Below are 43,610 nucleotides of genomic sequence, written 5' to 3'. Positions count from 1 at the left end.
AAGAACTACTTGAACGCAAAACTGCTCCCCGGAAGTCGAAACTGAATTTTCAGTCCAACTTTCGGGGAGCAGTTCATTGCGGAGCAGCGGGGCTTGCGTTGTGGAACTTAGACGCTCGGGGCGATTTCCGGGATGCGCGGCTTGGCGTTGCCGGCGAAGGTGAACTTCGCGTCGTCGCCTTCGCCTTCGACATCCACCACGACGATGTCGCCGGTGTGGATCTCGCCGAAGAGGATCTTCTCGGAGAGCTGGTCCTCGATCTCGCGCTGGATGGTGCGGCGCAGCGGCCGGGCACCCATGGCGGGATCGTAGCCGCGGGTTGCCAGGAGCACCTTGGCGGCCTTGGTGAGCTCGATGCCCATGTCCTTGTCCTTGAGGCGCTTCTCCAGGCGGGTCACGAACAGGTCCACGATCTCGATGATCTCGTCCTGGGTGAGCTGCGGGAACACCACGACGTCGTCAACACGGTTCAGGAACTCGGGGCGGAAGTGCTGCTTGAGTTCCTCCGTGACGCGGGCACGCATGCGGTTGTAGCCGGTCTGCGTGTCGGTGCCGGACTGGAAGCCGGTGGCAACGCTCTTGGAGATGTCCCGGGTACCCAGGTTGGTGGTCATGATGATCACGGTGTTCTTGAAGTCCACCACGCGGCCCTGGGAGTCGGTCAGGCGGCCGTCTTCCAGGATCTGCAGCAGCGAGTTGAAGAGGTCCGCGTGGGCCTTCTCAACCTCGTCGAACAGCACCACGGAGAACGGACGGCGGCGGACCTTCTCGGTCAGCTGGCCACCCTCTTCGTAGCCCACATAGCCCGGAGGAGCACCGAAGAGCCGCGAAACGGTGTGCTTCTCGGAGTATTCGGACATGTCCAGCGTGATGAGGGCATCCTCTTCACCGAACAGGAACTCGGCGAGTGCCTTGGCGAGCTCGGTCTTGCCGACGCCGGTGGGGCCGGCGAAGATGAACGAGCCACCGGGGCGCTTGGGGTCCTTGAGCCCTGCACGGGTACGGCGGATAGCCTGGGACAGTGCCTTGATGGCCTCGTCCTGGCCGACGACGCGCTTGTGCAGTTCATCTTCCATCTTGAGCAGGCGCGAGGACTCTTCCTCGGTCAACTTGAAGACGGGGATGCCGGTGGAGTTGGCCAGCACCTCGGCGATGAGATCCTCATCCACCTCGGAGATGTCATCCATGCCGCCGGACTTCCAGTGGCGTTCCTTCTCCGCGCGCTCGGAGATCATCTTCTGTTCCTTGTCGCGGAGCGAAGCGGCGCCTTCGAAGTCCTGCGCGTCGATGGCGGATTCCTTCTCCATCTTCAGCTTGGCGATGCGCTCGTCCATGGCCTTGAGCTCCGGCGGAGCGGTCATGCGGCGGATGCGCAGCCGGGCGCCGGCCTCGTCGATCAGGTCGATGGCCTTGTCCGGAAGGAAGCGGTCCGAGATGTAGCGCTCGGCCAGGCTTGCAGCGGAGGCCAGGGCGCCGTCGGTGATGGTGACGCGGTGGTGTGCCTCGTACCGGTCACGCAGGCCCTTGAGGATCTCGATGGCATGCGCCACGGAGGGTTCCTTGACCTGGATCGGCTGGAAGCGGCGCTCCAGGGCAGCGTCCTTCTCGATGTGCTTGCGGTACTCATCCAGCGTCGTGGCACCGATGGTCTGCAGCTCGCCGCGGGCCAGCATGGGCTTGAGGATCGAGGCTGCGTCGATGGCGCCTTCGGCGGCACCGGCACCCACCAGGGTGTGGATCTCGTCAATGAACAGGATGATGTCGCCGCGGGTGCGGATCTCCTTGAGGACCTTCTTCAGGCGCTCTTCGAAGTCACCGCGGTAGCGGGAGCCTGCCACCAGGGAGCCAAGGTCCAGGGTGTACAGCTGCTTGTCACGGATGGTCTCCGGAACGTCGCCGCGGACAATCGCCTGGGCCAAGCCTTCGACGACGGCCGTCTTGCCGACGCCGGGCTCGCCGATGAGGACTGGATTGTTCTTGGTACGGCGGGAAAGGACCTGCATGACGCGTTCCATTTCCTGCTCGCGGCCGATGACCGGGTCCAGCTTGTTCTCGCGCGCAGCCTGGGTCAGGTTGCGGCCGAACTGGTCCAGGACCACGGACCCGGCGGGAGCGCCCTCGGGCTGTCCGCCGCCGACGCCTGCGCCGGTGGTTTCCTTGCCCTGGTAGCCGGAGAGGAGCTGGATGACCTGCTGGCGGACCCGGTTGAGGTCGGCGCCGAGCTTGACCAGCACCTGCGCGGCAACGCCTTCACCCTCGCGGATGAGGCCGAGCAGGATGTGCTCCGTGCCGATGTAGTTGTGGCCCAGCTGGAGGGCTTCGCGCAGCGAGAGCTCCAGTACCTTCTTGGCACGGGGGGTGAAGGGGATGTGGCCGGAGGGAGCCTGCTGGCCCTGCCCGATGATCTCCTGCACCTGCTCGCGAACGCCGTCGAGCGAAATGCTCAAGGACTCAAGAGCTTTGGCGGCAACGCCCTCACCCTCATGGATCAGACCCAAGAGGATGTGTTCGGTACCGATGTAATTGTGGTTCAGCATGCGTGCCTCTTCTTGGGCAAGCACAACTACGCGACGGGCACGGTCCGTAAATCGCTCAAACATTTCGCCACACTCCTAGCTACGACGTACTTTGATGCTACGTGGCCGCCCCTGTGTTGTGGAGCGTGTTCGCCACAGGGGAAACATGGGTCGTCCGGGAATATTGCCGCGCCGCCTTCCACGGACTCCGGCGGCCGGGCATCAGCGGACAAACGAGCCCTCCAGGCAGCCCTTGTCCCACGCCGGGTGATGGGCCATTCTTGGCCCTAACGGCTGCCTTAAACGCTCCAGCGGGAGCAACATGGGCAGCGTGAATCAGCGGGAAGGGCGGGAACATGTCGCAGGTGAACCTGGAACGCGTCAGGCGCCCGGCGGGGGTTGCCCTCGCCGCGGGTGCGATTTGGTTGGCGGGCATCAGCCCGGTGCCGGGGGTATACCTGGAGCCCGACGCTGCGCGGCGGCTCGACATGCTCCGTAAAGGGCATCGCTGGTGGGTGGCCGGACAACACGTGGCCGCGGCGGGGACGGCTGCCATGCCCGCGGCGTTTGCCCGGCTGGCCCTGGCCCTTCCGCCCGGAAGGAGCAGGGCACTCGCCGGCACAGCCGCCGTCGCACTTGCCGCCGGGGCGCCGTTTTTTGTGTCCGAACTTGCAATGCGCGCGTCGGACCTGGAGCGCTTCGCGGCGCGCCGCTTCCCGGCGTGGCCGTTCTACGCCTATGCGTGGCTGCATGTGCTCGCGCTCGGGTCCCTGTCCGGCGCCCTGGCAACCTTGCCGCACCGGAAAAAGGAAGCGGCAGCGCTGGCCCTCGCCAGTGCCGGGTGTGGAGTGGTACTGGCGAAAACAGGTGATATTCCGCCTTTCGTGTTCTATATCGCCGAGCAGTTTGCTGCCGGCAGCCTGCTGCGTGGATCGCGCAGCGGTGAATCCCCGGCCGGGGCGCGGGAGTAATTACGCCCGTACCGCTAAATACCTGCAGCCAGCCAAAAGCCCTGCCTCCCGAAGGTGGGAAGCAGGGCTTTTTAGTCAGGCGACGCGCGTACCTAGGAATTTGCCTTTTGGTAGGCTTCCTGGATTTCGGCCTGAATTCGGCCGCGGCTGTTAACGGTGTACCCGTTATCCCGGGCCCATTGCCGGATTTGCGCCGAATCGTGGCTGCGGCCCCCCGGGGCGGCTTTTGCCCGCTGGGCGCGGCCGCCGGATGCCTTGCGTGCGGCAGTGATGAACCTCTCCAGTGAAGACCGAAGTTCAGCGGCATTGGCTGCGGACAGGTCAATCTCATAGTTGACCCCGTCGAGGCCAAACTTCACATTCTCGTCTGCGGATCCCCCATCCAGATCATCAACGAGGATGATGTTTACTTTCTGTGCCATTAAAGTCTTCCTCTTGCTGGAAAGTCGGTTTTCAGAAAAGCAGGATGTTTCCCGAAAAAAGTATGACTCTTATCTTGGCAACGCGTCAAAGCGCCTAATGGTTCCTTGGGGATAAAGGCAGAAAGTAGGGGGTTTTAGCTATTTTGATTCGGGACCTTGGCGGTTCGTGGGCCGCACGGCAAGCGAATCAGCTTCAGCCTGGGCGCGCGCTTCCGCCTGCCGTTCAGCCTTGTCCGCATTAAAGATCGCCTTCATGGCAAACCAGAACAGCAGGCCCACCACAAGGGAGGGAAGGATAACTGCTACGTACTCCATGGTCAGTGCCCTTCAGGCTTCAACAAGGGGAAGAGGATGGTTTCGCGGATCCCGGCGCCGGTGAAGAGCATCACCAGCCGGTCGATGCCCAGGCCGATGCCACCCATGGGCGGGGCACCGTACTCGAGGGCGCGCAGGAAGTCCTCGTCCAGCTGCATGGCCTCGACGTCGCCGGCCGCTGCGTGCAGTGACTGTTCGGTAAGCCGTTCGCGCTGGATCACGGGGTCGATCAGTTCGGAGAACGCGGTGCCGCGTTCCATGCCGCCGATGATCAGGTCCCAGGCCTCGATCAGGCGGCCGTCCTCACGGTGCGGGCGGGCCAGCGGCTGCGCGGACGGAGGGTAGTCGTAGACGAAGGTGGGGTTCAGCAGGGTGGGCTCCACGATCTCACCGAAGAGCTCCACAGCCAGCTTCTCGGCGTCCCACTTGGGATCCACCTTGACCTCGTGCTTGGCCGCGATTTCCCGAAGCACCTCAGCAGAGGTGTCCGGCGTGATTTCCTGCCCAACGGCGTCGGAAAGCCCCGGGTAGACGGCCAGCCAGGTCCACTCGCCGTCGAGGTTGATCTCCCCCGCTTCGGTCTGGAGGACACGCCCGGCACCCACGGCGTCCGCGGCGTCGAGGATGATCTCCTTGATGCGTTCGGCCATAACGAACTGGTCCGCCCAGGCCTCGTAGCACTCGAGCGTGGTGAACTCAGGGCTGTGGGTGGAGTCCACGCCTTCGTTGCGGAACACGCGGCCCATGTCGTAGACGCGGTCGATGCCGCCCACGACTGCCCGCTTGAGGTAAAGCTCGGTGGCGATGCGCAGGGTCATCTTCTGGTCGAACGCGTTCATGTGGGTCTCGAACGGCCGCGCCAGGGCACCGCCGTGGACCAGCTGCAGGATGGGGGTCTCCACTTCCACGTAGCGGTGACGGAACAGCGTCTCGCGGATGGACCGGGTGATGGCGGCGCGGGTGTAGACCATTTCGCGGGCCTCGTCGCGGACCATCAGGTCCACATAGCGCTGGCGGACACGGGTTTCCTCGTTCAGGTCCGCGTGCAGCACCGGCAGCGGGCGCAGGGCCTTGGAGGCCATGGACCAGGAGTCGGCCATGATGGACAGTTCGCCGCGGCGGGAGGAGATGACCTCGCCCTTGATGAACACGTGGTCGCCCAGGTCCACCAGTGCTTTCCAATCCGCGAGCGCTTCCTCGCCCACGTTGGCCAGGCTCAGCATGGCCTGCAGGCGCGTCCCCTTGCCGTCGGTGCCGCCCTCCTGCAAGGTGGCGAAGCAGAGCTTGCCGGTGTTGCGGACGAAGACCACGCGGCCGGTAACGCCTACGGTGTCGCCCGTGGTCTCGTCAGCCTCAAGGTGGCCGTACTTCTCCCGGATCTCGGCGAGCGAGTGCGTGCGCTCCACTCCCACGGGGTAGGCCTCCGTGCCGCGCTCAAGAAGTTTGGCGCGCTTCTCCATGCGGATCCGCATCTGCTCGCTGGCGTCGATGGGCTCTGGGGCATTCTTGGGCGCGGGAGTGTTTTGGGAAGTCACAATCATCAAGTTTACCGGGATTTGGCTTCCGGGACTTTCAGCTGCCCTGCAGGCTTGCACCCTAGGATGGCCGGGTGAAAGAACGGGTACTTCCAACGCACGACGCCGGCATGCTGGCTTTATACAGCTACGGCACCGAGGATGCTCCTGGCGAAAAGCGGGTGCTGTTGATCGGCGGCGCATTCCTCACTGCCCTGATCTACCGGCCGTTCTCCATTGAGCTCGCGAAGGGCCTGGGTGACGGCTGGGCTGTTGATGTCTATGACCGCCGGGGCCGTGGCAACTCCTCCGAGCAGCCGCCGGGCTACTCCATGGCCACCGAGATCGAGGACGTGCGCACCGTGATGGATGCCACCGGCGCCCGGAATATCCTGGGCCACAGCCTGGGCGGGGCGGTGGCGCTCAATGCCGTACAGGAGTTCACCGGCACCGGGTACGTGCCGGACAAACTCGCGGTGTACGACGCCGCGGTGAACATCGACGGCAGCATCGACACCGCCTGGCTGGACGGATTCGAGGATGCCGTCAACAACGGCAGGGTGGGCCGCGCCCTGGCGTACATGAAGAAGGCCACCAGCCCCGGCTCCGTCATGGCACGGATCCCCGATCCCGTGCTGGCTGGCCTGATGGCCGTGCTGTCGCGGACCAAGGTGAACACGTTGTTCCGCGAGGTGATGCCCAGCGGAGTGGGTGAGCTGCGCGCGGCCTTCGACGAAAAAGACCACGCCCGCGATTTCAGCGTGCTGCCGTCCGGCACGCATTTCATGGCCGGCGGGAAGAGCCCCGACTATTACAAGGTGACCGCGGAACGGCTGCACGCAGCCGTTCCGGGCAGCACCCACCAGCTCTCGCCCAAATGCTTCCACGGCTCCATCCCGGCAGCGGTCAAGGAGCTCGTGGCTGACATCTCGGCGTACTTCAAGGACGAAGGTGCGGACGAAAGGCCCCGCCCGGATTCCTCCGGAGCTATTCCCGTCCACCGCGGCTGAACCCCGCGAGGGCGGCCGCACCGGCCGGGATGCCTGCAACCACTTGCTCGGCTAGGCTCGGAGCATGACGCGAGAGAACATCAGGACCCCCGACGGCGGCACGATTGAGCTCTTCTCCACCGGCGCGGAACTGGCTGCGGCAGGGTCGGGCGTGGTGGTGGTGCCGCCTTCAATGGTCACGGCCGCGGACTACACCAAATTTGCCCAGAAACTAAGCGCCGGCCTGGGCCGGCCGGTGCACACGTTCAACCGGCGAGGCCGGGGATCGTCGTCCCCCCAGCCCGAGGATTACACGCTGGACGTGGATATCCGTGACCTGGACACCGTCATGAAGCACACCTCCAGCACGGATGTCTTTGGCCACAGCTTTGGCGGTGCCGTTGCCCTGCACGCCGCGCGGACCCTTCCGGTGGAACGTCTGGCGGTCTACGACCCCGCCGTCTCCGTGAACGGCAGCGTCACCGCGGACTGGATTGTGGAGTACGAGCGCGCCATCGCGGCAGGCGACCACGACCGCGCCCTCGCCGTCATCCAACGCGGCCTGGAAGCCGGCGGCTCCTTCTCATCAAGAATGCCGCTCTCCATGCTCACCCTGGCCAACAAGCTGACCGCGGGCACCACGGAGGGCAAGCAGCAGCGCGAGCTGATGCGCACCGGCGTCCGCGAAATCAAGGCGATCATCGCCGCCGACATGCCGGCCGAACCGTTCCAGGCGCTCCCCTTGGAGACGCTGATTGTGGTGGGTGAAAAGAGCCCGGCCTACTTCGGCATCGCGTGCGGCCAGATCCACGATGTCCTCTCCGGCTCCAGCTACACCATCCTGCCCGGCTTCGGCCACGACGGCGCCATCAAGGCCCCTGACAAGCTGATCAAGGAACTGAGCGACTTCTTCGCCGGCTGATCCCGGCCGGTTGGGCTAGTGTGCTGGCCCGTGGCCCGGTCCGGCACCTTCAGTCTTGCGCATCATCGCGGACAGCACGACGGCGGCAAGGGCTATGACCGTTGCCGTCATGAAGGCGGCGCTCATCACGGCGACGAGCCCCGACGTCGCACTCACCACGGCGAAGATTGACACCAGCAGCGCCGTGCCGGCGGCGCCGGCCACCTGCTGGGTGGTGCTCATGATCGCCGAGCCGTGGGAGTACAGGTGCGGCGGAAGTGGGTTCAGCCCGGTGGTGAAGGCGGGGGTGAACAGCAGGGCCAGGCCGAAACTCAGCCCGACGTGCAGGGTGATGATCCACCAAACCGCCGTGCCGGCGTCGAGCATTGAAAACTGCCAGAGCGTCACCACCATGAGGATGGAACCGGTGACGGTGAGCGGCAGCGGGCCTACCTTGTCGAATGCCCGGCCGATGACGGGGCCGAGCAGGCCCATGGCCAGGCCGCCGGGAAGCAGCGCCAAGCCAGTCTCGAGCGACCCCAGGCCACGGACTTCCTGCAGGTAGAGCGGGAGCAGGATGACGCCACCGAACAGCGCCATCATGGCCACCACCATCAGCAGGACCGAGACGGTGAACATCCGGAAGTTGAACGCGCGAAGGTCCAGCAGCGGCGCGGCGGCCCTCTGGAGCCGGACCTGGCGCAGCACGAACACCGTCAGCGCAGCGACACCAATCGCAAGGGCAGCGATGGCTCCGGCACTGGGGCCGGCCTGGCCGCCATGGCCGCCGCCGATCTGGCTGAGCCCGTAGACCAGGCCACCGAAGGCCGGGACGGTGAGGATCACGGACAGGACGTCGAGCTTTCCCTTCTCCACTTCTCCCACATTGGTGAGGTATTTGGCGCCGATGGCCAGCGCGGCGAGGGCCACGGGCAGGACGAAGACGAACATGAAGCGCCAGGTGAAGTGCTCAAGGATCAGCCCGGAGACCGTGGGGCCCATGGCCGGCGCCACCGAGATGGCAATGCTGACGTTGCCCATGACCGCACCGCGCTTGGCAAGGGGGACAAGGGTGAGGATGGTGGTCATCAGCAGCGGCAGCATGATGGCGGTGCCGCCGGCCTGTACGATGCGGGCCAGGAGCAGGACTTCGAATCCCGGCGCCACCGCAGCGAGTGCCGTTCCACCGGCGAACAGGCCCATGGCCAGCATGAAGACCGCCCTGGTGGAGAGGCGCTGGAGGATGAAGCCGGTTGTGGGGATGACCACGGCCATGGTGAGCATGAATCCGGTGGACAGCCATTGGACGGTGGGCGCGTCCACCCGGAGGTCCACCATGAGCCGCTGCAGGGCGACATTCATGATGGTCTCGTTGAGGATCACCACGAACGTCGCCACCAGCAGCGTGCTGATGATGGTCACGGACTCCCGGGACATCTTCTCCGGTGCGGCGGACGGGTTTCCTTGGCGGATTCCTTCGCCGGGTCCCTGGTCAGGGGCGGACTGTCCGCTGGCGTTCGGAGAGACTTCGGTAGACATGGGTGTTCCCTCAGGGGTGTTTTAAGAGTGATGCGCGGCCGGCGCCGCTGCAGATTCCAACACTCTACCCGCTGGAGTAATTCCTCCGCATGGGTTCTTTCTACCCCCGAGGGAACATTAGGGCCTCCCTTTAGGCGGTCTGCCCTGCGTGCTGGCCTTCGGAGATTTCCTCAATCAGCTTGCTGTTGAACGCCGGAAGGTCGTCGGGGTTGCGGCTGGTCACCAGGCCCTGGTCAACCACAACTTCCTGGTCCGTCCAGTTGGCGCCGGCGTTCTTCAGGTCGGTTTCGAGCGTGAAGTAGGACGTGACGTTCCGGCCCCGGATGACTCCGGCCTCGATGAGCAGCCACGGTCCGTGGCAGATCGATGCCACCGGTTTGTGCTGTTCGAAGAAGCTGCGGGTGAAGCTCTGCGCGTCCTTGTCGACGCGGAGGTGGTCTGCGTTCACCACGCCACCCGGAAGTACCAGCGCGTCGAAATCGGAGGCGTTGGCGTCCGCGACAGTGAGGTCGACGTCAAAGGTATCGCCCTTTTCCGTTCCGTCGTAGCCCTGCAGCTTGCCGCTCTTCGGGGCGATGAGGGTGGGTTCGCCGCCGGCATCCTTTACGGCCTGCCAGGGACTGGTGAGTTCCACCTGTTCCACTCCATCAGTCAGCAGGAATGCCACCTTCTTGCCTGCGATGCTGTGCTCTGACATTTTTCCTCCTCGCTGGAGCGGCCCGCGCAGCGTCTGGGCGCGTCGGGTCCCGCTCGAGAGTTGATTGCCTGACGTGTTCCAGCCTAGGAAAGAGAAAAGTAATAAGCAAGCTGACTATCTGTCTTGGGCGCTATCCCGTGGGTAGGCGTACGACGCCGGCACAGGGCTTGCAGGGTCGAGGCACCTTTGGCAGCGGGTGGCGTTGGCGGCCAGGCGCATTAAGCAGGGGCGACTTCAAATGTCAGTGGGTCGCTGGATGATGTGGGTATGGGAATCAGCGGTGGTGTTGGGGTGGTGTTGGAGGGTGTTCGTGCCTCTGTTGCTGCCCTGGATGCGCTGGAGCGTGAGGACGCTTCCCTGGCGGCCGGTGCCAGTGTTGGTGCTGGTGTGGACGTGTTGCAGCGGCGGTATGAGATCCGGTTGGAGCGGCTGGAGGTTGCGTCCCGGCTGGAGGCGCAGCTTGCAGGGGTGAAGGCGCAGGATGCGGCCGACGCCGCCGGGTTCCAGGAGGCGATGACCCCGCCGGACGCCTCGGTCCAGGACCGCACGTACGCGCAGATGTCGGTGGTGGAGGAGATCGCAGGGGTCCTCACCATCAGTTCCGCCGGTGCCGGGGCGCTGGTGGAGCAGTCCCGCCGGATTTGTTCCCTGCCGCCGGTGTTCCAGGCCCTGTCCACCGGGACCATGTCCTGGCAGCACGCCCGCGTCGTCGCGGACGAAACCGAAGGCCTTGACGCTGTCGGGGCTGCGGCTTTGGTGGCGCATTTCTTCGACCCCGCCACGCCCCACCCCGCCCGGGGTGCCGCGCCCGGTGAACTGGTCCCGTCCCGGTTCCGGGCCAAGATCCGGGGCTGGCGCGAACGCCACCACCCCGAATCAATCCAAAAGCGCCATGCGAAAGGGGCGGCGGATCGTCGGATGGAATACACCCCGGACCGGGACGGCATGGCCTGGGTCTCCCTCTACCTTCCCGGCGATACCGCGTGCGCGATCTGGAACCGGACCACCGCCACCGCCCGCGGCCTCCAAGGCCCCGACGAACCCCGCACCCTCACCCAACTCCGCCCCGACATCGCCGCATCACTGTTGCTGGGGGCTGGAACCGCCACCGACCTTGCTGAAATTCCCACCCCACGGGCCGACGTGCCGGTCACTGTGCCGGTGCTCTCGCTCCTCGGCCTCACTGACGAACCCGCATTCCTGGATGGTTTCGGGCCGATTCCTGCATCGATGGCCCGCAGACTCGTCGCCGGTGGTGCGGAGTCGTTCTACCGGGTCCTCGTCGACCCGCGGGACGGGGCGCCCCTGGAAATCGGCAGGAAGAACTACCGGCTCACGGGGGCCATCAAACGCTGGATCAGGCTGCGCGATGCCCAATGCACGTTCCCCGGCTGCACCAACCGCACTCCCGACAACGAAACAGACCACCTCACCGCCTGGCAACACGGCGGCACCACCAACGTCAGCAACCTGGCCCAGCTCTGCCGTAAGCACCATCGGCTCAAACATCACAGCCAATGGACCCCCGGCCCCGCCACGAGCAAGGACCCACCGGGCTGGACCTCACCCACCGGACGCCACTACAACCCCGAACACCAGGATTCAGAACCAACCCACTGGCCACCGGGAAGCCTGCCACCATGGCTGCAACGGGAAGCTGCCGGTAAATGCCAGTGCCTGGAGGCCAGCCTCGAGAACTTCCCGCAGTGGGAACCCGACGACGACCGGTACGTGGACCTCAACGACCTGTCACCCGACGATCCACTCTGGGCCGAATTCCCAGCCACGCAATTTGCCCTTGTCCCGGACGCCATTGGTATGCAGTCATAGCCTCCTGCAGTAAGTCCTGAAGCCCGTCCTGCAGCACCGGTCGACTACGGCTTGTGATGCTCGATCAGCCAGGACGCCATCTGCTGGGCCCGTTTCCCCGCGTCCAGGTCACCGCCGGTGGCCGAGATGATGGAGCCCTTCATCAGGATCTGCCAGGAGCGAGCAAACCCATCGGAATCCACAAGCCCGGCTTCCTCGGCCAGCGCCTGCACGTGGCCCCGAAGTTTCGCCAAGTAGTTGATGCTGGCCTGGCCCAAGGGGTGCGACGGCCCCATCTCCAGCAGGACATGGGTGAAGGTACTCCCCTCAAAGTCATCGCGCTGAAACCATTCCCCCAGGACGTCGAAGATCGCCAGCAGTCGTTCTACCGGCGTTTGCCCCCGGCGACGGGCCTGGGACACGATCGCTTCCACGGTCCACAGCTTGTCCCGCTGCTCGAGGAACGCCAGGACCAGCGAATCCTTGGACGGGAAATGCCGGTAGAACGTGGCTTTTGCCACCCCCGACCTGTCGATCAGCTCATTGACGCCAACGTCCCGGATTCCCCTGCGCGAGAACAGTTCGTAGGCCACCGAAAGGATCCGTTCCACGGAATTGCTGCTGCCCTCCGGCGCCGCCGGAGAGGAAGCATCGGATATCGGGACCTTCGCCTCTGTGCTCATAAGACTTGGAGTCTATCCGAGAGGAAGACAGACTGGTCTTTCCCGCTGTAGTGTTTTCCCTACGCAGTTCTTAAGGACACCGCACAGGCGCACCAAGGGTCCGCCGGTTTGGAGCAAGGAGGCCCCAATGTCAGCAGAGCGGATGTTCCAAAGTGTCCCGTCGGACCCGGATCCCTGGATGTCCGGCGAGACGCCCGCCGAGGTCCGGCAGTTCGCCATCGAATCGCTCCGGTGGCAGGCCCAGGAAATCATCGACGAGCTGCTCGGTGGCCAGGATCCGGGTGAAGAGCTTGCCAGGGCCCGACTCCGCCGGTGCGTCGCCAGGAACCCGGGCCGGCCCGAACGCGCGCTGCTCGAACAGCTCATGATCAACCGGGACCATCCAGTTTCCTAAGGAATCCCGCAGGGCTGCCGGGCAAATCCAGCACCGCAGCACTCCGCTCCGCTGCTATGAACTTAGCGGCACGTTGTCGATCAGGCGCACCGGCCCCACTTTGGCCGCTATGAGCGCCAGGCCCTCGCCACGGAAAGGTGTTTCCCGGCAGTTCTCGGCCAGCGGTTCAAGCGTGCCCGGATCCACCACATCGAAATAGTCCAGTTCCACCAAAGGCTGGGATTCCACCATCGCCAGCGCGGAATCGATGCCCAGCGGTTCGTGGGCTTTGGCCCGCTCCTCCAGCAACCGCAACGCCCTGGACAGGACCAGCGCGGCGTCCCGCTCCGCCTCGGAGAGGAAGCGGTTCCGGCTGGACAGCGCCAGGCCGTCCTCGGCGCGCACCGTCGGCACTCCCACGATCTCCACCGGGAAATTCAGGTCGGCAACCATCCGCCGGACCAGGGCCAACTGCTGGGCGTCCTTCTGCCCGAAGTAGGCACGGTACGCCGGCAGGCTGCCGCCGCCGGAACCTGCGGAGCCGGCCGGAAGACCTGCCGCCGGCATGCCATAGTGCAGCAGTTTGGCCACAACGGTCAGGGCACCGTCAAAGTGTCCGGGCCGCGAGGCGCCCTCCCACTTATCCCCCAGACGGCCCGAAGTGATCCTCACCAAGGGCTCGCCACCGGGGTAGACCTCTTCCACGGAGGGCGCGAACGCCAGGTCAACGCCCTGCTCCTCAAGCAGGGCAAGATCCGCATCAAGCGTCCGCGGGTAGCGGTCCAAGTCAACCGCGTCGCCGAACTGGAGGGGGTTGACGAAGATACTGGCCACCACCACATCGTTCTGCTCGACGGCGGTGCGCGCCAGCGTTGCATGGCCTTCGTGGAGTGCCCCCATGGTTGGCACCAGCCCTTGGGAAACTCCTTGCTTCGCTGTGAGCAGGCGGTCACTTTCGGCTTTCAGGCCGGCCACCGTGGTGACGAGTTGAATCGGCATTCAGTCTTCCTTCGGATCAAGGGCCTCGTGCAGACCCTTCAGCTGGTCAGGTTTCAGCAGCCCCCGGCCTTCGGCGCGCAAAGCGGTGGCTCGGGCCATCGCGAGGTAGGCGGCGAGCACGTCACCCTGCCCCCCGCCGTCGTACTCCCGCAACGCCTCAGCGTGTGCACGCACCGTGCCGACGTCCCCGCGGGCCACCGGACCGGTCAGGGCGGACTCCCCCGAGGCCAGCGCGTTTTCCAGCGTGGCCCGCAGCAGCGGCCCCAGCATCCGCTCGGGGGATTCCACTCCCACCTCGCGCAGGAGCTGCGACGCCTGTGCCACCAGCGTGACCAAATGGTTGGAACCGTGGGCCAAGGCTGCATGGTAGAGCGTCCGGTCCGCCTCGGCGATGGCCACGGGCTCCGCCCCCATCTCCACCACCAGGGCCTGCGCGATGGGGAGCATGGCGGCATCGGCCGTCACGCCGAAGGTGCAGTCAAGCAACCGGGTGAGGTCAAGGCTCATGCCCGTGAAGGTCATGGCCGGGTGCAGCGCCAGTGGAACCGCGCCGGCGGCACGGACCGGATGCAGCACGCCCACGCCGAACCGGCCCGAGGTATGGGCCACGAGCTGTCCCGGCTGCCAGGCGCCAAGCTTCGCCAGCCCTTCCACCAGGTTCGGGAGGGCGTCGTCGGGCACCGCCAGCAGCACCAGTTCGGCACGCTCCACGATGTCCTGCACTTCCAGGATGGGCACGCCGGGGAGCAGCGCCTCGGCCCTGTCCCGGCTGGCGTCGGAGACGGCCGAGACCCCCACGACGGCGTGCTCGGCGGCGCGCAGGGCGGCACCAAGCACGGCGCCCACCTTGCCGGCACCGATGATTCCAACGCCGAGGCGTCCGGGCTTAGCCATGCTGCTGGCCTTCCTGTTCGTGGTGGGTGCGGGCTTCACGGGCTGGTGTCCCGTGATGCGGTGTCCCAGGATGCGGCGCCCCGGGTACCGGCGTGCCCGGCACGGGAGCAGGTTCCGCTGCCGGAACAACCTGCCGCAACCATTGTTCGGTGGTTTGCCGCCTCCTGGCCAGCCGGGCCCGCGCGGACTGCTCGTCAAAGAGCTGCCGGGCCTCGTCCAGTCCCGCCTGGGTCAGCCTCGGGGCCACGGGGCCGGCCGTCGTGTGCAGGACCAGGTCGGCCACCCGGAACAGGCGTGCCACGGGCCCCTGATGGATTGCCAGCGACTGCGTCCGTTGGTGGGGCACCAGCACTAGGTCCCGCCACCAGCGCCCGGAACGGATCAGCAGCGCCGTGTCCGTGGCGGCAAATCCGTTCCGGCGCCAGGCAAGGGGCGCCAGCAGCCATGCCCGCCGCGGCGTGGTGGTGAATCCGCCGTCGGAACCCGTGCCACCGAGGCCGGCGGCAAACACCTCGGCAGGGCGTTCGGTTCCCGGATCCGGGAGGACCAGCGAAAGCATGGCCATGACGTCGGCGAACTTCCCGACGGGCAGGAGGATGGTCCGGGTGTTCCCTTCCGCTGCGTTGCCGGATGTCCCGTAGCCGGCGACGTTCACCTGCATCCGGTACCAGCCGAAGGGACGCCACAGCGGCGGCTGGGCGATCTTCACTGCCTGGATCCGGCCGGGCGGAAGCGTCTGCGCCTGCGTATCGAGCAGTCCGTACCACAGCCGGATGCCGTCCGGCGAGACCGCGGCGGTGAAGTTGTAGCCCTTGTTGAAGAAGTTCCAGTAACCTGCGGCGAGGCCCAGCCCGGCGGGCACCAGGTAGAAGTAGAAAGCGCGGTTGTCCGTCAGCGCGGACAGGAGAACCGAGACGATGCCGCCCACCACAATGAAGAAGCTTTGCTCGCTCAGCAGGAGCGATCCGATAAGGCGCGACGGCGGCACGCGAAGTACCTGGATTTCGGGCGCCTCGGATGCGTACGGGCCAAAGGAAGCCGCGGATGGGCTGGCTGAACCGGCAAGCGCAGCGCCGTCGATGCCGGCGGCCGGGCCCGCACCGGAATCCGCCTCAGCCCCGGAAGCCCGGGCAAGGATGGTGGCGCGCAGCCGGCGGGCGTCGTCGATCCGCAAATAGGCTAGGCGCACCGCCGATTCGCCGGCGTCCGCCACTTCGAACTTGAGTTCTGCCAGGCCGAAGATGCGGGCCAACAGCGGCTGCACGATGTCGATTGCCTGGACCCGGTCCAGCCTCGCCTGCCGGTGTTGGCGGAAGAGGAGGCCTGTGTTGACGCGGACGTAGCCGCCGGAGACCTGGTACTTGGTGAAGTACCAGGTCAGGACGAATCCGAGGACTGCTACGGCCAGCACTGCCGCGCCGCCGCCCAGGAGCCACGGTGCACGGCGGGCAAACCCGTCCTCGAACACCGGTTGGCCCTGGAGCGTCCGCTCAAAGAGGTCGCGGCCAAAAAAGAACAAAATGGCCGCCAGTGCAACCCAGCCCCGGACGAAAGGCGAGGCAGGATGCACGCGCAACCAATCGCCGTCGGACGTTTCGTAGCTTTCCGGTACCGCGGCAGGTGGGAGCGCAGGGGCTCCGGGCAACTGGCCATCAGCGGTCACAGTCCTGCCAGCCTGGCTTCGCCGCGCGCGGCCAGCTGTTCGCGGAGCCGCGCCCCTTCCTCCGCCGGGAGGCCGGGAATGCGCGCGTTGGTGCCAGGGGATGCCGTATGGAGCTTTACGGTACACAGGCCCAGCCCGCGCTCCACGGGGCCCACTGCGATGTCCACGTACTGCATTCGGCCGTAGGGGACGGTCATGGTGCGCTGGAAGAAGATGCCGCTCCTGACCAGGAGGTCGTCGTCGCGCTCGGCGTAGCCGATGGCCCTGACCTGCCGCGGGATGAGCACCAGCCGCCACAGGGCGACCAGCAGGGTGACAGCCGGAACGGTGATGGCCAGCCACAGCGGCGGCCACCGCCACCACCCCAGGAGGACGAGCACCAGCGGCGCGGACAGGACCAGCACCGCCAGGACGTTCGCCAGGGCCCACTCCACCAGCCGGACGGTCACGTACTTGGGGGAAACCCGCTGCCAGGCAATACCGGGCGGGTCAATCGCCTCGGTACGCATACTCGCCTTCCCCGGCGGCCTCGCCGCGGGCGGTGCGGCCCTTCTTCCCGTCGGCACCGGGGGTGTCGCCGTCCTCCGGGGGAATCCTGCAAAACCGCTCAACGAGGAGTCCCACCACGATCATCACCAGGCCGCCGCCGGCCATGGCAAGGGCCAGCCAGGTGATTCCCTGGTCGCTACGCAGGCTCCAGATCCGCAACTGGTCAAGGAAGATGCCCACGTGCCAGCCCAGCAGCACCGTTCCCGCGTACGCACACGCCTGCGCCAGGACCAGGGTCCGGGCGGCCAACAGGGGGTCCAGCTGCGTTTTCTTCGTCTTGCTGTTGGGCTGGTGGCTGTTCCGCCATCTCAGGATCCGGATCCCCAGGATCAAGGTGATGACGACGATGACCCCCATGGTGGCAAGCGCGGTGGAGGGCAGGACAGGCGTGGCCATGCTGTAGCGGCTGGTGACAACCGTGGCCGACCAGCCCGCGACAGCAAGAATGACGCAGATCAGCAGCAAACGCAGCGGGTTGATGGGCTTCATCGTTCGTCCACAGCTCCCGCCGTGGGCAGGCCGTCGAAGTCTCCATAACCGTCAAAGGGGGCAAGATCCTTGAAATCGTCGGCCTGCACTGCCAGGGTGCTGATCCGTTCGCCGTTCAGCGTGGCGCCGGGTTCGATGAGGGACCAGGGATAGAGGACGAACGCGCGTGACGCTGCGCGGGGGTGCGGGATGGTCAGATCGGGATCGTCGCTGCGGAGCTCGCCGTAGGTGATGATGTCGACGTCGAGCGTCCGCGGTCCCCAGTGGACCTCGCGGACCCGGAGGTGCTTGTTCTCCACGGCCTGGCAGTGTTCCAGCAGTTCCGCAGGGGTGAGGATGGTTTCCACGGTGATGACCATGTTCAGGAAGTCGGGCTGGCCGGAGGGTCCGCCCACCGCCTTGGTCTGGACGATGGGCGAGACGGCGAGGAGCCGGACCTCCGGCGGGTCCACCAGGTCCGCCACGGCCTCGGTCAGGGTCTCATTCCGTTCCCCGAGGTTGCTTCCCAGGGCCAGCACGGCTTTGGTGTAGATTCCGTTCATGCCTGTGCCCCGGCCGGCGCAGGGACGGCAGAGGCCCGATCCCGGTGGACCGTCACTGCCACGTCCCCGAACGGAACCTCAATGGGGGCCTGCGGTTTATGGACCGTGATGTCGACGGCATGGAGGGCGAATTCGGACAGGAGGCCTTCGGCGATCCGCACCGCAAGTGCCTCAATGAGGTTGAGCGGCTCTCCGGTGATCCAATCGGTAATACGCTGGGCCACCTCACCGTAGTGGGCGGTGTCCCGGACATCGTCGGACTGCGCGGCTCCGGTGAAGTCCAGGTAGAGCACGGCGTCCACCACAAAGGGCTGCCCTTCCCGGCGTTCGAAATCGAAGACACCGTGGTGGCCGACTGCCGTCACTCCGGTCAGCGTAATCCTGTCCATGGGTCCCCCGGCCCTATTGCGTTTTAGGTACGGCTTGTGTCGAGGGTGCCGCCGCCATGCGCGCCGCAACCTTGACCGCGTCGAGGCTGGACCCGACGTCGTGCACACGCACGGCCCATGCCCCGCGGCTGGCGCTGATCGCCGTGATCGCGGCCGTGGCAGCGTCCCGTTCGTCCGGAGCGGCGGACTTTCCGGCGACGGTAAGGAGGGTGCCGAGGAAACGCTTGCGGGAGGCGGCCACCAGGACCTTGTGCCCCAGGCTGTCCAGCTGGTCCAGGTTTTGCAGGAGTTCCCAGTTCTGGGCATCGTTCTTGGCGAACCCCAGGCCCGGGTCGATGATGATCTGTTCCTGGCTGACGCCGGCAGCGTAGAGCTTGTCCCGCACTCCTGCCAGCTCCGCCACCACTTCCCCGGCCACGTCCGTATATTCGGCGAGCGAGTTCATGGTCCTGGCGTCGCCCCGGCGGTGGGTGAGGACATAGGGCACCTTGGAGGTTGCCACAAGCTCCACCATCTCGGGTTCGATGGTCAGTCCGGAGACGTCGTTGATGATGGCAGCGCCGGCCTTGAGTGCAGCGGCCGCCGTGGAGGCGTGCGTGGTGTCGATGCTGACCAGGGCGCCGGCCTTCACCAGCGCTTCGATCACCGGCAGCACGCGGCGCTGCTCTTCATCCGGAGTGACGTCGTCGGCACCCGGCCGGGTGGACTCGCCTCCAACGTCGATGATGTCAGCGCCGGCGTAGAACATTCGCAGGCCGGCCGCGATGGCGGTGTCCGCCGTCGCATGCTTGCCGCCGTCGCTGAAGGAGTCAGGGGTGACGTTCAGGATGCCCATGACCAGGGTGCGGCCGGTGGGCAGGTCTTCGAACCGCGCGGCCGGCCGCGGCTTGCGCAGGATTGGCAGCGGGGATGTTGCGGGCCCCGTTCCGGGGGCTGCAGCGAGTGTATCCATGGTCTGTGGTTACCTTCCGAGGATGAGGCTCATGGCTTCGGCACGGGTGGCCGGATCATGAAGCTGCCCGCGGACCGCACTGGTGACGGTCTTCGCTCCGGGCTTGCGGATGCCGCGCATGGACATGCACATGTGTTCGCATTCGACAACGACGATGGCACCGCGGGGTTTGAGGTACTGCACCATCGCCTCGACGATTTCGGTGGTCAGCCGTTCCTGCACTTGCGGGCGGCGGGCGTAGATGTCCACCAGCCGGGCCAGCTTGCTCAGTCCGGTCACCTTGCCGTCATGCGAGGGAATGTACCCAACGTGGGCAACCCCGTGGAACGGCACCAGGTGGTGCTCACACGTGGAGTAGAACGGGATGTCCTTCACCAGGACCAATTCCTCATGGTCCAGGTCGAAGGTGGTGGACAGGACGTCCGCCGGATCATGGTGCAGCCCGGCAAACACCTCCGCATAGGCTTTTGCAACCCTTTTGGGGGTGTCCACCAGGCCGCCGCGGTCCGGGTCCTCGCCGATGGCAAGGAGGATCTCACGGACGGCCGCTTCAATCCGTGGCCGGTCCACCTTTTCGCTCTTGGAGTGGTGGGAACCGGCCTCCGCCGGGTAGGCGGCGGAGGCGGAAACGTCGTCGTCGTCGAAGGAAGTCACAGGGAAAGCTTAGCCGCGAAGGGTGTCAGGCCCCGAGTCGGGGGTTCCTCCATGAAACGGAGCATCCTCCGGAACGCCCTGCGAATGCGGCGGCTGGGCGTCCAGCGGCTCATCCATCCGGGCCTTCTTGGCTTCCTCCTGCGCTTCGCGCTCAGCCCGCTCCTGGCGGCTTTCCACGGGGCCGGCCTGCTGGACCGGCCGGGTCTCCTTGGACAGCCACACTTCGCGGAAGTCGCGCTTGCGGACGTCACGGAAGATGTCGGCAATCTCGGCCTGGTTGAGGGTTTCCCGCTCCAGCAGCTCCAGGGCGAGGAAGTCCAGGATGTCCCGGTTCTCGGTGAGGATTTCGTAGGCCTCATCATGTGCCTGCTCGATCAGGCGGCGCACTTCCTCGTCCACGACGTAGGCGATCTGGTCCGAGTAGTTGCGCTCATGGCCGGCATCGCGGCCCAGGAACGGCTCACCGCCGCCCTGGCCCAGGCGGACAGCCCCCACGCGTTCGCTCATGCCGTATTCGGTGACCATCTTGCGTGCGGTGCCGGTGGCCTTTTCGATGTCGTTGGAAGCGCCGGTGGAGGGATCATGGAAGACGATCTCCTCCGCCACGCGGCCACCCATGGCGTAGGCCATCTGGTCCAGGAGCTCATTCCGGGTGATGGAGTACTTGTCGTTCTCCGGAACCACCATGGTGTAGCCCAAGGCCCGGCCACGCGGCAGGATGGTGATCTTGGTGACGGGCGCCGAGTTCCGCAGGGCTGCCGCCACCAGGGCGTGGCCGCCTTCGTGGTAAGCGGTGATCTTGCGCTCGTGTTCCTTCATGACGCGGCTGCGCTTCTGCGGGCCGGCCATGACGCGGTCGATGGCCTCGTCCAGGGCGCGGTCGTCAATCAGGTTGGCGTTGGAGCGGGCCGTGAGCAGCGCGGCCTCGTTAAGGACGTTGGCCAGGTCCGCACCGGTGTAGCCTGGCGTCTTCTTGGCCACGGCCTTCAGGTCAACGCCGGGGGCCATCGGCTTGCCCTTGGCATGCACCTGCAGGATCTGGTCGCGCCCGATCAGGTCCGGTGCCTCGACGGATACCTGGCGGTCGAAGCGGCCGGGGCGCAGAAGTGCCGGGTCCAGGACGTCGGGCCGGTTGGTGGCGGCGATCAGGATCACGTTGGTCTTGACGTCGAAGCCGTCCATCTCCACCAGGAGCTGGTTGAGCGTCTGCTCGCGTTCGTCGTTGCCGCCGCCGATGCCGGCGCCGCGGTGCCGGCCGACGGCGTCGATCTCATCCACGAAGATGATGGCCGGCGAATTGGCTTTGGCCTGCTCGAAGAGGTCGCGGACACGGGACGCGCCGACGCCGACGAACATTTCCACGAAGTCGGAGCCGGAAATGGAGAAGAAGGGTACGCCGGCCTCACCGGCAACGGCGCGGGCCAGCAGGGTCTTACCGGTGCCTGGCGGGCCGTACAGCAGCACGCCCTTGGGGATCTTGGCGCCGACGGCCTGGAACTTGGCCGGTTCCTGCAGGAATTCCTTGATCTCCTGCAGTTCCTCCACGGCCTCATCCGCACCTGCAACGTCAGCGAAGGTCACCTGCGGCATGTCCTTGCTGACCATCTTGGCCTTGGACTTGCCGAACTGCATGATCTTGGAGCCGCCGCCCTGCATGCGGGTCATCAGGAACCAGAAGAGTGCGCCCAGCAGGATCACGGGGATCAGGAGGGAAAGCAGGCCCGAGAACCAGTTGCTTTCAATCGGCTGGTCCGTGAAGCCCTGGGCCGGCTTGGCGTCGGTGACAGCCTTCACCACGTCCTGCGCGCGGGCATCCACGAAGAAGAACTGGACGCTCTTGCCTTTGTCCTGCCCGTCCACCTGCAGGTTGTCCTTCAGCGTGAGGTCAACGCGGTTTTCACCGTCGAAGATCTTGGCCTGCTCCACCTTGTTGCTGGAGAGCAGTTCCAGGCCCTTGTCCGTGTCGATCCGGGCCGCACCGCCGGGGGCGAGCGTTGCAAAAGCCACTAGGAGCAGACCGACCACAACGACGATCCAGATGCCCGGGCCTTTGAAGAAGTTCTTAGCTTTCATCTGTTCGGGGGCTGACCCCGTCCCTTCCGGTAGTGCTTCACGGCGAGTAGTCTGCGCGCGTGATGGTGCTGCGTCAGCTTCTAGCTATACACCGTCCGGAGTACATCACGCATAGCGAAAAGCAAAAGTTCCCTGTGGGCGTATCGGCCCGGCGCTCCGCCGCGTGGCGCACGGAAGGGAGTGCGCCGGGCGGTGCGGGCCGGGGCTTTCGCGGCCGGCGCCTACTCGTAAACGTGCGGGGCCAGGGTGCCCACGAAGTCCAGGTTGCGGTACTTTTCCGCGTAATCCAGGCCGTAGCCCACCACGAATTCGTTGGGGATGTCGTAGCCCACGTACTTGACGTCGATCTGCACCTTGGCCGCGGTGGGCTTGCGGAACGCAGTGCAGATTTCCACGGAGGCGGTGCCGCGGGATTCCAGGTTGGTCTTGAGCCAGGACAGGGTCAGGCCGGAGTCGATGATGTCCTCGACGATCAGCACGTCCTTGCCCATCAGGTCCGTGTCCAGGTCCTTGAGGATCCGCACCACGCCGGAGGACTGCGTACCGGAGCCGTAGGAGGACACGGCCATCCAGTCCATGGAGATGTGGCTGTGCAGCGCCCGGGCCAGGTCGGCCATGACCATGACGGCACCCTTGAGGACCCCAACAATGAGGATTTCGCGTCCCTCGTAGTCCTTGTCGATCTGTGCGGCGAGTTCGGTGATCCGCTGCTGGATCTGTTCCTTGGTGTAGAGAACGTGCTTGAGATCTGCCTGGACGTCGTTTGAATCCACCAATGGCTCCTGTGTAGATGCGGGGCGCGACTATTTTGCGGGCGGTTTTTGAGGCCGGAATACTAGCTTCCCACAGCGCGCGGGTTCGCGGGGAACGGAACCGGTACCGTCCGGGGCCCCTGCTGCGGCAGCGTCCTTCGATTCCTCCAGCTGCGCGAGCGACAACCTGTACACCGCCACCCCGCCCGGAAGCTCCACGGGACCGGCGGAACCTTGCCGCCGCAGCAGTGCTTCCGCCGCCAAAAGGCGCCGGTAGCTGGGCTGCTGCCCGCCGGCGTCGGCCGCTGCCTTGGCGATGACGCGGAACCTGAGGGCAGGCGCCAGCGCGCGCAATTCCTCCTCCGGCAGGCTCAGGTCCCTGCCATCACGCACCACCAGGGAGGCATAGGTGCTTTCCGCCACATCCTCGAGGTAGTCGGCGTCCAACTGCAGGATGGCAGCGGTCCGGGCAAGGGATTCGGCGACGCCGGGACCAAGTTTTTCCTCAAGGTGCGGCAGGACTTCCACCCGGGTCCGCGACCGGGCAAAGGAGGGGTCGGAGTTGGTGGGATCGTGCCAGGGATCCAGCTCCTCCACTGCGCAGATTTCTTCCGTGTCCGCCCGCCGGAGTTCCAGGAAGGGGCGCAGGAGAACGGTATTTCCGGCCCCGGGACGGGCCGGCCGCATACCCGCCAGGGACCGCGTGCCGGAGCCGCGGGCCAGGCCCAACAGTACTTGCTCGGCCTGGTCGTCCAGGGTGTGGCCCAGCAGCACTGCCTGCGCGCCCTGCCCTCCGGCTGCGGCTTCCAGCGCGGCGTGCCGGGCTTCGCGGGCGGCGGCCTCGGGGCCCATTCCGGCACCGGCCACCGTAACGGTACGGATTTCCACCGGCTGCAGGCCCAGGTCCTGCAATGCTTCGGCCGTACGGGCAGCGACCTCGCCGGACCCCTCCTGCAGCTGGTGGTCCACCACCACGGCGCCGACCGTCAGCGGGTGGCCGTCCACGTGGCCGCGGCGGGCGAAGTAGGCGGCGACAGCGGCGAGCGCCAACGAGTCCGGTCCGCCGCTGCAGGCTACAAGGACGTGGCGCGGATAGCCGGCGCCGGCCAGGGCGTTCTGCAGCAGTTTGCGCGCAGTGCCAACGACGGGCGCCAACCTGCCGGGCCGTCGTCGACCCCTCCGCGCGCCCTGTCCTTCAGCTGCCGGGGCGCCCTCCGGTACCTCTGAGGGCAACTAGAGGCCCATCCGGTCGAGCCACAGCTTGGCGTCGTGGATCTCGGGTTCGGTGGGAAGGTGGTCCACCGAGTCCCATACCTTGTTGAAGCCCTCCATGCCGGCCACGTCCACCACGGCGCGGACAAAGCGGGCGCCGTCTGAGTATTGGCGCATCTTGGCGTCCAGGCCCAGGAGGCTGCGGATGAACTTCTCGATCACGCCGCGGTCCTTGCCGCGGTCGTTGAAGCGCTGCCGGATGGTCTTGACGGAAGGCACGATGCTCGCATCCACGGCATCCATCACCACATTCGCGTGACCCTCAAGGAGGCTCATCACAGCAGTGAGATGCGAGATGGCAGCCTTTTCCTCGGGGTCCTGCAGCAGGTCCAGGATGGCGCCGCGCCCCGGCGTGTTTCCGCTGGCAGAGCGGTCCTTGAGCGAACGCGCGGCAGCCGAGGCGCGCTCCATGAGGGAATCGACGTTGCCCAGGAGGTGCCCGCTGAGTTCGTCGATTTGCTCCAGCATGTGGTGGCGCAGCCACGGCGCTGCCGCGAACTGCACCCGGTGCGTCTGCTCGTGCAGGCACACCCAGAGCCGGAAGTCCTCCGGGGCGACGTTGAGTTCGCGCTCCACCGAGATGATGTTTGGCGCCACCAGCAGGAGCCGGCCTGCGGCAGGGGCCGTGGAGTTCTCGGCCAGGGCCGCAAAGGGATCGTACTGGCCCAGGACCTTGCTGGACAGGAAAGCCAGGACGGCGCCCAACTGGCTGCCGGTAATGGCGCCACTGACCTGGGCGGCAGCGGGGCTGAGGTTGCCGCGGCGGGTGTCCAGCATCTTCTGCATGGCGGGCTTGAGCATTACTGCGAAGCTTTGGGTGTTGGCTTTGGCCCAGGACGCCCGGTCCACCACCAGCACGGAGGAGTCGCGAAGGTCCCGCGCGGCTTCCAGCCCGGTGATTTCGTGGACATGGGGAACGGATGCGTCCGCGAGCCGGCGCAGGCTGTCCACCGCATCGCCGATGGCTTTTCCGTCAAGCACGGGTCCGGCCGGGGCCAACCGCGCCGCGGCAGAGGCAGCGAGGTCCCAGTTGATCAGGGCCTGCGCCGGGTTGGACTGGGCTGCCTGGTTGGACTGGGTTGCCGGGGACAACGTCGGTGCGGACTCGCGTGCAGTGGACTCCATGGTCCCATCAGAACACAGCGCACCGGACAACGTCCTTAAGTTCGCTGACCGGCGAAACTTCCACAGCCCCCGCACAGGGAGGCGAAAGCGCTGTCCCAGTCCGGACCCGCACAGTGGAACCACGAAAACATCCCGCCCGCACCGGAGCGGCCCTATCCCGCAGGAGGACACCATGATCCCCTACCGTCCCATCGCTCCCCTGACCGTCGGTCCCCGCAAGGGCTGGAAGTCGGTGCTGGCCGCCGTCGTCATGGCCGCCCTGCTTGGCACCACCGCCCCGTCCGCCATGGCTGCAGGGCCGGCGCCCACCGCCGCGTCAGCCACGGAGGCAGCACAGCCCGGAACCACCCCCGCAACGGAGCGCCCCACGGAGTAGGCAACCCCTAGCGGCAGCCGCAGCCTGCCAGGGCGGTGGCTGCCCGGTCCAGCGCCACTTTGTTGCCGGCAGCTCCGGGCGTCAGTCCGTTGCCGATGAAGGAGAACACCAGGAGCCGGCCGTCTGCGTCAACCACGTAGCCGCTGAGCGCCAGCACGGTGTTCAGGGTCCCGGTCTTGGCGTGGACCAGCCCGGCACCCCCGGAGGTGGTGGAGTCCCCGTAGCGGGTGTCCAAGGTGCCCGACAGGCCGCCGACCGGGAACCCGTCCAGGGCAGAGCGAAGCCTGGTATCAACGCCGGTGGTCATGGCGCGAACCACGTCCGTGAACTGGCGGGCCGTGACCTGGTTGCCCATGGCCAGCCCGCACGCATCCACCAGTTTTACGGCGTCCGGGGTGACCGCCGCTGCCGCCAGTTCGGCGGTGACTGCGGCCGTGGCGCCGTCATTGCTGCCGGGCCGGCCCGTGGCCACGGCCGCCATCCGGCCCATGGTCTCGGCCAGGTAGTTGTCCGAAACCTGCAGCATCAGGTCCACCTGCTCGGCCACGGTGGCCGAGTCGACACCGGCCAGGACAGCAGCACCGGAACTGGCGGCGCCGGGTGAACGGTCGATGCCAGCCGCGACGGTCAGTGCCGCCCCGGCACCAGCGGCCCGGAGCCGGGCCGCGAATTCCTGCGCTGCGGACATTGCAGCGTCCTGGGGCCGCGGACCGGTGGTGACGGCGGGGTCGAAGCGCGCGGAGTTGAGGGCCAGCGGGTAGAGCGGCGCGATTTCGCCGGCTTCCACGTCGCCGGACAACCAGTTGGGATTCAGCGCCGGGCCGGTGAAGAGGGAGTCGTCCACCAGTACCTTGATCTCGCCAGTGGTGCCTGTGGCCTGCAGGTACTGCACTGTCAGTGCGGCAAGCGTGGCCAGGCCGGCGTGGCCCAGGGTCTGTCCGGGCTGCGATTCCCCTGCCCCCAGGAGGACGTCCCCGCCGCCCACCAGGACCACCTGCCCGGGAGCTGGGCCCCGCACCACCTTCGTGGTGAACCGGTGGTCCGGTCCCAACGTGCGAAGCGCGGCCACGGCAGTCAGCAGCTTGAGGTTCGACGCCGGCACCCGGCTTTCCGAGCCGCCCCGGTCAAAGAGGACCTGGCCCGTGAGCGCATCCTGCACCATGCCCGTGAAAGTACCCCCGCCGTCGGCCGTCAATACCGGTTCCACCTGCGCCGCCACGGCAGGCGGTGCGGGCACCGGCGCCGAAGGCTGGAGGGGTGCCAGCACCTGTGGGACGGACAGCGTGGCGGGAGCCTGCTGCCAGGCGGGCGCAGAGACGGCGGGCGCCGGGGCCTCGGGTCCGCGGAAGCCGGGGGCCACCAGCAGGGCCGCGGGGATGGCTAGCGCGATCAGCACCAGGGCGGCCAGGACCAGGTGCCAAGGCTTCCTTGCCTCCCGGGCCATGCTGCCGGAGCGTTGGGAACGCCGGTCCCGCAAACGTTCCCCGCCGGTTGGTGTGGTCATGCTGGTGCCGGTCCTCAAGTCCTGAAATTTCCCCACAAGTTCCTGATTCCAGGGCCTCTCGCTATATCCTCAATTGTAGTCGGCGGCACCGACACGCTTTTTGATGGGCCCGTCCTGTGTGCCGCGCACCCCCTGCAATTGCCGAGGAGCATTCCCATGAAGCACGACGTGACCATCGAGATCCCCAAGGGATCACGCGTCAAGTACGAAGTTGACCACGAGACCGGCCGAGTCCGCCTGGACCGCGTCCTCTTCACCTCCATGCAGTACCCCACGCACTACGGGTACTTCGAAAACACCCTCGGCGAGGACGGCGACCCGCTGGACGCACTGGTGCTCCTGCAGGACTTCGACCTGCACCCCGGCGTCATCGTCGAATCCCGCCCCATCGGAGTGTTCAACATGACCGACGACGGCGGCGGAGACGCCAAGATCCTGTGCGTGCCCGTGGACGCCCGCTTCGACCACATCCAGGAAGTCAGCGACGTCAACGAGTTCCTGATCAAGGAGATCGAGCACTTCTTCACCCGCTACAAGGACCTGGAACCGGGCAAGTGGGTCAAGGCCGAAGGCTGGGGCGACCGCGCCGCCGCCGAAGCCGAGCTGGAAGCCTCCATCAAGCGCTACGTCCCCACCGGACACTAGTCCCCAGGCTGGGCTTGCCCGGCAACTCCCTTAGGGTCCGACGGCGGGTGCCCGGCTTTTCGAAGCCGGGCACCCGCCGTCGTTGCCCCAGGAAGTTGTGGCATGGTGGGGCTGTGAATTCCGAGCCAGCCGTGACGTCCCAGCTTCTGTTCCATCCCCCGTGCGGGCCCGTCAGCGGTTGGTGCGACGGCGACGTTGTGCGCGCCTCCGGCATCCCCTACGCCCGGGCCCCACGTTTCCAGGCCCCGGTACCGGTACCGGACTGGACCAGCGAATATGCCGCCACGTCTCCCGCTCCCGCTTGCCCACAGGCGCCAGTGCCGTTCCTGGACGACGTCCTGGGCACGAAGTACGGCGAGCTCCCGGGCAGCGAGGACTGCCAGAACCTTTCCATCACCCTGCCCGGTGACCTGGCACCGGATGAGAAGCTGCCCGTCATGGTGTGGATCCACGGCGGCTCCTACACCACGGGCTCCGGGGACCTTGCCATCTTCGACGCCGCACGGCTGGTGGCCGAGAACCGGATCATCGTGGTCTCGGTGACGTACCGGCTTGGACTGTTCGGCTTCCTGGCCACACCTGCAGGACGGCCCGGCAACCTGGGGCTCCTGGACCAACTCGAGGCCTTCCGGTGGGTGCAGCGGAACATCGCCGCTTTCGGGGGTGATCCAGGCCGGGTCACCGCGTTCGGGCAGTCCGCCGGCGGGGACGCGATCGCCCACCTGATGGCCACCCCCGAGGCTCCAAACCTTTTCCGGCGTGCCATCATCCAAAGCGCCCCACTGGGCATCACCCGCGGCCGGGCGAAGATGAACCACGCCATGGGCATCGCCTCGGACGGCGTCACGGACCAGACCCCTGCCATGGACGTGGTGGCCCTCGAAGCACAGGTGACCCAGGTGGCCCGAAAGTTCGGGATGTTGGCTGCCATGCCGTTTGGCACCCAGTACGGCCACGATCCGCTCCCCGGGGAGTCCGGCATCGAGGCTGCCTGGAACCGGACCGCCCCGGCCATCGACGTGCTGATCGGCCATACCTCAGAGGAGGCCCGGCTGTTCCTTCCCCGCAGCCCGCGCCTGATGCGCCTGGCCAAGGTTCCGTTTGTGGGCAAGGCCGCCGTGCGCGCCATCGATTGGGTGGTGACCGAAACCGTGTATGGCCGGGCCACCCGCAGGTTCGCGCGCCGGCATGCCAAGGCGGGCGGGCGGGTCCACCGGTACGTCATGGACTGGCACGCCCCCGGGAACATCTTCGGCGCAGCCCACACCATCGACCTGCCGCTGCTCTTGGGCAACCGGGAAACCTGGGACGGCGTGGGCCTGATCGCCGGCGCCCGCTGGGAGGATGTGGACGCGACCGGCAGGGCGGTGAGGTCATTGTGGGCCGGTTTCGCGCGGGGCGATGACCTGGGCGAGGCAGGCGGAGTCGACCACGCCCTGCATTATCGGCGGGTGTGACAGCCCTTGAGGACCCTCGGCGTGGACCTGGCGGCCGCCACCAAGAAAACCGCCGTGGCCGTCATCGAGTGGAGCGATGACCGGGCCCGGCTGGCACACCTGTCGCTGGACGTGGACGACCAGGAGATCGTGGACTTATTCGGCAGCTGCGACATGACCGGCGTCGACTGCCCCGTGGGCTGGCCGGACGCCCTGGTCCCGTTCCTCACCGGCCACCTCAACTTCGACGCCGGACCCGTCCTGGCGCATGACGGCATTGCGGGCCGGCGGCTGCTTGCGTACCGGGACACGGACCGGTTCTGCACCGCCCAAACCGGCCTGATTCCGCTGAGCGTTTCGGCTGACCGGCTGGCCCACCCTGCCATGCGCTGCGCAGTGATCCAGGCAAAGATCGCGGCGGTACATGGCCCACAGCTCCGGGACGGGTCAGGGCGTCTTGCCGAGGTGTACCCGGCGGCGTCACTGAAAATCTGGGGCCTCAACGGCCGGGGTTACAAGGGCCGCGGCGTCCCCGAAGCCGAACGCCTGGGCACCCTGCTGGCGGCCCTCGAGGAGCAGGCCCCCTGGCTGGACCTCGGCGGCCACCGGGACCGGATCACCGCTTCGGACGACCTCTTCGACGCCGTCATCGCCTCGCTGACCGCCCGGGCCGCCGCCCGCCGTCGAACGCTCCTGCCCGATGATGCCCACGCTGCAGCCGCCCGCAGCGAGGGCTGGATCCATTTGCCCTCCTGCGGCCTGGACGTGCTCCCGGGCTAGGAGCTCAGCCGCCCAGCTTCCAGTTGCGGATCTCCTCCGGGTCCTCGCCGTGGGTCCTGGTGTGCTCCCGGGCGCGGTTCCGCCGGTCCTGCAGGTCCTGGCGCAGGAGCGCGTGCGAGCCGGCGAGGCCCGGCACCCGGTCGATCGCGTCGATGGCCAGGGTGAAGCGGTCGATCCCGTTAAGCATGGCCATGTCGAACGGGGTGGTGGTTGTCCCCTCTTCCTTGTAGCCGTGCACGTGCAGGCCCTGCTGGTTGGTGCGCCGGTACGCCAGCCGGTGGATCAGCGCCGGGTAGCCGTGGTACGCGAAGATGACCGGCTTGTCAGGGGTGAAGATCCCGTCGAAATCGTGGGCCGGCAGGCCGTGCGGATGCTCGCTGTCGTCCTGCAGCCGCATCAGGTCCACCACGTTCACCACGCGGACTTTAAGCCCGGGGGCGCCTTCGCGGAGCAGTTCGGCGGCCGCCACCGTCTCCACCGTCGGGACATCGCCAGCGCAGGCCAGCACGACGTCGGGCTCCTCGCCGGGCACTTCGGAGCCGGCAAACGTCCAGATCCCCAGGCCGCGCCGGCAGTGGTTGGCGGCATCTGCCGGGCCCAGCCACGTGGGCGAGGGCTGTTTACCGCTGACCACGATGTTCACGTAGTCCGTGGACGCCAGGCAGTGCTCCATGACGGACAGCAGGGTGTTGGCGTCCGGCGGCAGGTACACCCGGATGACTTCGGCTTTCTTGTTCACCGCGTGGTCGATGAACCCCGGGTCCTGGTGGGAGAACCCATTGTGGTCCTGCTGCCACACATGCGAGGACAGCAGGTAGTTCAGAGACGGGACCGGCTGGCGCCACTGGAGTTTGCGGTGCACCTTGAGCCACTTGGCATGCTGGTTGAACATCGAATCGACAATGTGGACGAAGGCCTCGTAGCAGTTGAACACCCCATGGCGGCCCGTGAGGAGGTAGCCCTCCAGCCAGCCCTGGCACAGGTGCTCGCTCAGCACCTCCATCACCCGGCCGGACCGGGCCAGGTGCTCGTCGACGTCGTCAATCCGGTACTGCCAGACCTTGTCGGTGACCTCGTAGACGTTCTGAAGCCGGTTGGAAGCCGTCTCATCCGGACCGAACAGCCGGAAGTTATCCATGTTCTGCGCGATGACGTCCCGCATCCAGGACCCGAGCGTGATCATGGGGCTCACGCGGTCCGTGCCCGGGTTCGGGACCTCGACGGCGTGGTCCCGGTACGCGGGCAGTTTCAGTGAGCGCCGGAGCAGTCCGCCGTTGGCGTGCGGCGTGGCACTCATGCGGAAGTCACCGGCGGGCGCGCCCCGGGCGACGTCGGGCCGAAGCCTTCCCTCGGCGTCGAACAGTTCGTCCGCGCGGTAGGACTGCAGCCACTCCTCCAGCTGCTTCAGGTGATCCCCGTTGGTGCGGACCTCGGACAGGGGCACCTGGTGCGCCCGCCACGTCCCTTCCACCTGGAGCCCGTCCACGGTGCGCGGGCCGGTCCAGCCCTTGGGCGAGCGCAGGACGATCATGGGCCAGCGGTGCCCGCCCTCCCCCACCTTCTCAGCCTCCGGATCCTGCCGGTGGGCATCCTGGATGGCCTTGATTTCCCCCAGGCAGCGGTCCAGCACGGCGGCAAAGTCGCGGTGCGCCTGCTCGGTGTTGTCCGGATCCTGCACGGTGACGAAGTAGGGCTGGTGGCCGTAGCCACGCAGCAGCTGCTCCAGCTGGTCCTCCGGCATCCGGGCCAGGATGGTGGGGTTGGCGATCTTGTAGCCGTTCAGGTGCAGGATGGGCAGCACGGCGCCGTCCGCGGCGGGGTCCAGGAAGTTGTGCGAGTGCCAGCTGGCGGCCAGCGGACCGGTCTCCGCCTCGCCGTCACCGATGACGACGGCGGTCACCAGCTGGGGATTATCAAACACGGATCCGTAGGCGTGCGCCAGGGAGTACCCGAGCTCACCGCCCTCGCTGATGGAACCGGGGCTTTCGGGGGCCGCGTGGCTGGGAATGCCGCCGGGGTAGGAGAACTGCCGGAACAGTTCGGCGATGCCGGCCTCGTCGTTGCCCACGTGGGCATAGATTTCCGAGTAGGTGCCCTCCAGCCAGGCGTTGGCGACGACGGCGGGGCCGCCATGGCCTGGGCCGGCCACGAAGAGCATCTCAAGGTTGTCGCGGCGGATCACGCGGTTCAGGTGCGCGTAGATGAAGTTGAGCCCGGGCGTGGTGCCCCAGTGGCCCAGCAGGCGTGACTTGGTGTCCTCAGCCTGCAGCGGCTCGCGCAGCAGCGGGTTGGAGCGGAGGTAGATCTGGCCCACCGAAAGGTAGTTAGCGGCACGCCACCAGCGGTCCACGAGTTCCAGTTCCCCCTGCCCGATGCCTTCCTGCCGCACGTCGTCCTCCCGCATCGTGTCCTGCATTCCATCGTGCCCAGTGCTGCCGGCCATAACCATCCTCACCTCGGGAGTGCCGCTGCAGGCGGCCGTTTCCCCATCGCAACAGATGGAGGGGCAGCGAGGCAACCCCCCGCCGTCGGACCTTGCCGTGGGGACGTGGGCCCCCTGTAGGGTACTAAGCAAGCTTAGTTTTCGCTGCGGCGGAAGCTGGGAACATCAATTGTGGGGAGATCGAGACATGCCAGCCGAAGACGACGTTGTAATTCCCGGGGTTCCGTCCAGCGAACCGCCTGCCCTCGAGGAGCCCACCAGCCCGCGGGAGCCGCTGCCGCCAAAGCCGGACCAGCGCGGCCCCGAGGCGGTGTCCCCCACCGGCAGCCCTACCGGCGCACCGGCCACCGCCCGCGCCCAGTCCGGCCAGTACCTGACCACGGCCCAGGGCCTGCGGCTGCAGGATACGGACCATTCCCTGAAGGCCGGCGCGCGGGGCCCCATCCTGCTGCAGGACCACCACCTGCGCGAAAAGATCACCCACTTTGACCACGAGCGGATCCCGGAGCGCGTTGTCCACGCACGCGGCGCCGGAGCGCACGGGGTGTTCCGGTCCTACGGGACGGCCTCGAAGGTCACGCGCGCCGGTTTCCTGGCCGCGGACGTCGAAACGCCCGTGTTTGTGCGTTTCTCCACCGTTCTGGGCTCCCGCGGGTCCGCGGACGCAGTGCGGGACACCCGCGGGTTTTCGACAAAGTTCTACACCGACGAGGGCACCTACGACCTCGTGGGAAACAACATTCCAGTGTTCTTCATCCAGGACGGCCTAAAGTTCCCGGATGTGGTGCACGCCGCCAAGCCCCACCCGGACCGCGAAATCCCCCAAGCCCAGAGCGCCCACGACACGTTCTGGGACTTCGTCTCGCTGCACACCGAGGCGCAGGCGCACACCATGTGGAACATGTCGGACCGCGGCATCCCGAGGTCATACCGGACCATGGAAGGCTTCGGCGTCCACACGTTCCGGCTCATCAACGCCGCCGGCGACACTACCCTGGTCAAGTTCCACTGGAAGCCCAAGCAGGGCGTGCACTCGCTGGTCTGGGAGGAGGCCCAGATCATCAACGGCATGGATCCGGACTTCCACCGGCGCGATTTGGCGGACGCCATTGAGGCCGGCGCCTACCCGGAATGGGAACTGGGAATCCAGACGTTCCCGGACACGGAGGACCAGATGTTCCAGGGCATCGACCTGCTGGATCCCACCAAGTTCGTCCCCGAGGAGCTGGCCCCGGTGCAGCCCGTTGGTCTCATGACCCTCAACGCGAACCCCACCAACTACTTCGCTGAGACCGAGCAGGTGGCCTTCCACCCAGGGCACCTGGTTCCGGGCATCGACGTCACCAACGACCCCCTGCTGCAGGTGCGCCTGTTCTCCTATCTGGACACCCAGATTTCCCGCCTGGGCGGGCCCAACTTCGCGCAGATCCCCATCAACCGGCCGCACGCTCCGGTCAACGACATGCTCCGCGACGGCATGCACCAGACGGCGGTCCATGGAGGTGCTGCGCCCTACCGGCCCAATTCGCTGGACGGCGGCTGCCCGTTCCTGGCGGGGCAGGACATGGGGGCATTCGTGGACGTGCCCGAGGCGGTTGCGGAATCCATCAAGGAACGGCACAATCCTGCATCCTTTGATGACCACTACAGCCAGGCCCGGCTGTTCTTCCGCAGCTTGAGTGCCGTGGAGCAAGACCATGTGATCCAGGCGTACACGTTTGAGCTGGGCAAGTGCTACGAAACTGCCGTCCGGGAACGCCAGCTCAAGGCCTTGGCCAATATTGACGCCGGGCTGTGCGCCGCGGTCGCCGCAGGCTTGGGCATGCCCGCTCCGGAGGCCACCGAGCAGGTTCCGGACCGGGATCCCAGCCCTTCCGTGTCCCAGGTGGGCGAAAACTGGCCGGTTGCCGGGCGCGTGGTGGGCATTATTGCCGATTCCTCCAGCGACCTTTCGGAGGTGGAGGCGGCCCGCAAGGCGCTCGACGGCGAAGGCATGGTGCCGCTGGTCATCGCACCAACCGGGGGCACGCTTTCCTCCAACGGGCTGTCGGTGACAGTGCAGCGGACCCTCCTCACGGCACGGTCCACGGAGTTTGACGCGCTGATAGTGGCCGGAGGCAAGCAGCCCGCGCCCGACGCGTCCGCGGGGCGCGACGCGAAGGCCGGGGAACCTGTCAACGGGCTGGATCTGCGCGCCGCACTGATGCTGTCCGAGGCCTACCGCCATTCCAAGGCGATCGCCGCCTGGGGTTCCGGTTCGGCCGTCCTGGAAGAGGCCGGCATCCCGGAGGGGGCCGTAGGTGTGGTGGGAGGCAGCGATGCGGACTCGGTGACCGCCGAACTTTCGTCGCTCATTGCCGCGCACCGCGCCTGGGACCGCTTCCCGGCCAGCGACGCTGCGAAACGGGAAAACTGACCGCGGCCCCTCCAGCCTTCAGGTCCGCCGCTGGGGCCCCGCATCCACCCGATGCGGGCCCCCAGCCGTGCGCATGGCCGGGGCCCGGCAGGCGGTACGGGCGCGAAACCTCCCGTTTCGCAATTACTACTTCCGGGTAGTGTGGACCCAGAATGTTCACCCTCACCATCAACCAGACGGACAGCCGGCGCGACGGCGACCAGGTGCCGCAGCTGCTCAAGGCGCTGCGGCACATCCCCGCGCGCCTGGATTTCGACCGGTCAGTGGAAGACGAAGTCCAGGGCATTGTCGACTGCCCGCACCAGGCCGTGGAGGCCGCGCTGATCGCCTTGCGGAGCGGGTATTGGTACGTGGGAATCGGCGCAGGGACCGTAAACGAGCCATTGCCCAACCAGATCAAGGACGCCTCCGGCCACGGTCTGGTCTATGCCCGCCGGGCGGTGGACCGGCTCCGCAGCAGCAAGGAGCGGGTGCCGGTTGCCGTGGAGGGTCCGCTGGCGGATGTTGCCCATGACGCCGAAGCGATCCTGCGGCTGCTCGGCCATATCGTGCGGGAGCGGTCCGGCGCGGAATGGCGGGTGCTGGACCTGCTGACCCCGGGAGTCCGCGGCCAGCAGAAGGCCGTGGCGCAGGAACTCGGGATCACCACCCAGGCGGTCAGCAAAGCCGTCGCGCGGGCGCAGTGGAACGAAGAACATGCCGCCCGGCCCGCAGCTGCCCGTTTGCTGGCGCTGGTCCTAACGGGCATGACCGCCGGCGGGTTGACCACTTGAGCCGCGTCCCGCCGTCGTAATGACTGCCGGGGCTTCCGTGCCCCTTAGCTGCCCGTTGCTGCCAGGACCGGCTCGCCGTTGAAGTATTCCAGCTTCCAGCCGTCGACCGCGTGGTGGTGCGCCAGGTTGAGGGCGGCGTTGTCCACACTGCCCAGGGCCTGGCCGATGGCACGGCTGAGGCTGACCCGCAGCAGGGTGCCGTGGGTGACCACCAGGACCCGCTGGCCGCGGTAATCATCCGCCAGGGCTTCCAAGGCTGCGAGGCCGCGGTCCGCGGCTTCGTCTTCACTCTCCGCGCCTTTGAATCCGCCGGGAATACGCAGCGCTTCCAGCTCGGGGCCGGCCTGCATCCCCTCGGCCGGGCCGAAGCTGCGCTCGGTGAGCTCCGGGACCCGCCTAGCCACCGTCAGCCCGAGCCCTTCGGCGATCAGGTCCGCGGTCTCCGCGGCCCGGCTCAGCGGCGAGGAGACGATGGCGTCCCATTCATACGGTGCAAGGATGGCGACGGCGTCCCGCGCCTGGCCGCGTCCGACGTCGTTCAGGGGGATGTCGGTTGATCCCTGCAGCCGGCGCTCGGCGTTCCAGTCGGTCTGGCCATGGCGGACGAGGGCGAACGTCGTAAGGGTCATATCCCTATTCTGCCTTGGACTGGCGGCGTGCCCTGAATTCCTCCTTGCTGCCGGGTCCTGCCTAGAGGAGGCTGCGCAGCACATGGGCGGCGCCGTCGTCGTGCACTGAGTGCGTGACTTCGTCCGCCGCAGCGACCACTTCCGCCGGAGCCTGCCCCATGGCGACGCCGCGGCCGGCCCACGTGAGCATTTCGATGTCGTTCCGGCCGTCGCCCACGGCAACTGTCAGGTGCTCTTCAAAGCCAAGCCGGAGCCTGAGGTTTTCCAGGGCGCTGGCCTTGGTGACGCCGGCGGCGGCGATGTCCAGCCACGCGGTCCAGCCCACCGAATAGGTCACGCCCGCCAGGCCCACGTGGTTGATGGCCTCGTTGAACTCTTCGGGCGTGTTCTCGGTGCTGAACACCACCACGCGGACGGCAGTAGCCTCCAGCATGGTCTGGAAGTCAACCCCCACCGCCTCGACGCCGAAGCTGGCATCCTGGAACCGCTCGGTGGAGAGGAACCTTCCGTCGGCGTCCTCAAGCGCGTACTTGGCGGACGGAAGACGTTTGCGGAGGGCGCGCAGGGCCGGTCCCGGATCAAACGTGGCCTTGTGGATCACCTCGTAGCCGTTTTCCAGTTCGGGGTGCAGCCGGAGGGTCACCCCGCCGTTGCAGCATACGGCGTACCCGTGCTCGATGCCGATCTTTTCGATGATGGGAAGTGTGGCGTTCAGGGAGCGGCCGGTGGCGATCATAACCTCGTGCCCGGCGGCCACCACGGCCTGCGCAGCTTCCCGTACGCCAGCGGACATGTGGCCGTCGTGGTTAACCAGCGTGCCGTCCACGTCCAGGGCGACCATGAACTTCTGGTCCACCGCGGGGAAGCCGATGCTGTTGCGGTTGTAGTCTCGATTGTTGTCTCGCCGGTCATCGTTGCCGGCGACTGAGGTTTCAGTCAGCGTTGTCATTCACACAGTGAAGCAGACGTAACTGACACGCGCTAGGACGCGGACCACAGGTTTATTGAACTGTTGGTTAACACGGCGGATTTCCACATTTGCGGGAGGCCGTACATGGACAAGCGCGGGCAAATCCCAGGCTTGTTCGCGGATCGGAACAATTGAAGTGCCGATCCGCGAACACACTGATGGAGGATTCCCCTAGAGGACCGGGAGGACCTCCAGGCCGCCCAGGTACTTCTGCAGGGCCTTCGGCACGTTCACGGAGCCGTCCGCGTTCTGGTGGTGCTCCAGGAGGGCCACGATCCACCGTGTGGTGGCCAGGGTGCCGTTCAGCGTGGCCACGGCGCGCGTGCCCTTGGCAGCACCCTCAGAATTCACCACCCGCTCCCGGATGTTCAGGCGGCGGGCCTGGAACGTGGTGCAGTTGGAGGTGGAGGTCAGCTCGCGGTAGGCGTTTTGCGTGGGGACCCAGGCTTCGCAGTCGTACTTGCGGGCCGCGGAGGTACCGAGGTCGCCGGCGGCAGTGTCGATGACCCGGTACGGCAGTTCGCACTTGGCCAGCATCTCCTCTTCCCAGGCCAGGAGGCGCTGGTGCTCGGCGGCAGCTTCTTCAACCGTGGTGTAGATGAACATCTCCACTTTGTTGAACTGGTGCACGCGGATGATGCCGCGGGTGTCCTTGCCGTGGGATCCGGCTTCGCGGCGGTAGCAGGAGCTCTGTCCCGCGTAGCGGATGGGGCCGGCGGAGAAGTCCAGGATCTCGTCGGCGTGGTACCCGGCCAGGGCCACCTCTGAGGTGCCCACGAGGTAAAGGTCGTCTTCGGCGAGACGGTAGATCTCGGCGTCGTGCTTGACGTCGAAGCCGGTGCCCTGCATGGTCTCGGGACGCACCAGGGTGGGGGTGATCATGGGGATGAAGCCGGCTTCAATGGCCTGGTCCATGGCCATCTGCAGCAGTGCCATCTCCAGCCGGGCCCCCACGCCCCGCAGGAAGTAGAAGCGCGCACCGGAGACCTTGGCGCCGCGTTCCATGTCGATCGCGCCGATCAGCTCGCCGATTTCCAGGTGGTCCCTGGGCTCGAAGTCGGGGAATTCGCGCGGGGCGCCCACGGTCTTGACAACCACGTAGTCGTCCTCGCCGCCTTCGGGAACGCCGTCCTCCACCAGGTTGGGGATGGTGCGCAGCAGTTCTTCCTGCTTAGTCTGGGCGGCATCAGCCTCCGCGGAAGCGGCCTTTACCGAATTGGCGAGTTCCTTGACCTCGGCCAGCAGGGCCTGCTTCTCGTCGCCCTTGGCCTTTGCCACCTTCTTGCCGAACACGTTCTGCTCCGCCCGGAGGTTCTCGAAGCGGAGCAGGGCGGCACGGCGGGCGGAGTCCGCGGAGATGATCGCGTCCACCACTGATTCGTCCGCGCCGCGGGCGCGCTGGCTGGCACGGAACTTGTCCGGGTTTTCGCTGAGGTCTTTTACGTCGATCACCAGACAAGGGTATCCAATTCACTGCACGACGGCGGGCGTGCAGCTCCGTGCCGCGGGCCGCCGCGCGCCGGGCTACTGTTGAACCACCATGAGCGACTGGATTCTCTACCTGCTGATTGCCGTGGCGCTTGCCTTCGCCACCTCCAGCTGGTGGGGGGTGCGCCGCCTCAAGGCCCTGCATATGCGCAGCGCCGTCGCCGGGGAAGCCTACGACTCAGGGCTGGCCCAGCAGCGGGTGGCCGTGGTCCTGAACCCCATCAAGGCGCGGGCGGACGAAGCCAGGGGAATGATCCACCGGGCATGCCTGGCGGCGGGGTGGGAGGAGCCCGTCTTTTTCGAGACGACGGCGGAGGACCCCGGCTTTTCGCAGATGCAGGCCGCCTTGGCGGCAAAGCCCGACGTCGTCCTGGTGGGCGGCGGCGACGGCACCGTCCGGGTGGTGGCTGAGGCCCTCGCGAACACCGATGTAGCCATGGGCCTGATTCCGCTGGGCACGGGAAATCTCCTGGCCCGGAATGTGGACCTGGACGTGAACGATCTCCACGGCAATGTCCAGACAGCGCTTTTTGGGCGGCAACGGTACATTGACACTGCCCGGATGGCCATTGAGAACTCCCGCACGGGCCACTATTCGGAGCACGTCTTCCTGGTGATCGCCGGAGTCGGCATGGATGCCGAAGTCCTCGCCGACACCAACGCCGGGCTGAAGAAAGCCGTGGGCTGGCTTGCCTACACGGAGGCCGGGGTGCGCCACCTGCCGGGCCGGCGGAAAAAGGTCTCGATCGCCCTGGATGACAGCCCGGAGCAGGTAAGGAACATCCGCAGCGTACTGTTCGCCAATTGCGGCCTGGTTCCCGGCGGCATTGACTTCATCCCGCAGGCCATGATCGACGACGGCATGCTGGACGTCGTGGTGATGAGCCCCCGCAGCGCCCTGGGGTGGCTGCTGATGTACGTGAAAATCATGTTCAAGCACAGTGGAAAGCTGCCCATCATGACCGTGTACCGGTCAGTCAAGGTGGTCATCAAGTGCCCCGAGCCGATGCCCACGCAGCTCGACGGCGACACGGCGGGGGAAGCCACTCAGCTTACGGTCGGGGTGGAGCCCCGGTCACTCCTGGTCAGGGTCAGGGGGCAGGGACACAGCGGCGGCCCGGCGCAGAGCAGCCCACGCACCGTGCGGTAACGCGGAGCTGAAGCGGCGCCGCGACGCGGCGCCGACCCAGTAGTCGGCGCCGTCAGGACCCGGACTTTTTCCCAGCCTCAGCAGCAGCTTTCGCGTCCGCGTGGGCTTGTTTGGCAGCAGCGTGGGCTTCGGACTGCTCGCGGATCATCGCCTGCTCCTCTTCGAAGCGGAGGCGGTCGGCACGGTCGGCGTCGTCCCCGTCCCAGTCCTGGTTGTCTCCCGTCGGCTTGGGGTTGACGATCATCCCCTGGCCGTCATTGTCAGTGCTGCTGGTCATGACCCGCTCCCTTCGTCAGGGGCCATACCCCGTGTGGATCAAGCAAGCATACGCACAGTCCACAGTCCGCGGAAGTATTTTCCGGGGGCATTTGCCTACGCTTTGGGCGAAGCCCCGGAACCGCTTTCACCTGCGGCGGATTCCTCGGCGAGGACGGATTCCACCCACGTCCGGGCGGCCGCGAAAGCCGCATCGGAGGTATGGGCGGGAACCGGAGTGGCGTGCCTGTCGGCCCTGGCGTAGGAGCCCAGGAAGCGGGTGCCGGGACTGATGCGGTGCAGCCCTGCCAGTGCGTCAGCCACCCTGGCCTCGCGGGCATGGCCGTCGGCGTCGATGCTGAAGAAATAGTGGCCCAGGTACTGTCCGGTAGGGCGCGATTCGATCCTGCTGAGGTTGACGCCGCGGCTGGCGAACTGGTCAAGGATCTCCATGAGGGCGCCCGGCCGGTCCTCCGGCAGCGGGACCACAACGGTGGTCTTGTCCGCTCCGGTCCGTTCCGGCAGTAGAGCCGGCCGGCTGACCAGGATGAAGCGTGTCACCGCGCCGGGGTTGTCCCCAATGTCTTCCGCCAGGACCGACAGCCCCGCATGCTCCCGGGCCACGAGCGGGGCGCAGATTGCCGCGTCGTACCGGCAGTCCGCGTCCAGCAGCCCCAGCGCGGCAGCGGCTGTTGACGATCCGGGAACGTATTCCGCACCAGGTATATGCTGATCCATCCATAGCCGGCACTGCGCCCAGGCATGGCCGTGCGTGGACACCCGCCGTACATCCTCCAGCTGCACGCCGGGCCGGGCAGCCAGGACAAAGCTGATGGGAACCAGGACTTCGCGGATGATCCGCAGTTCCGGGCCCGTGGCAATGGCATCCAGCGTGGCAGTCACGCCGCCCTCCACCGAGTTTTCGATGGGGACCATGCCGGCGTCTGCCGAGCCGTCGCGGACTTTGTCAAGGGCAGCGTTGACGTTCGACGCCGGCAACCGGACCGCCTGGGCGGCGCCAGGGACCTGCAGCAGGGCAGCCTCAGTGAATGTGCCCTCCGGACCGAGGAAGGTATAGGTGCAGGGCACTAAAGCACCAGGGGCTTGAGTCCGTTGTCCGAGACCAGGGGCTTGCCGGATTCCAGCCACTGGTCCATGCCGCCGGACACGTTGATGGCTGTGTACCCCTGGCCTGTGAGCCATTGGGCCACGCGGAAGGAGCGGCCGCCGGTGCGGCAAATGACGTAGACGTCCTCGTCCGGGTCGAGTTCATCCAGCCGGGCCGGGACCTGATCCATGGGGATGTGGACTGCGCCCTCGGCATGGCCGGCAACCCACTCGTAGTCCTCCCGGACGTCCAGGATCACGGCGTCGGCCGGGACGTCATGGACGGGGACGGTATCGAAATCGCTCATCGGAGTCCTGTCTTGGCAGCTCTGTCGGATCAAAGTCAGGTTTAAGCCTAGCCCTTCCGCCTCCCCGCAGCCGGAACGGGTCCGGGGAAAGGCGCGGGTTAGGCTGGTGAAGGCCCAGGAGGTTTCCATGTCCCAGCAGCTGACCGCCCTCTCCGCGCTACCGGCTTGTGCCTGCCGGAAAGCCCGGCCCCGGCCGGCAGGTCCCCGTGCCTGAACTCCACGAACTTTCGGCACTGGCGCTCCGCGACCTCCTGCGCAGCGGATCGGTGTCCGCCACTGAATCCACCGGACACTTCCTGGAGCGGATCGGGCAGCAAAACCCACTGCTGGGCGCCTTCATCACCGTGACGGCGGACCAGGCCCTGGAGCAGGCGCGGGCTGCGGATACCCGCAGCGCCCATTCCGCCGCCGATGACCTGCCCCTGCTGCACGGCATGCCGCTGGCGTTCAAGGACCTCGCGGACGTGGCCGGTGTGGTGACCACGCACGGCAGCGCCGCCCTGGACCACAAACCCGCCCCTGCCGACGCTCCCCTGGTGTCCCTTTTCAAGGATGCCGGCGTGGTTTCGCTGGGCAAGACCCAAGTGCCCGAATTCGGACTGACGGCCTACAGCGAAAACCGCATCGCGCCGCCGTCGCGCAACCCGCACGCGCCCGGCAGAAGTTCGGGAGGGTCCTCCGGCGGCAGTGCAGCCGCCGTGGCGGCAGGGTTGCTGCCTTTTGCCCCCGGGACCGACGGCGGCGGATCAGTCCGCATACCCGCTGCCGCCTGTGGCCTGGTGGGACTCAAACCCGGGCGGGGGCTGGTGGCCGCCGGGGAAAGCGCCGGCGACCCTGCCCGGCTGGTGACACCGGGACCCATTGCCCGGAGCGCAGAGGATGCCGCGCTGATGATGGACGTCCTGGCCCCAGGGAACCAGTACCTCGAGGCAGTCCGGCAGGAGCCGCCGCGGCTGAGGATCGGCATCACGCTGGACAGTCCCTGGTCCGGCACCTTTCCGTTCACGCCGGACCGGGAGGCCCTGGACGCGCTCCAGGCCGGCGAAGCCCTCCTGGAACATGCTGGCCATACCCTTGGCGACGCCGGCGTCCGATATGACAACCGGTACCCGGATGCCTTCACCACAGCCTGGACCGCCGGAGTGGGCGCCGCCCGGATCAGCCCATCCAGGGAAGCGCAGCTCGCGCCCCTGACCCGGACCTTCCGCCGGCGCGCGCAGCAGCGCAGCCCTGCCAAACTTGCCGAGGCGCTGGCGTTCCTGCGGCAGTTCCAGCACGACACGGAGGCCCAGTACCGGCAGTGGGACCTGATGTTGATGCCCGCGCTGGCGCAGACGCCCCGGCCGGTGGGCTGGTTCACCGGCACGGCGCACGGCAGCGGCCGCTGGCCGTCGGCGCAGTGGCCCGGGGACGCCGATGGCGACTACCGGAAGCAGTGCGAATACGCGCCCTGGTCCTCGATGGTCAATGTGTGCGGACTGCCGGCGATCACGGTTCCGGTGTATTGGACCGGCGGCGCTCCCGGGAGCGGACTGCCCATGGGAATCCAGCTGGTGGGCCCTCCGGGTTCTGAGGCCCTCCTGCTGCAGGTCGCGCGCCAACTCGGCTTCTAGGGGCAGGGCTTTTTGCTGTTGACCTTAACCTAACGGCGGCTTAACCCAGCCGTAACCTGGGCTACCCAAACTGGTAAAGCGCCATTACGTTTCCTCCACCCACCAAGCTCCACGAGGAGTTGTCCCGCATGAATGCTGAACCCAGCGCAACCGGCGCCGAAACTTACGCGGCGGCCCCCGACGGCCGGCCGGACCTGAGCAACACCAACGTCAGGGAGGACCTCGCCATGGCCGGCCGGTGCGCCCTGGTCCACCTGCCGACGGGCCGGACTTGCCTGCTCCCCCTCCGCCATCAAGGGCCCTGCGAGTTCCACCGCCCGCAGGAGGCACAGGACATCGTTAACGGCGGCTGACTCCCCGCGTGGCCTGCCCCGCGGGCTGCATACCGATGCCGCGGCGCCCGTGTGGACTTCGCCGGCGTATCGACTCCCGCGCCAATCAGGGGGACGATTAAAGGGCAGTCACCATGAGGAGGCCTGTATGTGCTACGCATCAAACAAGGACTTCGGATGGGGCGCCAGGAAGGAAACGACGCGCCGGCCCGAAGCCGAAACAAAACCCGAAACACCTGCGGAAACTCCAAAGGAGCCGGTCAAGGCACCGGATTTCACCTTCTGGGCGTTCCCCAACTGGCG

Annotated in this window: 43 protein-coding genes (1 of these 43 running past the window's edge); 15 read left to right on the top strand and 28 right to left on the bottom strand. The window is 66.8% G+C overall.

All coding sequences use genetic code 11. The annotated features are described in order from the left end of the window. Positions 1-107: 107 nt before the first annotated feature. On the bottom strand, positions 108-2,600 hold the full coding sequence (locus tag PV772_RS11070; protein ID WP_141158568.1) for an ATP-dependent Clp protease ATP-binding subunit: 2,493 nt from the start codon (positions 2,598-2,600) through the stop codon (positions 108-110). 272 nt (positions 2,601-2,872) lie between these two features. On the opposite strand from PV772_RS11070, the gene PV772_RS11065 reads away from it, so the two are divergent. After that, positions 2,873-3,487 (top strand): hypothetical protein, encoded by a 615-nt coding sequence (locus PV772_RS11065; protein ID WP_347886155.1) that lies wholly within the window; start codon positions 2,873-2,875, stop codon positions 3,485-3,487. 92 nt (positions 3,488-3,579) lie between these two features. On the opposite strand, the gene PV772_RS11060 is transcribed toward PV772_RS11065, so the two are convergent. The 3 genes from PV772_RS11060 to lysS form a co-directional block, all read right to left on the bottom strand. After that, positions 3,580-3,909, bottom strand: a complete 330-nt coding sequence (locus tag PV772_RS11060) for an Lsr2 family protein (RefSeq protein ID WP_141158570.1) — start codon at positions 3,907-3,909, stop codon at positions 3,580-3,582. Positions 3,910-4,047: 138 nt separating this feature from the next. Beyond that, positions 4,048-4,224, bottom strand: coding sequence for a hypothetical protein (locus PV772_RS11055; RefSeq protein WP_347886154.1), 177 nt, complete (start codon positions 4,222-4,224; stop codon positions 4,048-4,050). A 2-nt stretch (positions 4,225-4,226) separates the two neighbouring features. Continuing rightward, positions 4,227-5,765: a lysine--tRNA ligase gene (gene lysS, locus PV772_RS11050; RefSeq protein ID WP_347886153.1), complete on the bottom strand. Its 1,539-nt coding sequence runs from the start codon at positions 5,763-5,765 to the stop codon at positions 4,227-4,229. Positions 5,766-5,833: 68 nt separating this feature from the next. Between lysS and PV772_RS11045 the strand changes: the two genes are divergently transcribed. Together PV772_RS11045 and PV772_RS11040 are read left to right on the top strand one after the other, a co-directional pair. Beyond that, the gene (locus PV772_RS11045) at positions 5,834-6,748 is read left to right on the top strand and encodes an alpha/beta hydrolase (protein WP_347886152.1); all 915 of its coding nucleotides are present in this window, start codon (positions 5,834-5,836) and stop codon (positions 6,746-6,748) included. A gap of 64 nt (positions 6,749-6,812) precedes the next feature. Beyond that, on the top strand, positions 6,813-7,649 hold the full coding sequence (locus PV772_RS11040; RefSeq protein ID WP_347886151.1) for an alpha/beta hydrolase: 837 nt from the start codon (positions 6,813-6,815) through the stop codon (positions 7,647-7,649). A 15-nt stretch (positions 7,650-7,664) separates the two neighbouring features. Here PV772_RS11040 and PV772_RS11035 read toward each other — a convergent pair whose 3' ends face one another. Then, on the bottom strand, positions 7,665-9,167 hold the full coding sequence (locus tag PV772_RS11035; RefSeq protein WP_347886150.1) for an MDR family MFS transporter: 1,503 nt from the start codon (positions 9,165-9,167) through the stop codon (positions 7,665-7,667). A gap of 130 nt (positions 9,168-9,297) precedes the next feature. Beyond that, the gene (locus PV772_RS11030; RefSeq protein WP_347886149.1) at positions 9,298-9,864 is read right to left on the bottom strand and encodes a type 1 glutamine amidotransferase domain-containing protein; all 567 of its coding nucleotides are present in this window, start codon (positions 9,862-9,864) and stop codon (positions 9,298-9,300) included. Positions 9,865-10,131: 267 nt separating this feature from the next. On the opposite strand from PV772_RS11030, the gene PV772_RS11025 reads away from it, so the two are divergent. Then, positions 10,132-11,694: a DUF222 domain-containing protein gene (locus tag PV772_RS11025; RefSeq protein WP_347886148.1), complete on the top strand. Its 1,563-nt coding sequence runs from the start codon at positions 10,132-10,134 to the stop codon at positions 11,692-11,694. A 44-nt stretch (positions 11,695-11,738) separates the two neighbouring features. On the opposite strand, the gene PV772_RS11020 is transcribed toward PV772_RS11025, so the two are convergent. Next, positions 11,739-12,356, bottom strand: coding sequence for a TetR/AcrR family transcriptional regulator (locus PV772_RS11020; RefSeq protein WP_347886147.1), 618 nt, complete (start codon positions 12,354-12,356; stop codon positions 11,739-11,741). 127 nt (positions 12,357-12,483) lie between these two features. Between PV772_RS11020 and PV772_RS11015 the strand changes: the two genes are divergently transcribed. Continuing rightward, positions 12,484-12,750, top strand: a complete 267-nt coding sequence (locus PV772_RS11015) for a hypothetical protein (RefSeq protein ID WP_141183006.1) — start codon at positions 12,484-12,486, stop codon at positions 12,748-12,750. 54 nt (positions 12,751-12,804) lie between these two features. Here the strand turns inward: PV772_RS11015 and PV772_RS11010 are convergent, their stop codons facing one another. The 13 genes from PV772_RS11010 to PV772_RS10950 form a co-directional block, all read right to left on the bottom strand. Next, positions 12,805-13,728 (bottom strand): pantoate--beta-alanine ligase, encoded by a 924-nt coding sequence (locus tag PV772_RS11010; protein ID WP_141158583.1) that lies wholly within the window; start codon positions 13,726-13,728, stop codon positions 12,805-12,807. Continuing rightward, positions 13,729-14,622, bottom strand: a complete 894-nt coding sequence (locus PV772_RS11005; protein ID WP_141158584.1) for a DUF2520 domain-containing protein — start codon at positions 14,620-14,622, stop codon at positions 13,729-13,731. Further along, positions 14,615-16,267, bottom strand: a complete 1,653-nt coding sequence (locus PV772_RS11000; RefSeq protein ID WP_347886160.1) for a PH domain-containing protein — start codon at positions 16,265-16,267, stop codon at positions 14,615-14,617. Before PV772_RS11000 ends, PV772_RS11005 begins: the two co-directional genes overlap by 8 nt. A 14-nt stretch (positions 16,268-16,281) precedes the next feature. Next, positions 16,282-16,794 (bottom strand): PH domain-containing protein, encoded by a 513-nt coding sequence (locus PV772_RS10995; RefSeq protein ID WP_347886146.1) that lies wholly within the window; start codon positions 16,792-16,794, stop codon positions 16,282-16,284. Further along, a complete protein-coding gene (locus PV772_RS10990) occupies positions 16,775-17,323 on the bottom strand; it encodes a DUF3180 domain-containing protein (protein WP_141158587.1) in 549 nt (182 codons plus the stop codon). The genes PV772_RS10995 and PV772_RS10990 overlap by 20 nt, the downstream gene beginning before the upstream one ends. Further along, the gene (folK, locus tag PV772_RS10985; protein WP_347886145.1) at positions 17,320-17,865 is read right to left on the bottom strand and encodes a 2-amino-4-hydroxy-6-hydroxymethyldihydropteridine diphosphokinase; all 546 of its coding nucleotides are present in this window, start codon (positions 17,863-17,865) and stop codon (positions 17,320-17,322) included. The genes PV772_RS10990 and folK overlap by 4 nt, the downstream gene beginning before the upstream one ends. Continuing rightward, positions 17,862-18,254 carry a dihydroneopterin aldolase gene (gene folB, locus PV772_RS10980; protein WP_141158589.1) on the bottom strand — a complete coding sequence of 131 codons (393 nt, stop codon included), beginning with the start codon at positions 18,252-18,254 and terminating at the stop codon, positions 17,862-17,864. The genes folK and folB overlap by 4 nt, the downstream gene beginning before the upstream one ends. A gap of 13 nt (positions 18,255-18,267) precedes the next feature. Next, positions 18,268-19,206, bottom strand: a complete 939-nt coding sequence (gene folP / locus PV772_RS10975; protein WP_141183000.1) for a dihydropteroate synthase — start codon at positions 19,204-19,206, stop codon at positions 18,268-18,270. A gap of 9 nt (positions 19,207-19,215) precedes the next feature. Beyond that, complete coding sequence (folE, locus tag PV772_RS10970; RefSeq protein WP_141158591.1) at positions 19,216-19,860, bottom strand: GTP cyclohydrolase I FolE; 645 nt, start codon at positions 19,858-19,860, stop codon at positions 19,216-19,218. Between the two features lie 9 nt (positions 19,861-19,869). Then, on the bottom strand, positions 19,870-21,933 hold the full coding sequence (gene ftsH / locus PV772_RS10965; protein WP_141158592.1) for an ATP-dependent zinc metalloprotease FtsH: 2,064 nt from the start codon (positions 21,931-21,933) through the stop codon (positions 19,870-19,872). A 221-nt stretch (positions 21,934-22,154) separates the two neighbouring features. Then, on the bottom strand, positions 22,155-22,706 hold the full coding sequence (gene hpt / locus PV772_RS10960; protein WP_141158593.1) for a hypoxanthine phosphoribosyltransferase: 552 nt from the start codon (positions 22,704-22,706) through the stop codon (positions 22,155-22,157). A 30-nt stretch (positions 22,707-22,736) separates the two neighbouring features. Further along, positions 22,737-23,810 (bottom strand): tRNA lysidine(34) synthetase TilS, encoded by a 1,074-nt coding sequence (gene tilS, locus PV772_RS10955; RefSeq protein ID WP_347886159.1) that lies wholly within the window; start codon positions 23,808-23,810, stop codon positions 22,737-22,739. A 108-nt stretch (positions 23,811-23,918) separates the two neighbouring features. Then, on the bottom strand, positions 23,919-25,082 hold the full coding sequence (locus PV772_RS10950) for a zinc-dependent metalloprotease (RefSeq protein WP_347886144.1): 1,164 nt from the start codon (positions 25,080-25,082) through the stop codon (positions 23,919-23,921). A 172-nt stretch (positions 25,083-25,254) separates the two neighbouring features. On the opposite strand from PV772_RS10950, the gene PV772_RS10945 reads away from it, so the two are divergent. Continuing rightward, the gene (locus tag PV772_RS10945; RefSeq protein ID WP_307358693.1) at positions 25,255-25,458 is read left to right on the top strand and encodes a hypothetical protein; all 204 of its coding nucleotides are present in this window, start codon (positions 25,255-25,257) and stop codon (positions 25,456-25,458) included. Positions 25,459-25,465: 7 nt separating this feature from the next. Here PV772_RS10945 and PV772_RS10940 read toward each other — a convergent pair whose 3' ends face one another. Then, positions 25,466-26,962 (bottom strand): D-alanyl-D-alanine carboxypeptidase, encoded by a 1,497-nt coding sequence (locus PV772_RS10940; RefSeq protein WP_347886143.1) that lies wholly within the window; start codon positions 26,960-26,962, stop codon positions 25,466-25,468. 156 nt (positions 26,963-27,118) lie between these two features. On the opposite strand from PV772_RS10940, the gene PV772_RS10935 reads away from it, so the two are divergent. The 3 genes from PV772_RS10935 to PV772_RS10925 all read left to right on the top strand — a co-directional run bounded on the left by PV772_RS10935 (position 27,119) and on the right by PV772_RS10925 (position 29,823). Next, positions 27,119-27,607: an inorganic diphosphatase gene (locus PV772_RS10935; protein ID WP_018762663.1), complete on the top strand. Its 489-nt coding sequence runs from the start codon at positions 27,119-27,121 to the stop codon at positions 27,605-27,607. Between the two features lie 113 nt (positions 27,608-27,720). Further along, the gene (locus tag PV772_RS10930; RefSeq protein WP_307358687.1) at positions 27,721-29,064 is read left to right on the top strand and encodes a carboxylesterase family protein; all 1,344 of its coding nucleotides are present in this window, start codon (positions 27,721-27,723) and stop codon (positions 29,062-29,064) included. Between the two features lie 6 nt (positions 29,065-29,070). Continuing rightward, positions 29,071-29,823, top strand: a complete 753-nt coding sequence (locus PV772_RS10925) for a DUF429 domain-containing protein (RefSeq protein WP_347886142.1) — start codon at positions 29,071-29,073, stop codon at positions 29,821-29,823. Between the two features lie 4 nt (positions 29,824-29,827). Here PV772_RS10925 and PV772_RS10920 read toward each other — a convergent pair whose 3' ends face one another. Next, the gene (locus tag PV772_RS10920) at positions 29,828-32,266 is read right to left on the bottom strand and encodes a phosphoketolase family protein (RefSeq protein ID WP_347886141.1); all 2,439 of its coding nucleotides are present in this window, start codon (positions 32,264-32,266) and stop codon (positions 29,828-29,830) included. Positions 32,267-32,453: 187 nt separating this feature from the next. On the opposite strand from PV772_RS10920, the gene PV772_RS10915 reads away from it, so the two are divergent. Next, positions 32,454-34,682, top strand: a complete 2,229-nt coding sequence (locus PV772_RS10915) for a catalase (RefSeq protein ID WP_347886140.1) — start codon at positions 32,454-32,456, stop codon at positions 34,680-34,682. A 152-nt stretch (positions 34,683-34,834) separates the two neighbouring features. Beyond that, complete coding sequence (locus tag PV772_RS10910; protein WP_141158600.1) at positions 34,835-35,455, top strand: MarR family transcriptional regulator; 621 nt, start codon at positions 34,835-34,837, stop codon at positions 35,453-35,455. 44 nt (positions 35,456-35,499) lie between these two features. Here the strand turns inward: PV772_RS10910 and PV772_RS10905 are convergent, their stop codons facing one another. The 3 genes from PV772_RS10905 to serS form a co-directional block, all read right to left on the bottom strand. Beyond that, entirely contained in the window at positions 35,500-36,084 is a 585-nt protein-coding gene (locus tag PV772_RS10905; protein ID WP_141158601.1) for a histidine phosphatase family protein, read from the bottom strand. 61 nt (positions 36,085-36,145) lie between these two features. Further along, the gene (locus tag PV772_RS10900) at positions 36,146-37,033 is read right to left on the bottom strand and encodes an HAD family hydrolase (protein ID WP_347886139.1); all 888 of its coding nucleotides are present in this window, start codon (positions 37,031-37,033) and stop codon (positions 36,146-36,148) included. A 192-nt stretch (positions 37,034-37,225) separates the two neighbouring features. Further along, a complete protein-coding gene (gene serS, locus PV772_RS10895; protein ID WP_347886138.1) occupies positions 37,226-38,506 on the bottom strand; it encodes a serine--tRNA ligase in 1,281 nt (426 codons plus the stop codon). 88 nt (positions 38,507-38,594) lie between these two features. Here serS and PV772_RS10890 point away from each other — a divergent pair, with 88 nt between their 5' ends. Beyond that, complete coding sequence (locus PV772_RS10890; protein ID WP_347886137.1) at positions 38,595-39,692, top strand: diacylglycerol kinase family protein; 1,098 nt, start codon at positions 38,595-38,597, stop codon at positions 39,690-39,692. Between the two features lie 52 nt (positions 39,693-39,744). On the opposite strand, the gene PV772_RS10885 is transcribed toward PV772_RS10890, so the two are convergent. The 3 genes from PV772_RS10885 to PV772_RS10875 form a co-directional block, all read right to left on the bottom strand. Next, the gene (locus PV772_RS10885) at positions 39,745-39,969 is read right to left on the bottom strand and encodes a hypothetical protein (protein WP_141158605.1); all 225 of its coding nucleotides are present in this window, start codon (positions 39,967-39,969) and stop codon (positions 39,745-39,747) included. A 95-nt stretch (positions 39,970-40,064) separates the two neighbouring features. Continuing rightward, positions 40,065-41,036 (bottom strand): prephenate dehydratase, encoded by a 972-nt coding sequence (gene pheA / locus PV772_RS10880; RefSeq protein WP_347886136.1) that lies wholly within the window; start codon positions 41,034-41,036, stop codon positions 40,065-40,067. Continuing rightward, positions 41,036-41,362, bottom strand: a complete 327-nt coding sequence (locus PV772_RS10875; RefSeq protein WP_141182990.1) for a rhodanese-like domain-containing protein — start codon at positions 41,360-41,362, stop codon at positions 41,036-41,038. The genes pheA and PV772_RS10875 overlap by 1 nt, the downstream gene beginning before the upstream one ends. A gap of 206 nt (positions 41,363-41,568) precedes the next feature. On the opposite strand from PV772_RS10875, the gene PV772_RS10870 reads away from it, so the two are divergent. The 3 genes from PV772_RS10870 to PV772_RS10860 form a co-directional block, all read left to right on the top strand. After that, complete coding sequence (locus tag PV772_RS10870) at positions 41,569-42,975, top strand: amidase (RefSeq protein WP_347886135.1); 1,407 nt, start codon at positions 41,569-41,571, stop codon at positions 42,973-42,975. A gap of 128 nt (positions 42,976-43,103) precedes the next feature. Further along, a complete protein-coding gene (locus tag PV772_RS10865) occupies positions 43,104-43,328 on the top strand; it encodes a hypothetical protein (RefSeq protein WP_141158609.1) in 225 nt (74 codons plus the stop codon). Positions 43,329-43,455: 127 nt separating this feature from the next. Next, on the top strand, positions 43,456-43,610 hold the 5' portion of the coding sequence (locus PV772_RS10860) for a hypothetical protein (RefSeq protein WP_347886134.1). The gene runs 55 nt beyond the window's last position; 155 of the gene's 210 nt are visible here — the first part of the coding sequence; the start codon lies at positions 43,456-43,458; its stop codon lies beyond the right edge, outside the window.

It is taken from the genome of Pseudarthrobacter sp. CC12 (genome assembly GCF_039907755.1).
Lineage (GTDB): Bacteria > Actinomycetota > Actinomycetes > Actinomycetales > Micrococcaceae > Arthrobacter > Arthrobacter niigatensis.
This window is presented reverse-complemented; position numbering and strand designations above follow the sequence as displayed.

Coding starts and splice junctions, on each gene's coding strand:
- PV772_RS10945 (WP_307358693.1), top strand. CDS start 25,255: ATGATCCCCTACCGTCCCATCGCTCCCCTGACCGTCGGTCCCCGCAAG.
- PV772_RS11025 (WP_347886148.1), top strand. CDS start 10,132: ATGGGAATCAGCGGTGGTGTTGGGGTGGTGTTGGAGGGTGTTCGTGCC.
- PV772_RS10990 (WP_141158587.1), bottom strand. CDS start 17,323: ATGAAGCCCATCAACCCGCTGCGTTTGCTGCTGATCTGCGTCATTCTT.
- PV772_RS10940 (WP_347886143.1), bottom strand. CDS start 26,962: ATGACCACACCAACCGGCGGGGAACGTTTGCGGGACCGGCGTTCCCAA.
- PV772_RS11020 (WP_347886147.1), bottom strand. CDS start 12,356: ATGAGCACAGAGGCGAAGGTCCCGATATCCGATGCTTCCTCTCCGGCG.
- PV772_RS10875 (WP_141182990.1), bottom strand. CDS start 41,362: ATGAGCGATTTCGATACCGTCCCCGTCCATGACGTCCCGGCCGACGCC.
- PV772_RS11070 (WP_141158568.1), bottom strand. CDS start 2,600: ATGTTTGAGCGATTTACGGACCGTGCCCGTCGCGTAGTTGTGCTTGCC.
- PV772_RS10950 (WP_347886144.1), bottom strand. CDS start 25,082: ATGGAGTCCACTGCACGCGAGTCCGCACCGACGTTGTCCCCGGCAACC.
- PV772_RS11035 (WP_347886150.1), bottom strand. CDS start 9,167: ATGTCTACCGAAGTCTCTCCGAACGCCAGCGGACAGTCCGCCCCTGAC.
- folB (WP_141158589.1), bottom strand. CDS start 18,254: ATGGACAGGATTACGCTGACCGGAGTGACGGCAGTCGGCCACCACGGT.
- PV772_RS11060 (WP_141158570.1), bottom strand. CDS start 3,909: ATGGCACAGAAAGTAAACATCATCCTCGTTGATGATCTGGATGGGGGA.
- PV772_RS10885 (WP_141158605.1), bottom strand. CDS start 39,969: ATGACCAGCAGCACTGACAATGACGGCCAGGGGATGATCGTCAACCCC.
- PV772_RS11015 (WP_141183006.1), top strand. CDS start 12,484: ATGTCAGCAGAGCGGATGTTCCAAAGTGTCCCGTCGGACCCGGATCCC.
- PV772_RS10890 (WP_347886137.1), top strand. CDS start 38,595: ATGAGCGACTGGATTCTCTACCTGCTGATTGCCGTGGCGCTTGCCTTC.
- PV772_RS10920 (WP_347886141.1), bottom strand. CDS start 32,266: ATGGCCGGCAGCACTGGGCACGATGGAATGCAGGACACGATGCGGGAG.
- PV772_RS10900 (WP_347886139.1), bottom strand. CDS start 37,033: ATGACAACGCTGACTGAAACCTCAGTCGCCGGCAACGATGACCGGCGA.
- PV772_RS11030 (WP_347886149.1), bottom strand. CDS start 9,864: ATGTCAGAGCACAGCATCGCAGGCAAGAAGGTGGCATTCCTGCTGACT.
- ftsH (WP_141158592.1), bottom strand. CDS start 21,933: ATGAAAGCTAAGAACTTCTTCAAAGGCCCGGGCATCTGGATCGTCGTT.
- PV772_RS11065 (WP_347886155.1), top strand. CDS start 2,873: ATGTCGCAGGTGAACCTGGAACGCGTCAGGCGCCCGGCGGGGGTTGCC.
- PV772_RS10935 (WP_018762663.1), top strand. CDS start 27,119: ATGAAGCACGACGTGACCATCGAGATCCCCAAGGGATCACGCGTCAAG.
- PV772_RS10915 (WP_347886140.1), top strand. CDS start 32,454: ATGCCAGCCGAAGACGACGTTGTAATTCCCGGGGTTCCGTCCAGCGAA.
- PV772_RS10910 (WP_141158600.1), top strand. CDS start 34,835: ATGTTCACCCTCACCATCAACCAGACGGACAGCCGGCGCGACGGCGAC.
- PV772_RS11055 (WP_347886154.1), bottom strand. CDS start 4,224: ATGGAGTACGTAGCAGTTATCCTTCCCTCCCTTGTGGTGGGCCTGCTG.
- PV772_RS11005 (WP_141158584.1), bottom strand. CDS start 14,622: ATGGCTAAGCCCGGACGCCTCGGCGTTGGAATCATCGGTGCCGGCAAG.
- PV772_RS10995 (WP_347886146.1), bottom strand. CDS start 16,794: ATGCGTACCGAGGCGATTGACCCGCCCGGTATTGCCTGGCAGCGGGTT.
- lysS (WP_347886153.1), bottom strand. CDS start 5,765: ATGATTGTGACTTCCCAAAACACTCCCGCGCCCAAGAATGCCCCAGAG.
- folK (WP_347886145.1), bottom strand. CDS start 17,865: ATGAACGGAATCTACACCAAAGCCGTGCTGGCCCTGGGAAGCAACCTC.
- PV772_RS11010 (WP_141158583.1), bottom strand. CDS start 13,728: ATGCCGATTCAACTCGTCACCACGGTGGCCGGCCTGAAAGCCGAAAGT.
- PV772_RS11040 (WP_347886151.1), top strand. CDS start 6,813: ATGACGCGAGAGAACATCAGGACCCCCGACGGCGGCACGATTGAGCTC.
- folP (WP_141183000.1), bottom strand. CDS start 19,206: ATGGATACACTCGCTGCAGCCCCCGGAACGGGGCCCGCAACATCCCCG.
- PV772_RS10905 (WP_141158601.1), bottom strand. CDS start 36,084: ATGACCCTTACGACGTTCGCCCTCGTCCGCCATGGCCAGACCGACTGG.
- PV772_RS10865 (WP_141158609.1), top strand. CDS start 43,104: ATGAATGCTGAACCCAGCGCAACCGGCGCCGAAACTTACGCGGCGGCC.